General features: G+C 64.9%; 56 protein-coding genes and 1 tRNA gene (1 of these 57 running past the window's edge). 39 read left to right on the top strand and 18 right to left on the bottom strand.

Going from position 1 to position 56,795, the window contains the following annotated elements; translation table 11 throughout:
* From ACZ46K_RS02385 to ACZ46K_RS02375, 3 genes are all read left to right on the top strand, one after another.
* Window positions 1–1,033 carry the 3' portion of a DUF4185 domain-containing protein gene (locus tag ACZ46K_RS02385; RefSeq protein WP_054809935.1) on the top strand. Its footprint begins 194 nt before the window's first position, so 1,033 of the gene's 1,227 nt are visible here — the last part of the coding sequence; its start codon lies beyond the left edge, outside the window; it ends in the stop codon at window positions 1,031–1,033.
* Window positions 1,034–1,111: 78 nt separating this feature from the next.
* Entirely contained in the window at window positions 1,112–2,377 is a 1,266-nt protein-coding gene (locus ACZ46K_RS02380; protein ID WP_464746478.1) for an aspartate kinase, read from the top strand.
* A 2-nt stretch (window positions 2,378–2,379) separates the two neighbouring features.
* Window positions 2,380–3,411 (top strand): aspartate-semialdehyde dehydrogenase, encoded by a 1,032-nt coding sequence (locus ACZ46K_RS02375; protein ID WP_054806668.1) that lies wholly within the window; start codon window positions 2,380–2,382, stop codon window positions 3,409–3,411.
* Window positions 3,412–3,489: 78 nt separating this feature from the next.
* On the opposite strand, the gene ACZ46K_RS02370 is transcribed toward ACZ46K_RS02375, so the two are convergent.
* On the bottom strand, window positions 3,490–3,969 hold the full coding sequence (locus ACZ46K_RS02370; RefSeq protein WP_054806669.1) for a MaoC family dehydratase: 480 nt from the start codon (window positions 3,967–3,969) through the stop codon (window positions 3,490–3,492).
* 169 nt (window positions 3,970–4,138) lie between these two features.
* Between ACZ46K_RS02370 and ACZ46K_RS02365 the strand changes: the two genes are divergently transcribed.
* From ACZ46K_RS02365 to ACZ46K_RS02345, 5 genes are all read left to right on the top strand, one after another.
* Window positions 4,139–4,717 (top strand): TetR/AcrR family transcriptional regulator, encoded by a 579-nt coding sequence (locus ACZ46K_RS02365; RefSeq protein WP_464746476.1) that lies wholly within the window; start codon window positions 4,139–4,141, stop codon window positions 4,715–4,717.
* Window positions 4,718–4,758: 41 nt separating this feature from the next.
* Window positions 4,759–6,255 (top strand): flavin-containing monooxygenase, encoded by a 1,497-nt coding sequence (locus tag ACZ46K_RS02360; protein WP_464746474.1) that lies wholly within the window; start codon window positions 4,759–4,761, stop codon window positions 6,253–6,255.
* Window positions 6,252–7,967 (top strand): FAD-dependent oxidoreductase, encoded by a 1,716-nt coding sequence (locus tag ACZ46K_RS02355; RefSeq protein WP_464746472.1) that lies wholly within the window; start codon window positions 6,252–6,254, stop codon window positions 7,965–7,967. Before ACZ46K_RS02360 ends, ACZ46K_RS02355 begins: the two co-directional genes overlap by 4 nt.
* Window positions 7,948–8,625 (top strand): acetoacetate decarboxylase family protein, encoded by a 678-nt coding sequence (locus ACZ46K_RS02350; protein ID WP_464746470.1) that lies wholly within the window; start codon window positions 7,948–7,950, stop codon window positions 8,623–8,625. Before ACZ46K_RS02355 ends, ACZ46K_RS02350 begins: the two co-directional genes overlap by 20 nt.
* Window positions 8,626–8,706: 81 nt before the next feature.
* Window positions 8,707–9,330 (top strand): pentapeptide repeat-containing protein, encoded by a 624-nt coding sequence (locus ACZ46K_RS02345; RefSeq protein WP_054806911.1) that lies wholly within the window; start codon window positions 8,707–8,709, stop codon window positions 9,328–9,330.
* Window positions 9,331–9,333: 3 nt separating this feature from the next.
* Here ACZ46K_RS02345 and ACZ46K_RS02340 read toward each other — a convergent pair whose 3' ends face one another.
* Complete coding sequence (locus tag ACZ46K_RS02340) at window positions 9,334–10,122, bottom strand: DUF5602 domain-containing protein (protein WP_054806912.1); 789 nt, start codon at window positions 10,120–10,122, stop codon at window positions 9,334–9,336.
* Between the two features lie 302 nt (window positions 10,123–10,424).
* On the opposite strand from ACZ46K_RS02340, the gene ACZ46K_RS02335 reads away from it, so the two are divergent.
* On the top strand, window positions 10,425–11,882 hold the full coding sequence (locus ACZ46K_RS02335; protein ID WP_464746468.1) for a catalase: 1,458 nt from the start codon (window positions 10,425–10,427) through the stop codon (window positions 11,880–11,882).
* A gap of 200 nt (window positions 11,883–12,082) precedes the next feature.
* On the opposite strand, the gene ACZ46K_RS02330 is transcribed toward ACZ46K_RS02335, so the two are convergent.
* Entirely contained in the window at window positions 12,083–12,979 is an 897-nt protein-coding gene (locus ACZ46K_RS02330) for an LLM class flavin-dependent oxidoreductase (protein ID WP_054806915.1), read from the bottom strand.
* Window positions 12,980–13,088: 109 nt separating this feature from the next.
* Here ACZ46K_RS02330 and ACZ46K_RS02325 point away from each other — a divergent pair, with 109 nt between their 5' ends.
* The 6 genes from ACZ46K_RS02325 to ACZ46K_RS02300 all read left to right on the top strand — a co-directional run bounded on the left by ACZ46K_RS02325 (window position 13,089) and on the right by ACZ46K_RS02300 (window position 20,285).
* Entirely contained in the window at window positions 13,089–13,517 is a 429-nt protein-coding gene (locus tag ACZ46K_RS02325) for a Fur family transcriptional regulator (protein WP_247274893.1), read from the top strand.
* Between the two features lie 105 nt (window positions 13,518–13,622).
* Window positions 13,623–15,083 carry a catalase gene (locus tag ACZ46K_RS02320; protein ID WP_054809934.1) on the top strand — a complete coding sequence of 487 codons (1,461 nt, stop codon included), beginning with the start codon at window positions 13,623–13,625 and terminating at the stop codon, window positions 15,081–15,083.
* Window positions 15,084–15,391: 308 nt separating this feature from the next.
* Window positions 15,392–15,865 carry a Dps family protein gene (locus ACZ46K_RS02315; RefSeq protein WP_054806916.1) on the top strand — a complete coding sequence of 158 codons (474 nt, stop codon included), beginning with the start codon at window positions 15,392–15,394 and terminating at the stop codon, window positions 15,863–15,865.
* A gap of 172 nt (window positions 15,866–16,037) precedes the next feature.
* Complete coding sequence (locus ACZ46K_RS02310) at window positions 16,038–16,847, top strand: metal-dependent hydrolase (protein WP_054806917.1); 810 nt, start codon at window positions 16,038–16,040, stop codon at window positions 16,845–16,847.
* 81 nt (window positions 16,848–16,928) lie between these two features.
* Window positions 16,929–18,674, top strand: coding sequence for a cholesterol oxidase substrate-binding domain-containing protein (locus ACZ46K_RS02305; RefSeq protein ID WP_464746466.1), 1,746 nt, complete (start codon window positions 16,929–16,931; stop codon window positions 18,672–18,674).
* 180 nt (window positions 18,675–18,854) lie between these two features.
* On the top strand, window positions 18,855–20,285 hold the full coding sequence (locus ACZ46K_RS02300) for an alkaline phosphatase PhoX (protein ID WP_464746464.1): 1,431 nt from the start codon (window positions 18,855–18,857) through the stop codon (window positions 20,283–20,285).
* Window positions 20,286–20,367: 82 nt separating this feature from the next.
* Here the strand turns inward: ACZ46K_RS02300 and ACZ46K_RS02295 are convergent, their stop codons facing one another.
* The 3 genes from ACZ46K_RS02295 to ACZ46K_RS02285 all read right to left on the bottom strand — a co-directional run bounded on the left by ACZ46K_RS02295 (window position 20,368) and on the right by ACZ46K_RS02285 (window position 23,212).
* The gene (locus ACZ46K_RS02295) at window positions 20,368–20,823 is read right to left on the bottom strand and encodes a tellurite resistance TerB family protein (protein WP_054805738.1); all 456 of its coding nucleotides are present in this window, start codon (window positions 20,821–20,823) and stop codon (window positions 20,368–20,370) included.
* 83 nt (window positions 20,824–20,906) lie between these two features.
* Window positions 20,907–22,028, bottom strand: a complete 1,122-nt coding sequence (locus tag ACZ46K_RS02290; protein ID WP_464746462.1) for a CaiB/BaiF CoA transferase family protein — start codon at window positions 22,026–22,028, stop codon at window positions 20,907–20,909.
* Window positions 22,025–23,212: an acyl-CoA dehydrogenase family protein gene (locus tag ACZ46K_RS02285; RefSeq protein ID WP_054805740.1), complete on the bottom strand. Its 1,188-nt coding sequence runs from the start codon at window positions 23,210–23,212 to the stop codon at window positions 22,025–22,027. Before ACZ46K_RS02285 ends, ACZ46K_RS02290 begins: the two co-directional genes overlap by 4 nt.
* A 163-nt stretch (window positions 23,213–23,375) precedes the next feature.
* Between ACZ46K_RS02285 and ACZ46K_RS02280 the strand changes: the two genes are divergently transcribed.
* From ACZ46K_RS02280 to ACZ46K_RS02260, 5 genes are all read left to right on the top strand, one after another.
* Entirely contained in the window at window positions 23,376–24,383 is a 1,008-nt protein-coding gene (locus ACZ46K_RS02280; RefSeq protein WP_464746460.1) for a LacI family DNA-binding transcriptional regulator, read from the top strand.
* 138 nt (window positions 24,384–24,521) lie between these two features.
* Window positions 24,522–24,896, top strand: a complete 375-nt coding sequence (locus ACZ46K_RS02275; RefSeq protein ID WP_464749515.1) for a helix-turn-helix transcriptional regulator — start codon at window positions 24,522–24,524, stop codon at window positions 24,894–24,896.
* 10 nt (window positions 24,897–24,906) lie between these two features.
* Window positions 24,907–25,317, top strand: a complete 411-nt coding sequence (locus tag ACZ46K_RS02270) for a VOC family protein (RefSeq protein ID WP_054805737.1) — start codon at window positions 24,907–24,909, stop codon at window positions 25,315–25,317.
* Window positions 25,318–25,352: 35 nt separating this feature from the next.
* Entirely contained in the window at window positions 25,353–25,826 is a 474-nt protein-coding gene (locus ACZ46K_RS02265) for a nitroreductase family deazaflavin-dependent oxidoreductase (protein ID WP_464746458.1), read from the top strand.
* A 75-nt stretch (window positions 25,827–25,901) separates the two neighbouring features.
* Entirely contained in the window at window positions 25,902–28,292 is a 2,391-nt protein-coding gene (locus ACZ46K_RS02260) for an ATP-binding cassette domain-containing protein (RefSeq protein ID WP_464746456.1), read from the top strand.
* 59 nt (window positions 28,293–28,351) lie between these two features.
* Here ACZ46K_RS02260 and ACZ46K_RS02255 read toward each other — a convergent pair.
* Window positions 28,352–28,425 (bottom strand) — tRNA-Pro (locus ACZ46K_RS02255).
* 99 nt (window positions 28,426–28,524) lie between these two features.
* Window positions 28,525–29,478 carry a metallophosphoesterase gene (locus ACZ46K_RS02250; protein WP_464746454.1) on the bottom strand — a complete coding sequence of 318 codons (954 nt, stop codon included), beginning with the start codon at window positions 29,476–29,478 and terminating at the stop codon, window positions 28,525–28,527.
* A 66-nt stretch (window positions 29,479–29,544) separates the two neighbouring features.
* Here ACZ46K_RS02250 and ACZ46K_RS02245 point away from each other — a divergent pair, with 66 nt between their 5' ends.
* Window positions 29,545–30,021 (top strand): GatB/YqeY domain-containing protein, encoded by a 477-nt coding sequence (locus ACZ46K_RS02245; protein WP_054805736.1) that lies wholly within the window; start codon window positions 29,545–29,547, stop codon window positions 30,019–30,021.
* Between the two features lie 3 nt (window positions 30,022–30,024).
* On the opposite strand, the gene ACZ46K_RS02240 is transcribed toward ACZ46K_RS02245, so the two are convergent.
* A complete protein-coding gene (locus tag ACZ46K_RS02240) occupies window positions 30,025–32,463 on the bottom strand; it encodes a penicillin-binding protein (protein WP_464749514.1) in 2,439 nt (812 codons plus the stop codon).
* Between the two features lie 277 nt (window positions 32,464–32,740).
* On the opposite strand from ACZ46K_RS02240, the gene ACZ46K_RS02235 reads away from it, so the two are divergent.
* A complete protein-coding gene (locus tag ACZ46K_RS02235) occupies window positions 32,741–33,064 on the top strand; it encodes a WhiB family transcriptional regulator (RefSeq protein WP_054810128.1) in 324 nt (107 codons plus the stop codon).
* Between the two features lie 82 nt (window positions 33,065–33,146).
* Here the strand turns inward: ACZ46K_RS02235 and bagB are convergent, their stop codons facing one another.
* Together bagB and bagA are read right to left on the bottom strand one after the other, a co-directional pair.
* The gene (gene bagB / locus ACZ46K_RS02230; protein WP_054805735.1) at window positions 33,147–34,286 is read right to left on the bottom strand and encodes an ATPase BagB; all 1,140 of its coding nucleotides are present in this window, start codon (window positions 34,284–34,286) and stop codon (window positions 33,147–33,149) included.
* The gene (bagA, locus tag ACZ46K_RS02225; protein WP_054810127.1) at window positions 34,283–35,296 is read right to left on the bottom strand and encodes an ATPase BagA; all 1,014 of its coding nucleotides are present in this window, start codon (window positions 35,294–35,296) and stop codon (window positions 34,283–34,285) included. The genes bagB and bagA overlap by 4 nt, the downstream gene beginning before the upstream one ends.
* 53 nt (window positions 35,297–35,349) lie before the next feature.
* Between bagA and ACZ46K_RS02220 the strand changes: the two genes are divergently transcribed.
* From ACZ46K_RS02220 to ACZ46K_RS02210, 3 genes are read left to right on the top strand one after another with little or no spacing between them, the layout of a single operon-like run.
* Complete coding sequence (locus ACZ46K_RS02220) at window positions 35,350–35,514, top strand: DUF4177 domain-containing protein (RefSeq protein WP_132474880.1); 165 nt, start codon at window positions 35,350–35,352, stop codon at window positions 35,512–35,514.
* Between the two features lie 4 nt (window positions 35,515–35,518).
* Window positions 35,519–35,980, top strand: a complete 462-nt coding sequence (locus tag ACZ46K_RS02215; protein WP_464746451.1) for a RidA family protein — start codon at window positions 35,519–35,521, stop codon at window positions 35,978–35,980.
* Between the two features lie 2 nt (window positions 35,981–35,982).
* Window positions 35,983–36,765 carry an MBL fold metallo-hydrolase gene (locus ACZ46K_RS02210; RefSeq protein WP_054810126.1) on the top strand — a complete coding sequence of 261 codons (783 nt, stop codon included), beginning with the start codon at window positions 35,983–35,985 and terminating at the stop codon, window positions 36,763–36,765.
* Window positions 36,766–36,852: 87 nt separating this feature from the next.
* On the opposite strand, the gene ACZ46K_RS02205 is transcribed toward ACZ46K_RS02210, so the two are convergent.
* The gene (locus ACZ46K_RS02205; protein ID WP_054805733.1) at window positions 36,853–37,527 is read right to left on the bottom strand and encodes a cyclic nucleotide-binding domain-containing protein; all 675 of its coding nucleotides are present in this window, start codon (window positions 37,525–37,527) and stop codon (window positions 36,853–36,855) included.
* 195 nt (window positions 37,528–37,722) lie between these two features.
* Window positions 37,723–37,992 (bottom strand): hypothetical protein, encoded by a 270-nt coding sequence (locus ACZ46K_RS02200; RefSeq protein WP_464746448.1) that lies wholly within the window; start codon window positions 37,990–37,992, stop codon window positions 37,723–37,725.
* A gap of 81 nt (window positions 37,993–38,073) precedes the next feature.
* Here ACZ46K_RS02200 and nth point away from each other — a divergent pair, with 81 nt between their 5' ends.
* Genes nth through ACZ46K_RS02180 form a run of 4 tightly spaced genes read left to right on the top strand, consistent with a single transcriptional unit; the run spans window position 38,074 to window position 41,430 of the window.
* Window positions 38,074–38,880: an endonuclease III gene (gene nth, locus ACZ46K_RS02195; RefSeq protein ID WP_054805739.1), complete on the top strand. Its 807-nt coding sequence runs from the start codon at window positions 38,074–38,076 to the stop codon at window positions 38,878–38,880.
* 5 nt (window positions 38,881–38,885) lie between these two features.
* Window positions 38,886–39,548, top strand: a complete 663-nt coding sequence (locus ACZ46K_RS02190; RefSeq protein ID WP_464746445.1) for a TlpA family protein disulfide reductase — start codon at window positions 38,886–38,888, stop codon at window positions 39,546–39,548.
* Window positions 39,545–40,243: an NUDIX hydrolase gene (locus tag ACZ46K_RS02185; RefSeq protein ID WP_054807286.1), complete on the top strand. Its 699-nt coding sequence runs from the start codon at window positions 39,545–39,547 to the stop codon at window positions 40,241–40,243. The genes ACZ46K_RS02190 and ACZ46K_RS02185 overlap by 4 nt, the downstream gene beginning before the upstream one ends.
* Window positions 40,240–41,430, top strand: a complete 1,191-nt coding sequence (locus tag ACZ46K_RS02180) for a MarP family serine protease (RefSeq protein ID WP_054807285.1) — start codon at window positions 40,240–40,242, stop codon at window positions 41,428–41,430. Before ACZ46K_RS02185 ends, ACZ46K_RS02180 begins: the two co-directional genes overlap by 4 nt.
* A gap of 6 nt (window positions 41,431–41,436) precedes the next feature.
* On the opposite strand, the gene ACZ46K_RS02175 is transcribed toward ACZ46K_RS02180, so the two are convergent.
* The 3 genes from ACZ46K_RS02175 to acs form a co-directional block, all read right to left on the bottom strand.
* Window positions 41,437–42,369 (bottom strand): alpha/beta fold hydrolase, encoded by a 933-nt coding sequence (locus ACZ46K_RS02175; RefSeq protein WP_464746443.1) that lies wholly within the window; start codon window positions 42,367–42,369, stop codon window positions 41,437–41,439.
* Between the two features lie 22 nt (window positions 42,370–42,391).
* On the bottom strand, window positions 42,392–42,892 hold the full coding sequence (locus ACZ46K_RS02170) for a phage holin family protein (protein ID WP_054807284.1): 501 nt from the start codon (window positions 42,890–42,892) through the stop codon (window positions 42,392–42,394).
* Window positions 42,893–43,088: 196 nt separating this feature from the next.
* Window positions 43,089–45,020 carry an acetate--CoA ligase gene (gene acs, locus ACZ46K_RS02165; protein WP_464746440.1) on the bottom strand — a complete coding sequence of 644 codons (1,932 nt, stop codon included), beginning with the start codon at window positions 45,018–45,020 and terminating at the stop codon, window positions 43,089–43,091.
* A 227-nt stretch (window positions 45,021–45,247) separates the two neighbouring features.
* Here acs and ACZ46K_RS02160 point away from each other — a divergent pair, with 227 nt between their 5' ends.
* Window positions 45,248–46,000, top strand: coding sequence for a Fic family protein (locus tag ACZ46K_RS02160; RefSeq protein ID WP_464746439.1), 753 nt, complete (start codon window positions 45,248–45,250; stop codon window positions 45,998–46,000).
* 415 nt (window positions 46,001–46,415) lie between these two features.
* On the opposite strand, the gene ACZ46K_RS02155 is transcribed toward ACZ46K_RS02160, so the two are convergent.
* On the bottom strand, window positions 46,416–47,282 hold the full coding sequence (locus ACZ46K_RS02155; protein ID WP_054807895.1) for an HAD family hydrolase: 867 nt from the start codon (window positions 47,280–47,282) through the stop codon (window positions 46,416–46,418).
* 361 nt (window positions 47,283–47,643) lie between these two features.
* On the opposite strand from ACZ46K_RS02155, the gene ssd reads away from it, so the two are divergent.
* The 6 genes from ssd (at window position 47,644) to ACZ46K_RS02125 (ending at window position 54,563) form a co-directional block, all read left to right on the top strand.
* Window positions 47,644–48,708 carry a septum site-determining protein Ssd gene (ssd, locus tag ACZ46K_RS02150; protein ID WP_464746436.1) on the top strand — a complete coding sequence of 355 codons (1,065 nt, stop codon included), beginning with the start codon at window positions 47,644–47,646 and terminating at the stop codon, window positions 48,706–48,708.
* Window positions 48,705–49,877 (top strand): TadA family conjugal transfer-associated ATPase, encoded by a 1,173-nt coding sequence (locus ACZ46K_RS02145; protein ID WP_464746434.1) that lies wholly within the window; start codon window positions 48,705–48,707, stop codon window positions 49,875–49,877. Before ssd ends, ACZ46K_RS02145 begins: the two co-directional genes overlap by 4 nt.
* Complete coding sequence (locus ACZ46K_RS02140) at window positions 49,874–50,674, top strand: type II secretion system F family protein (protein ID WP_464746432.1); 801 nt, start codon at window positions 49,874–49,876, stop codon at window positions 50,672–50,674. Before ACZ46K_RS02145 ends, ACZ46K_RS02140 begins: the two co-directional genes overlap by 4 nt.
* A gap of 8 nt (window positions 50,675–50,682) precedes the next feature.
* Window positions 50,683–51,252: a type II secretion system F family protein gene (locus ACZ46K_RS02135; protein WP_464749513.1), complete on the top strand. Its 570-nt coding sequence runs from the start codon at window positions 50,683–50,685 to the stop codon at window positions 51,250–51,252.
* A 156-nt stretch (window positions 51,253–51,408) separates the two neighbouring features.
* Complete coding sequence (locus ACZ46K_RS02130; RefSeq protein ID WP_464746430.1) at window positions 51,409–53,022, top strand: recombinase family protein; 1,614 nt, start codon at window positions 51,409–51,411, stop codon at window positions 53,020–53,022.
* A gap of 794 nt (window positions 53,023–53,816) precedes the next feature.
* Window positions 53,817–54,563 carry a hypothetical protein gene (locus tag ACZ46K_RS02125; protein WP_464746428.1) on the top strand — a complete coding sequence of 249 codons (747 nt, stop codon included), beginning with the start codon at window positions 53,817–53,819 and terminating at the stop codon, window positions 54,561–54,563.
* Window positions 54,564–54,803: 240 nt separating this feature from the next.
* Here ACZ46K_RS02125 and ACZ46K_RS02120 read toward each other — a convergent pair whose 3' ends face one another.
* A complete protein-coding gene (locus ACZ46K_RS02120) occupies window positions 54,804–55,187 on the bottom strand; it encodes a hypothetical protein (RefSeq protein WP_464746426.1) in 384 nt (127 codons plus the stop codon).
* Between the two features lie 214 nt (window positions 55,188–55,401).
* Between ACZ46K_RS02120 and ACZ46K_RS02115 the strand changes: the two genes are divergently transcribed.
* The 3 genes from ACZ46K_RS02115 to ACZ46K_RS02105 are packed head-to-tail and all read left to right on the top strand — an operon-like array spanning window position 55,402 to window position 56,685.
* Entirely contained in the window at window positions 55,402–55,599 is a 198-nt protein-coding gene (locus tag ACZ46K_RS02115; RefSeq protein ID WP_054806485.1) for a hypothetical protein, read from the top strand.
* Window positions 55,596–55,829, top strand: a complete 234-nt coding sequence (locus ACZ46K_RS02110) for a hypothetical protein (protein ID WP_054806486.1) — start codon at window positions 55,596–55,598, stop codon at window positions 55,827–55,829. Before ACZ46K_RS02115 ends, ACZ46K_RS02110 begins: the two co-directional genes overlap by 4 nt.
* A 34-nt stretch (window positions 55,830–55,863) precedes the next feature.
* Window positions 55,864–56,685, top strand: coding sequence for a hypothetical protein (locus ACZ46K_RS02105; RefSeq protein WP_464746424.1), 822 nt, complete (start codon window positions 55,864–55,866; stop codon window positions 56,683–56,685).
* The last annotated feature ends 110 nt before the right edge of the window (window positions 56,686–56,795 follow it).

The raw sequence follows: 56,795 nt of genomic DNA, 5'->3' as shown, positions 1-56,795 counted from the left end.
CGGGCCTACGCGGACCGTCGCGTGGGTCACCGGGCCGCGCAGCGACAACCGGACCGATGCGCGGTTCTCCGTCTCGGGCACAGACCTGGCCATCATGTGGGACAACGGTGCGGCCGAGCCGGATCGCAGAATCCTCATGGCCTTCGGCGACACCTTCGGAGACTGCGCCGCCCCGGGTGAGGAATGGCGGCACAACGTCCTCATGCGCAGTGCGGACACAGACCTGACCGACGGCATCGACGTTCCCGATCCCGTTCCCGGAGACATCCATGCCGGTTCGCCGGTGGATGCCCACGCTCCCGGTTTCTCCCGCGAGCTCGTGGGAGCGCTCGGGATCGAAGGGATCGAGAAGACCGTGATTCCCACTGCGGGGATCGCCGTCGACGGGGTGCAGTACATCAACTTCATGTCGGTGCGGGCCTGGGGGGACCACGGCGAATGGTGGACCAACGCCTCCATGATCGGCACCTCCGTCGACAATGGCGAGACCTGGCACGTCGACCCGGCGACCGCAAGGCTGAACGTTCCCCTCGATATTCCGGGTGTCCAGCAGTTGTCGATGGGCAACGCGAATTTCCAGCAGCACGCATACGTGCGACACGGCGGTTATCTCTACGACTACGGGACCCCGCAGGGGAGGTTCGGCGCTGCGTTCCTCTCCCGGGTGTCCGAGCAGCGGATCCTCGACCTCGGTGCGTACGAGTACTGGACCGCCGACGGCTGGATTCCGGGTGACGTCGACCGCGCGGTTCCGATCATCCCGGGCGCGGTCGGGGAGCTGTCGGTGCATTTCACCGGCGACCGGTTCGTCATGGTCTACGGCAACGATGTGACCGGCGGGATCGATCTGCGGACCAGCCCGTCGCCCGAAGGTCCGTGGAGCGAACCACGGCAAATCGTGGCGCGTGATTCGGCCGGGGGTATCTATGCCCCGTTCATCCACCCGTGGTCGACGGGCAACGACCTCTATTTCACTGCCTCACGCTGGAGCGATTACAACGTCATGCTTCTGCATACGACCGTCTCCGGATAGGGCGGGACCCGCGCTGCCGGTCGACATCGGTAAGCTTACTTCCTGGACTTGTACCCAAGACCCCGGAGGTTCGCCAGCGTGGCACTCGTCGTCCAGAAGTACGGAGGATCATCGGTCGCAACGGCCGAACGGATCCGGCGCGTCGCTGAAAGGATCGTCGAGACCAAGAAGGCGGGCAACGACGTCGTCGTGGTCGTGTCGGCGATGGGCGACACGACCGATGAACTCCTCGACCTCGCCCAGCAGGTCTGTCCGGCCCCGCCGGCGCGCGAGATGGACATGCTCCTCACATCGGGTGAGCGCATCTCCAACGCCCTCGTCGCGATGGCCATCCACTCGTTCGGTGCCGAAGCCAGGTCGTTCACCGGCTCGCAGGCGGGTGTCATCACCACCAGCAGCCACGGCAAGGCGAAGATCATCGACGTGACGCCCGGTCGGGTGCGCACCGCACTCGACGAGGGCAGCATCGTGCTCGTCGCCGGGTTCCAGGGCGTCAGCCAGGACAATAAAGACATCACGACGCTCGGCCGCGGCGGATCGGACACGACCGCTGTCGCTCTTGCCGCCGCGCTGAACGCGGACGTCTGTGAGATCTACACCGACGTCGACGGCGTGTTCAGCGCCGACCCGCGCATCGTCAAGGATGCGCAGCGGCTCGACAAGGTCTCCTTCGAGGAGATGCTCGAACTTGCAGCATGCGGGGCCAAGGTCTTGATGCTGCGCTGTGTCGAGTACGCCCGCCGCTACAACGTGCCCGTGCACGTTCGTTCGTCGTACACCACCAAGCCCGGCACCCTCGTGACCGGATCGATGGAGGACATCCCCGTGGAAGAAGCCCTGATCACCGGCGTTGCACACGATCGCAGCGAATCGAAGATCACTGTTGTCGGACTGCCCGACACGCCCGGCTACGCCGCGAAGGTGTTCCGCGCTGTCGCCGACGCCGAGATCAACATCGACATGGTGTTGCAGAACGTCTCCAAGGTGGACACCGGCAAAACCGACATCACTTTCACGCTGCCGACCTCCGACGGCCCGCGCGCCGTCGAGTTGCTCAGCAAGCGTCAGGACGAAATCGGCTTCACTCAGGTGCTGTTCGACGACCACATCGGCAAGGTGTCGCTCGTCGGTGCAGGCATGAAGAGCCACCCCGGCGTGACCGCCAAGTTCTGCGAGGCATTGGCGGACGCCGGTATCAACATCGACCTCATCTCGACCTCCGAGATCCGCATCTCGGTGCTGGTCGACGACAACGACCTCGACGACGCAGTGCGGGTACTCCACGCCGCGTTCGAACTCGGCGGCACCGAAGAGGCCGTCGTGCATGCAGGGACGGGACGGTAATCATGACCACAATCGCTGTAGTCGGTGCGACCGGACAGGTCGGCATCGTCATGCGCACCCTTCTCGAGGAGCGCAACTTCCCGGCCGACAAGGTGCGGTTCTTCGCATCGGCCCGTTCGGCAGGAAAGAAGCTGCCGTTCCGCGGCGAGGAGATCGTCGTCGAGGACGCGACCGCGACCTCCGACGAGGATCTGAAGGGCATCGACATCGCCCTGTTCTCCGCAGGCGCGACCCTGTCGCGTGAGCAGGCTCCGCGGTTCGCCGCGGCCGGAGCGACCGTCGTCGACAACTCGTCGGCGTGGCGCAAGGACCCCGAGGTTCCGCTGGTGGTGAGCGAGGTCAACCCGGAGGCGACGAAGAACCTGCCGAAGGGCATCATCGCCAACCCGAACTGCACCACCATGGCCGCGATGCCGGTCCTCAAGGCCCTGCACGACGAGGCAGGCCTGCAGCGTCTGGTCATCTCGAGCTACCAGGCCGTGTCGGGTAGCGGTATCGCCGGCGTAGAGGAACTCCTCGGCCAGGCGCGTGCGGTGATCGGCGACGCCGAGAAGCTCGTGCACGATGGCAGCGCTGTCGATTTCCCGGCGCCGGACAAGTACGTCGCGCCGATCGCATTCAACGTTCTCCCGATGGCCGGGGCGATCGTCGACGACGGCACCGGCGAGACCGACGAGGATCAGAAGCTGCGCAACGAGTCGCGCAAGATCCTCGGTCTTCCCGACCTGCTCGTGTCGGGAACATGCGTGCGCGTTCCCGTGATCACGGGTCACTCGCTGTCGATCAACGCGGAGTTCGAGCGTCCGCTCTCGCCGGCGCGGGCGCAGGAAGTCCTCGCGTCGGCTCCGGGTGTCAAGCTGGTCGACGTGCCGACGCCCCTCGCTGCGGCCGGCGACGACGTGTCTCTGGTGGGTCGTATCCGTCAGGATCCAGGAGCCCCCGAGGGCCGTGGCCTCGCACTGTTCGTGTCGGGTGACAACCTCCGGAAGGGCGCTGCGCTCAACACTATTCAGATCGCAGAGCTCCTGGTGTAATCCTCCCTGCATTTCCGAACGGCACCTTCGATCGATCGAAGGTGCCGTTCGCTCGTTACGGAGTGGAGTGCGACAGGGTTACTCGAACATCCGGTAGATCGCTTCGACGACCACCGCGGGGCGTGCACTGTCCTCGAGTTCGATCACGCCCTCGATGACGATCTGGACGCCGCCCTTGGGTAGTTCGTCGAGAGATTTCAGTGTTGCGTCGAGTCGTACCCGACCACCCGCGGGCACCGGGTTGGTGAAGCGAACCTTGTCGAGGCCGTAGTTGAGGGCCAGTGTCACACTGTCGACCTTCAGTACCTCGTACCACATCGGAATGATCAGTGACAGCGTCAGATACCCGTGTGCGATCGGTCCGCCGAACGGGCTTTCCTTCGCTGCGCGGTCAGGATCGATGTGGATCCACTGATGGTCGTCGGTCGCATCGGCGAAGGTGTCGATCCGATCCTGTCCGACGGTGATCCAGGAGCTGAGGCCGAGGGGCTTGCCGACGTATCGGGCGAGTTCGGCGAGGGTGGAGACGTGGGTACCGGTGGTTTCAGTGGACGTCATCTGGACTCCCTTACTGCTCGGTATTGCAGTGCGCGTAAGCGATTCTGCTCCGTATGCCGCTGTTTGGTCCCGGGTTGGGTATCGAATGGGTCTCGCCACCCTGCGGCACCGTAGGTAGCAGATAAAAACAGTCTGGACTGTTTGTTGGTTTGGGGTTACGCTCGGTATCGTGATCTACGACACTGTGACGCCGGGTTCGCGAACCCAAGCGCAACGCACCGCGGCGACCCGCGCCAAGTTGCTCGACGCGGCGGTCGAATCCCTCGTCGAACTGGGGTATTCGGGCACCAGCACCCACGGCATCGCCACGCGGGCCGGGGTGTCGCGCGGCGCGCAACTCCACCACTTTCCGACCAAGGAATCCCTGGTCGTCGCGGCTGTGGAGCACCTTGTGGACAAGCGTCTCGTCGAAATTCTGGAAGCGGAACCGGATCCCGAGCGCGGAATCGAGACGCTGGTGGACGCATTCTCCGGGCCGCTGTTCGATGCCGCGCTCGAACTGTGGGTCGCGGCTCGCACCGATCCGGCTTTGCATGCCGCGATGATCCCACTCGAGCGCAAGGTATCCGACGCGCTCCGTGTGGGAATGATGGAAATCATGGGTGATCGACTGAGTCCGGAGGGGGTCGATCTCAGTATCGAACTGGCTCGGGGGCTCGCGGTATCGGCCCTGATGCGCAGTCCCGAATCCGATCGTGAGTTCCGGGAGCGGCTGCTCCCGGCATGGAAGGCTCTGGTGATGCAGTGAGATCCGGTGATGCAGTGAGATCCGGTGATGAAGGGAGCCGGGTGACACTCCCTCGGCATGTCCATACTCTCGTCGTCGGCGCGGGGTTCGGTGGAATCGGCATGGTCGCCACCCTGTTGCGCGACGATCCCGCAGCCGACGTGCTCATCGTCGAACGCGGCGACGATGTCGGTGGAACCTGGCGATCGAACACCTATCCCGGTGCCGCATGCGATGTTCCGAGTGCACTCTACTCGTTCTCCTTCGCCCCGGAATCCGGATGGAAGAGGGCGCACGGCACCCAGGCCGAGATCTACGCGTACCTGCGTCGGGTCGCCCGCGAGCAGGGCATCACGCAGAGGACGATGTTCGGGTGCGCACTGCGCGACGCGCAGTGGGACGGCGACCGCGCACGATGGGTGGTATCGACCTCGCGCGGCGACCTCACCGCTGACGTGCTCATTGCTGCGACGGGCGCACTCTCCACTCCGACTCTGCCCAAAGTGCCGGGCTTGGAGATGTTCCGCGGAACCATGTTCCACTCGGCGGAGTGGAACCACGACCACGATCTGACAGGCAAGCGGGTCGCGGTGATCGGCACGGGCGCGTCGGCGATCCAGTTCGTTCCCTCGATCGTCGACAAGGTCGAACACCTCACGCTGTTCCAGCGCACCGCCTCCTGGGTGATGCCGAAGCGCGATCACGGAATCGCTTCCTCTGTTCGATCACTGTACCGTCGATTCCCGTTGATCCAGAAGGTTGTTCGAGGTGCTGTGTACAGTCAGAAGGAGATGTACGTCGTCGGTATGACGAAACCGTTCGCGCGGAAGTACGCCTTGCCGCTGTTCGAGAAGCGTGCCCGTTCGGTCTTGCGTAAGCAGGTACCGGACCCGGAGCTGCGGGACCGCCTCACTCCGGACTTCGCCATCACCTGCAAACGAATCCTGTTGTCCAACGACTGGTTCCCGGCAATTACCCGTCGCAATGTCGACGTCGTGTCGTCGGCGCTGACCTCGGCGACCGAGAACGGAGTCGTCGATGCCGCCGGCAACGAATACCCCGTCGACACGATCATCTTCGGAACCGGATTCACACCGTCCGAACCCCCCGTAGCGCAACATGTCCGAGGGGAGCACGGACGGAGTCTCGCGGAAGTATGGAACGGAAGCCCTTCGGCGCACCTGGGAATCAGCGTCAACGGATTCCCGAACCTGTTCCTCATGTACGGCCCGAACACCAATCTCGGACACAGCTCCATCGTGTACATGCTCGAGTCCCAGGCCGCGTACATCGCAGACGCCCTGAGGGTCATGCGCACCCGTCGTCTCGATGCGGTGGAGGTCAGAGCCGACGCGCAGCGTCGCTTCGCCGAGGAACTCGACCCGATGCTGGCCGGTACGGTCTGGAACACCGGTGGCTGCAGCAGTTGGTATCTCGACAGGACTGGTCGGAACTCGGTGATGTGGCCGACATTCACCTGGCACTACCGCAACCGGACCAAGGAGTTCGACGCAGAGAACTACGACCTGTGGGCCGAGAACACGGGAGCACGACGATGACCCATTACGACATCCTCGTCATCGGATCGGGATTCGGTGGCAGCGTCTCCGCCCTGCGCCTGACCGAGAAGGGGTACCGGGTCGGAGTTCTCGAGGCGGGTCGCCGTTTCGCCGACGACGAACTCCCCGAGACCAGCTGGCGGCTCCGTAAGTACCTGTGGGCGCCGGCGATCGGATGCTATGGCGTGCAGCGCATTCACCTCCTTCCTGATGTACTGGTCATGGCCGGGGCTGGAGTCGGAGGTGGTTCGCTCAACTATGCGAACACCCTCTACCGTCCGCCCTCGCGATTCTTCCAGGATCCGCAGTGGGGCCACATCACCGATTGGGAGGCCGAACTCTCGCCCTACTACGAGCAGGCGTCGCGGATGCTCGGAGTGCGCGAGAACCCCAGCATCACCCCCGCCGACGAGGTGATGCGCAAGGTCGCCGACGACATGGGCGCGGGCCACACCTTCGGCCCCACACCGGTCGGTGTCTTCTTCGACGAACCGGGCAGGACTGTTCCTGACCCGTTCTTCGGAGGCGCGGGTCCGGATCGCACCGGATGCACGGAATGCGGTAGCTGCATGACGGGTTGCCGTGTGGGCGCAAAGAACACCCTCGTCAAGAACTATCTCCACCTTGCCGAGCATGCGGGTGCGCGTATTCACCCACTGACCACCGCGACCCGGGTCGCGCCCCGCGCAGGCGGCGGCTACGAGATCGAGACTCGGAGCACGAACGGGATCCGTAAGCGCCGGAAGCTGTTCACCGCAGACCAGGTGATCGTTGCGGCGGGAACCTATGGCACCGCGCGCTTGCTGCTCGCGATGCGCGAAAGCGGCGATCTACCTCGGTTGTCGCCGAAGCTCGGTCGCGTCGTCCGGACCAACTCCGAGGCGGTGCTCGCAGCGACCGCGCAGAACCGCGACGTCGACTACACCGAGGGAGTTGCGATCACGTCGTCGTTCCACCCCGACGATCACACCCACATCGAACCGGTCCGGTACGGCAAAGGCAGTAACGTGATCGGGCTGCTGCAGGCAATGCTCGTCGATGGTGGAGGCAGAATTCCGCGTTTGGCGAAGTTCGTAGGTGTCGCGGCCGGTAATCCGCGCGCCTTCCTGCGCAGCCTGTCGGTGCGGCACTGGTCCGAACGCACCGTCATCGCGCTCGTGATGCAGACCGACGACAACTCCCTCGAACTCGCCAGCAGGCGGAGTCCCTTCGGGCGCGGCGTCACCAGCAGGCAGGGGCCCGGAAACCCGCCACCGGAATGGATCCCCGTCGGGCACGAGGCGGTCCGGCGGTTGGGCGACGAGATCGGCGGTGACGCCGGGGGATCGCTCCTGGATCTGGTGAACATCCCCATGACCGCACATTTCCTCGGCGGTTGCGTGATCGGCGACTCACCCGAGACCGGTGTCGTCGACCCGTACTTGCGCGCGTACGGACACGAGGGCATCCATGTGGTCGACGGCTCGGTCGTCACCGCGAACCTCGGCGTCAACCCGTCCCTGACCATCACCGCTCAGGCCGAGCGGGCAATGGCGTTGTGGCCCAACAAGGGTGAGGCCGACTCGAGACCTGCCGTCGGAACGCCCTACGCTGCGGTGAAACCCGTGCTGCCGGTGCGGCCGACGGTGCCGTCGGATGCGCCCGGAGCGCTGCGCCTGCCGCTGTTCGCGATTCGACCTGAGGAGGCCGGCAATGCTGTGGAGCGTGCCTGAAAGCGGCGACGAACGTACCGACTGGCCGGTGTCGCCGCCACCACCGTGGCCGGCGAGCGTACGCGCCACCCTGTGGTGGCACCGTAGTACTCCTGCGGCCCGTGAATTCGGTCCGGACGGGCCGGTTGTGCCGATGACGCTCGCGATGATGGTCGATTACCGGGATTCGCCGGTCGGCCCGTATCACGAGGTCCTGGCAAGCCCGGTGCTCCGACGCGGGCTGATTCCTGCGATGGCGGTGCCGTTCATCGCTGTGGATTCCGAATCGTCGGTACACGGTGGCCGTGAGCACTGGAAGCTGCCGAAGGTGCTCGCCGACTTCTCCGGGGATGTCCTGGGCAACTTCACTGCAGCGGGAGAGGAATGGACGGTCCGGACCTCCGCATCGCCGCGGGGTCCACAGCTCCCTATCGCCGGAGGCCTGACGTTCGCGCAGCCGGGCGAGAACGGAGAACTGCATCGGGCCTCTGCACGTCTTCGTGGTCGTTTCCGGTATGCGCGGGTGACGGTCGACGCCGAGGGCCCGACGCTGAGCCGCTGGCTGCGGTCGGGGACCCATCACGGAATCGTCATCACGTCCGGTTCGATGGCGACCGGGCCGGCGCACATCGCGGGTCAGGGCGTGTCCGTCGATTCTCGACAATCCACGGAGCCGTGATCATGACTGCTCTTCCACGCCCAGATTCAGCGGAGACGCCCTAGCGAGGTCGCAGGATCCGCCATGGTGAACACTGGGGGTATGAGTGACCCCGCCTTCGATACCGCAGCCGACACGATCGTGGGAGAGGACTATTCGGACGCTCGTCTACCCGGGCAACAGTGGAGTCGTCAGGAGTACGTGGGCTGCACGTTCCACGATGCGGACCTCTCCGAGCTCAGGACGGAAGCGGTCACGTTCACCGACTGCGACTTCACCGGCGCGGATCTCACCGGCTCGACGCACTCCGGTGCGGCGTTCCGGAACTGCACATTCGAGTACACGCAGTTGCGCGGCAGCACCTTCCGGAACTCGACGTTTCTCGGTTCGGTCTTCCGCGATTGCCGGATGCGGCCGATGACCTTCGACGAGGTCGACTTCAGCCTCACCTCATTGGGTGGCATCGACCTGCGGAAGGCGGACCTGAGCGGGTGCCGATTGCGGGAGGCGAACCTCGTCGAGGCAGATCTGCGCGAAGCGCTCCTCGTCGGCGCCGATCTCAGCGGCGTGCGTGCCGGTGGGTTGCGACTCGACGGAGCAGACCTGACCGGGGCGCGCGTCGATGCGATGCTGTGGGTCTCCGCGAGCCTGAGGGGTGTGAAGATCGATTTAGGGCAGGCGCTGGCGTATGCGGGTGCGCAAGGGCTCGAGGTCGTACACAGCTGAGACCTACGACGGTTCCCGGGGCGTGAGCCCGCCGAGTTCGATGACGTACTCCTGCGCGGCGTCGTCCCAGGTGACGGAGTAGGTCGTGGGGTACGCGCCGGACTGCTGGTAGGCGGCGGGTTGGGGCAGGTCCTGGTGCAGATCCGGCTTCGACGTGAGCCACTCACGGGTCATCATCGGCTCGATGAACACGACCTGACCATCCCACGTCCCGTGCAATACCGTCTCGGTGAAGTGATGATCGTGTGCGCCGGTGTCGAGCCAGTGCAGTCCCATGCCCGGGACGGTGCCCATGAGTGGATCGTCGCCGGAGGCATAGCCGTCCGGTAGATACCGGGGGTCGGGGAGTCGGGTGGACGCTTCGATGTAGCCAGGCGTCAGGGGATGGATCGCCTCTCTGGCTGCAGAGTCGATCAAGTAGAAGTGCACATCGATGTGGGGGATGTCGAAGCCGTGCTCAGGGTTGTGGCCGTGCGAATTCCAGTCGAGGGTCACGTGGTCGAAGATCGTCGTCGCGGCCTGCTCGGGTAGCGGCAGGACGTACTCCTGAGTGGTCGGCAACATCCCGATCGGGAGTTCATCGAGGGCGGCGGCGTCGAGGCGGACACCGACCGCGGTCGGAGCGCGGTCGTCGTCGAACGCGACATAGGTATGTGCGCTACCGGCCCCGACCGAAACCTCGTCGGCGCTGACGACTCCCGACATTCCGCCTGCGTGCGCGGCGGGGGAGGCGGTCACGAGGAGCGCGCATGCCGCAGCGACGAGCAGGGGCGAGCGTGATCGGATGGCCATGATTCTCCTGTGATGCATGAGGCTGGTGAATCGGATGGTATTTCCCTGACGGCCGGTCCCGCGCCGGGTACGTTGAATCGTGATGTTCCGGCTCTGCCCGCCGGCACATCGGGACTTTGTGCCTCGTTTTCTTGACCTATTCAAGAAAAGGTGATGAAGTGTGACTGGCAACACAACACGAGCCCACGTTGTGGAACGCCAGGGATCCCCGCCGCTCCGCAGCCCGGAGTGGTAGAGCGACAACTGGATACGAACTTCGACTCAACGCACGCACACCCATGCATGCCTACGGAGGGACGACTATGACCCAGGACAAGTTGACGACCGGCGCAGGTGCCCCCGTCCCCGACAATCAGAACGTCATCACTGCTGGACCGCGAGGTCCGCAACTCCTCCAGGACGTCTGGTTCCTCGAAAAACTCGCGCACTTCGACCGTGAGGTCATTCCCGAACGCCGCATGCACGCGAAGGGTTCGGGAGCGTACGGGACCTTCACCGTCACCAACGACATCTCGCAGTACACCACCGCCAAGATCTTCTCCGAGGTCGGCAAGAAGACCGAACTGTTCGCCCGGTTCTCCACTGTCGCCGGCGAGCGCGGTGCTGCCGATGCCGAGCGCGACATCCGCGGCTTCGCGGTCAAGTTCTACACCGAGGACGGAAACTGGGACCTCGTGGGCAACAACACCCCGGTCTTCTTCTTCCGCGATCCGCTGAAGTTCCCCGACCTCAACCATGCCGTCAAGCGTGACCCGCGCACCAATCTGCGTAGTCCCAACAACAACTGGGATTTCTGGACCAACCTGCCGGAGTCGCTGCACCAGGTCACCATCGTGATGAGCGACCGTGGCATCCCTTCCTCGTACCGGCACATGCACGGTTTCGGATCGCACACCTTCAGTTTCATCAATGCCGAGGGCGAGCGGTTCTGGGTGAAGTTCCATCACCGCGTTCAGCAGGGCATCAAGAATCTGACCGACGCCGAGGCCGCAGCTCTCGTCGGCACCGATCGCGAAAGCGCTCAGCGCGACCTCTTCGATGCGATCGAGTCCGGCGACTTCCCGAAGTGGAAGTTGTGCGTGCAGATCATGCCGGAGGCCGACGCTGCGAAGGTGCCCTACCATCCGTTCGATTTGACCAAGGTGTGGCCGAAGGGCGACTATCCGCTCATCGAGGTCGGCGAGTGGGAGCTCAACCGCAACCCGGACAACTACTTCGCTGAGGTCGAGCAGGCCGCGTTCAACCCGGCACACGTGGTCCCGGGCATCAGCTTCTCTCCCGACAGGATGCTCCAGGGGCGTCTGTTCTCCTACGGTGATGCGCAGCGGTACCGGTTGGGAGTCAATCACTTCCAGATCCCCGTCAATGCTCCGAGGAACGGAGTGAACAGCTTCCACCGGGATGGCGGGATGCGGGTCGACGGCAACCATGGCGGCAAGCTGCACTATGAGCCGAACAGCTATGGAAAGTGGCAGGAGCAGGCGGAGTACCGCAACCCACCGCAGTCGGTGGGCGACGTCGCCGATGCGTGGAACTTCCGTGAGGACGACGACAACTACTTCTCGCAGCCCCGTGTGCTGTTCAACAACATGAGCGACGAGCAGAAGCAGGCGCTGTTCGAGAACACCGCCCGCGCGATCGACGGCGCCGAGGAGATTGTGGTGCAGCGCCACATCGACAACTGCACCCAGTGCGACCCCGCCTACGGTGAGGGTGTTGCGAAGGCGATTGCAGCACTCAAGGGAGCGCGGCCGATCTAGTCCTTCCGCCTCACCCGAGGGGTCGTCCGCGCATCGCGGCCGGCCCCTCAGGTGTCTCCGCGGCGGCGGTCAGGGGAACATCGATGGAATCGCCGACGAAAATTCCGCGTGTACGCATGACTTCCTCCGAAGTACATGCAGGAATTTCGCGAGCACACGAGCGAGTCCTCACCGTCCTGCCCCGCAATCGCTGAACCGCGTCAGGTTGCATTCCGCTCCGCGTCGACGAGGTCGCGCACGTGTGGCGCGACCTCGCCTGCGAAGCGTTCGAGGTCGTCGGCGGAGTCGCTGCCGAGGATGAATGTGCTGGTGCCGTGCAGCAACGCCAGATCAGCGAGTTGTTCGGCCCATACTCGCGGTGGGCCGTTGAGGAACGAACCGTCGGCGGATTCGGTGAAGGTGCCGCTGATGTTGTACAAGCGGCGGATCGCTGCAGGGTCGCGGCCCGCCTCGTGTGCGGCCTCGTCCACACGCTCGGTCATCGCGCCGAGTTTGTCGGGACCGGCATTGAATGCGCTGGGTAGCCAACCGTCGGCGTGGCGTCCTGTCACGGCGAGCATCCGTTTCCCGTATGCGCCGAGCCAGACTCCGATGTCGTGTAGCGGAGCCGGACCGCGCTTGGCGCCGGAGACGCTGTAGTGCTCACCGTCGACGCGTGCCGCACCGCGTTCGTCCGACCAGAGCGCCCGGATCACGGATATGGCCTCGACGAGGGCGTCGACCGATTCACCGGCACTGCGTCGTGGACCTCCGTTGGCGGCGACGGCATCCCAGAATGCGCCCGCACCCAGTCCGAGTTCGACGCGCCCGCCGCTGAGCCGATCGAGTGACGCGGCGCTGCGTGCGAGGATCGCGGGCCCTCGCAGTGGGAGATTGGCGACGTTCGGCGACACCGCGACGGTCTCGGTCGTCGCTGCGATCCAGGTCAGCAGTGTCCATGTGTCGAGAAACCGGGGTTGATACGGATGGTCCTGGATGGTGACCAGGTCGAGACCTGCGCGTTCGGATCCGACGGCCAGGTCTACGACGGTCGACGGGTCTGCGGCGGCCGGAGTGAGGAAGCTTCCGAACCTGAGCTGTTGACCGTAATCGGGCATGGTCTGGTCCCTTCGCTGACCGGGGGCGATGCTGCTCACCCTAACTGGTGATCGTCACCACACGATCTCTTTTCTTGACTAATTCCAGAAAAGCGGCATACTTGAGACCATGCAGCGAACGGATGACTCACACTTCGACCCCAAGGAACAGCTTCGTTCCGTGGGGCTCCGGGTGACGGCTCCGCGTGTTGCAGTACTCGATATGGTTGCCCGGAACCCACATTCGGATGCCGATGAGGTTGCCGCCGCTGTGCGAGACGAGCTCGGCAAGGTATCTACCCAGGCCGTGTACGACGTACTCAGGGCCTGCGTGGGCGCCGGACTTCTCCGACGGATCGAGCCGGCCGGATCCCCGGCCCGGTTCGAGACTCGCACCGGAGACAACCACCACCACCTGGTCTGCCGTAACTGCGGCACCGTCGTCGACGTCGACTGCGCCGTCGGTGCTGCACCCTGCCTTACTCCGTCGGATGCCGGAGGCTTCGTCGTCGACGAAGCCGAGGTGACCTTCTGGGGCCTGTGCCAGTCCTGCCGCTGAACCCTTTCGATATCCACATCCACTTCATGCACGGTGTCGCTCCGGCGACCCGTGTCGACGCGTCGCACCCGGTCTCACGGGTAATCGCCAATACGGAGGTCGCACATGACGAACACCCGTTTCACCACCAACAACGCCGGTAATCCGGTAGCCAGTGACGACACCTCGCTGACTGCGGGCGCACAGGGGCCCATCCTGCTGCACGACCATTATCTCATCGAGAAGCTTGCACATTTCAACCGTGAGCGTGTCCCCGAGCGGGTGGTTCACGCGAAGGGTGGCGGCGCCTTCGGCGAACTCGTCGTCACCGAGGACGTGAGTGCCTACACGAAGGCGAAACTGTTCCAACCCGGCGTGAAAACCGATTCGCTGGTGCGCTTTTCGACTGTCGCAGGTGAGCAGGGAAGTCCTGACACATGGCGCGACCCGCGCGGCTTCGCGATGCGGTTCTACACGGAGGATGGCAACTACGACCTCGTCGGCAACAACACGCCGATCTTCTTCATCAAGGATCCGATCAAGTTCCCCGACTTCATCCACTCGCAGAAGCGTCTGCCCGGCTCCGGCCTGCGCGACCACACCATGCAGTGGGATTTCTGGACGCTGCGTCCCGAAACCGCGCACCAGGTGACCTGGCTGATGGGAGACCGCGGCATTCCGCGTACCTGGCGGCACATGGACGGCTTCGGCTCCCACACCTACCAGTGGATCAACGCCGAGGGCGAGCGATTCTGGGTCAAATACCATTTCAAGACCGACCAGGGCATCGAAACCCTCACTGCTGCGCAGGCGGACGTGCTTGCCGGCACCGACCCCGACTACCACCGGGCCGATCTGTACCAGGCGATCGAACGGGGTGAATTCCCCAGCTGGACGCTGCACGTGCAGGTGATGCCCGTTGCTGAGGCCGAGGGCTATCGCTTCAACCCGTTCGACCTCACCAAGGTCTGGTCGCAGAAGGACTACCCGCTGATCAAGGTGGGTACCTGGACCCTGAATCGAAACCCGCGCAACTTCTTCGCCGAGATCGAGCAGGCCGCGTTCGCACCGTCGAACGTCGTGCCGGGCATCGGATTCTCACCCGACAAGATGCTGCTGGGCAGGGTGTTCTCCTATGCCGACGCACACCGCTACCGCGTGGGGGCGAACCACGCGCAGCTGCCGGTCAACGCCCCGAAGAACAAGGTGGAGTCGTACTCACAGGACGGGAACATGACGTACTCGTTCAACGACCCCGCGACGCCGGTCTATGCACCGAACAGCTTCGGTGGTCCGCACGCGGATCCTGAGCGTGCGGGTGACGATGGACTGTGGGACTTCGGAACCGAGGCGGTACGAGCCGAATATGTCCAGCACGCGGAGGACGACGACTTCGGCCAGGCCGGCACGTTGGTCCGTGAAGTCATGGATGACGCTACGCGGGAACTCCTGGTCGGTAACATCGTCGGCCACATACTCGGGGGTACGTCAGAGGCGTTGTACGAGCGCATCTTCGAATACTGGCGCAACGTCGACGCCGATCTCGGGAAGAAGGTCGAAGAAGGCGTGCGGTCCGGCGGCGAATGATCTCTCGGGTGCGTCCGACGCTTCAGGCGAGGCCCCACAAGTAGATCGCAACTGCCAGTGCCCAGACGATCAGAGACTGTGCGTCCATGGTGCGAACCCCCTCGGTCGGTCGATGATGAACCGTACAACCATCATGCCTCGCGGCGGGCGTCGGGTCACGGGCGTCGGCCCCGCCGACACGATCCTGTGACACACCCAGGGCTTCATCCGGATGTGGAGTCGGCCACAAAATGATTCGGCCTGGAAGCCTTCGGTCATGAAAACTGTTCGACCCAAAGGTAGTTACGAAATTGAGAGGAGTGCGAAAGATGAACAGCCCCATCAGCAGCACGCTGTCGGACGAGAACCGGAAGGTTGCGGCAGACGCCTTGCAGAACGTGCTCGTCGATGTGATCGACCTGAGCCTGATCGGCAAGCAGGCGCACTGGAACGTCGTAGGGTCCCAGTTCCGTAGCATCCATCTGGACCTCGACGAACTCGTCACCACTGCGCGGGAGTTCACCGACCAGGTCGCCGAGCGGCTGACCGCGATCGGTGTCAGCCCGGACGGACGAGTAGCGACGGTTGCCCGTGACAGTGGCGCCAAGGGCTTCGGCGACGGCTGGAGCAAGGACACCGAGGTCGTCGCGTCGATCGTCGGTAATCTCGCAGCTGTCATCGCGCGGTTGCGTGAGGGGATCGAGATCACCGGCAATGCCGACCCGGTCACACAGGATCTGCTGATCGGTCAGGCCGCTCGCCTCGAGCAGCTCCACTGGATGTGGCAGGCGCAGCTCGCCTGATCAGAACAACACATGGAAGGCCGCCCACCGTTACGGTGGGCGGCCTTCCGTCGTTCGGAGAGTCTCGGAGTGATCCGTGTGACTGATGTGTCGGTTGTGGTTGCTAGGTTGGTGTTCGACCTTCTCCGAAGTGGGGCGGGCGGCGATGTTCGATCGAAAGGTGTTGTCCGACATGGTAATGGGCCCTACCCATGCGGTATCCGGAGCGCTTGTCGGCCTCCTTGTCGCCGACGTGCTGCCGCGAGACTGGGGTGGCCCTACGTCGACACCTGAGATTCTCGCCTTCGCGGGCGTCTGCGCGGGATCGGCGCTGTTGCCCGATCTCGATACATCCCAGTCGACCGTCGCTCGGTCGTTCGGTCCGGTGAGTCAGACGTTCGCGCGGGGCGTCGGCGCGGTCTCGGCCGGGTATTACAACGTCACACGTGGGCGTAAGGATCGGAAGCGGACCGGTGGCCACCGCACCATGACGCACACGGCGTTGTTCGCGGCTCTGTTGGGTGCGGGGGTGTCGGTGCTGGTTGCACAGTTCGGACGCAACGCGATCATCGGCGTCCTGCTCATCACGTTGGGTCTCGCGCTGCGCGGACTGTTCGGCACCTGGGCCAAGAAGTACGGGTGGTTCATCGTCACCGTCGTCACTGCGATCCTCTCGGTCCTGATGTGGACGGCGTTCCCCGGGGAGGTGGGATCGACCGGCCTGGGGGTCGCCGTCGCACTCGGGTGCGTCACCCACTGCCTTGGTGATGCGATCACCAAGGAGGGGATCCCGTTCCTTGCTCCCTTCGTGCCGTGGCAAGGCAAACGGTGGTGGGAGTTCAAACTTCCGAGCGCGATCTCCATCCGTGCGGGTGGGCCGTTCGAGGTCGTGTTCCTCGGGCCGGCGATGACTCTGGCCGCGATCGGATTCGCCCTCTGGTCCGTCGACGGGGTCCCGGGCTATGTCTTCGGAGCGCTCGAAGCGTCCGGTCTCTCGTTCTGAATTTCGAAGCCACTGGCATCGAAAAGAAACTTGTTCTATTTTTGCTCCGTCCCGGTTTCCCACAGAACGGAGCTCGTCCACGTGAGCGAACAAGCCTCGAGCGCTGCCCTCAGCCGGCGTGGTTTCCTCGGCGCCGCCGCGGGCGCCGCGGCGCTTGCAGGGTTGAGCTGGACGCCCGCGGGAGCGATCCCGCTCGGCGACCCGAGCGCGACCATCCCCGCGCCCCCGGAATTTCCCGCCGATATCCCGCTCGCGCAGCAACGCTTCGAGAACTGGGCGAAGACCATCCGGTTCGATGCCGTGTGGACCGCCGCTGCGCGCGAGCCCGGCGACGTCGTACGCCTCGCGAACTGGGCGCGCAGCCACGGTTACCGCATCCGCCCGCGGGGCTCGATGCACAGCTGGAGCCCGCTCACCCTCGTGCCCGGTGAGAGCGCCGACAAGATCGTGCTCATCGACACCATCACGCATCTGAACTCCGTGAGTGTCGACGGAGGGGGTTCCCCGGCCACCGTCACGGCGGGCGGCGGAGCGAGTCTCGAATCGATCCTCTCGGCGCTACAGGCCGAAGGACTCGGCTGGGCCAATTCGCCGGCGATCGGCGACATCACCATCGCAGGTGCCCTGTCGATCGGAGCTCACGGCGCGACCTATCCGGCCGCGGGGGAGCAGGCCGTCCCGGGACAGTCTTTCGGTTCCCTGTCGAACCTCATCGTCGCGCTCACCGCGGTGGTCTGGAACGACGCCGAAGGGGAGTACGAACTGCGCGAGTTCCACCGCTCCGACGCCGACATCACGCCCCTGCTCACCCACCTCGGTCGCACCTTCGTCACCTCCGTGACGCTGATGGCCGGCGCGAACTATCGACTCCGGTGCCAGAGCTTCACCGACGTGCCGTGGCAGGAACTGTTCGCGCCGCCCGGAACGCCGGGCCGGACGTTCGAGAGGTACGCGGAAGAATCCGGACGCGTCGAGGCGATCTGGTTTCCGTTCACCGAAACTCCGTGGCTCAAGATCTGGTCCGTCAGCCCCGACAAGCCGGCCGCCTCACGCGAAGTGCACGGCCCCTACAACTACTTCTTCACCGACAGCATCCCCGAACTGGTCACCACTCCGCTCGGTCAGGTGGTGAGCGGCAATCAGGCCATCACCCCCGCGTTCGGTGCATCGCAGTTCGGTGCCGTCGCCGCGGGCCTGAAGGCGACCGGAACCGAAGACCTCTGGGGCTGGTCGAAGGACCTGCTGTTCTATCTGCGGGCGACCACCCTCCGCGTCATCGCGGGCGGCGGCGTCGTGGTGACGAAGCGCGAGAACATCGCGCGGGTCATCAACGAATTCACGACGTGGCTGCACGGCCGGATGGGCGAGTACGCGTCGCAGGGGCTGTATCCAGTCAACGGGCCGTTCGAGGTGCGGATGTGCACCGTCGACGACCAGGGCGAGGTGCTCGTCGACTCGGCCGGTGCACCGAACCTGTCTCCGGTGCGACCGCGACCCGATCGCCCCGATTGGGACACCGCAATCTGGATGAACGTGGTGTCGCTCCCCGGCACCGAAGGCTTGCCGGCCTTCTTCCAGGAGATGGAGGAGTGGATGGTCGCCAACTACTCCGGTGACTACGCGACGTTCCGCTCCGAGTGGTCCAAAGGCTGGGCGTTCGACCCCGAGGGCGGCTATCGCAATCAGCAGTTCCTCGGCGACACGGTTCCGGCCATGTATCGCACCGGATTGGGCGGCGGTGAGGGCTGGGACGCGGCGCGCGCGGCATTCGATCGATACGATCCGCATCGTGTGTTCAGCAACGGTTTCCTCGACAGACTGATCTGACGTCGGGACCGGATCTGCCCGAGCTACGGACTCCACCGTGCCGAGCGTCGATGCCACGTGCTCGGCACGGTGAATTCGGTTGCAGTTCATCAGGATGACGCCGGACCTCCATCAACGCGGGTAGTGCGATCCCTACCGTCTCGTGGGTTACGTATTCGACCCATATGGAGGTATCGGAAAATGAGTTCCGCAGTCGATCGTTCCGCGCTGAATCGCCGAGGTTTCCTCGGGCGCACTGCACTCGCCGGTGTCGGCATCGCTTTCGCCGGAAGTCTCGACGCGCTGGTTCGGCCGGGCACTGCGACAGCAGCCCCCGGGGCGATCGGGTACGGCCCGCTCATTCCGGATCCCCACGGGCTGCTCGCGCTGCCGATCGGTTTCTCGTACACCGTGCTCGCGAAGTCGGGGGAAACGCTGCTCGACGATGGCAACCCGGTTCCGAGCAGCCCCGACGCGCTGGGTGTGTTCGCGCGAGGTAGCGGCGCGACGGTCGTGTCGAACCACGAGGTCGGCGACGACGCGAGCGACGAACCGTTCGCCGTCCCCGTCGTCGACGGCCTGACCTACGATCCCGGTGCCCGCGGTGGTACCACCACGATCGTCGTTTCACCGAACGGTCAGCGTGAAGGCCAGTACGTGAGTCTCGCAGGCACCGTCGACAACTGCGCGGGCGGTATCACCCCGTGGGGCACGTGGCTGACCTGCGAGGAGACCGACGACCGCGCCGGCGACAACGGCCTCACCCTCGATCACGGCTACGTCTTCGAGGTCGATCCCGCGAGCCGGGAGGCGAACATCGGCACCAGCCCGGTTCCGCTGAAGTTCCTCGGACGATTCGAACACGAGGCCGTCGCCGTCGATCCCGGCACGAGCGCGATCTACCTCACCGAGGACGCCGACGAGCCCAACGGCCTGTTCTACCGGTGGGCGCCCCCGCAGGGCTTCGTCGGCAGGAACGGGGCCCTGCGCGAGCTGGCGCAGTCCGATGGGGGCGACACAGCCGGTGGGCTCCAGGCGATGCGCTGCTTCCAGGACGGAGCCTTCGTCGCCGATCTGTCGCAGGCCACCGAGCCGGGAACGCGTTACGCCGTGCAGTGGGTCGACGTCCCCGACCGGAACGCGAACGACGAACCCATCCGCGAGCAGTTCGGGGACGGAGAGGTGACTCGGAGCCGCAAGCTCGAAGGCGCGTGGTGGGGCGACGGCGGCGCGTACTTCGTCGCGAGCTACGCGCGCCACGACGACGGCAGCGTCGCCGAACACGACGGACAGGTGTGGTTCTACGATCCCGCATCCGAGACCGCAGAGCTGAAGGTGTTGTTCGGTGTCAATCCGGATCCGTCGGTCGACACCGGCAACTACGACGGCCCCGACAACATCACCGTGTCCCCGCACGGCGGACTCGTGCTCGCCGAGGACGGTGACGGAGTCAGCCACCTGATCGGCGTCACCCCCAGCGGTGCACCGTTCTCGCTGGCGCGAAACGAGCTGAACGACAGCGAGTTCTGTGGTCCCGCATTCAGCGCCGACGGGCGGACGCTGTTCGTCAACATCCAGACTCCGGGGATGACCATGGCGATCACCGGCCCCTGGATCCGCCCGATCGGGTAGCACCTTCGCCGCAACGAGGTCGACGAGAAGTTGAGCCGCGCACTCGAGTGAGTGCGCGGCTCCATCGTCGTTCGAACCGACGTCAGAGATCGAACTCTGCGGGGTCGATTCCGACCGCATGCGCAGCGCCGCGCACAGCGGCCTTCTCGTGGTCGTCGAAGTGCCCGTCGGCGCCCCCGATGATGATGCCGATCTGGATGACCGCGCGGGCCTGATCCTGCTTCGACTTCAACTTGGCGATCGTGGCGGTGGCTTCGACCTTGCCGAAGTCGAAATCGGACTCGAGCTTGCTGCAGTACCAGTCGAACTTCTCGCGGAGCTCGTCCTTCGGGAACACCGAGAGGATGTCGTTGCTCATGATCAGCGCCGCAGTCTTCTGTCGTTCGGAAGGGTCGATGCTGCCGTCGGCGGCCGCAATCAGTGCGCACATCGCCATGCTGGCGTTCGCAAACTCCTTGTTTTTGAACTGATCCGTCTTTGTCTTGAGCTGCGCGCTCAGTTCGGTGGTCTTCGCCTTGAGCTGATCCCAGAACGCCATGGTGGCCCTTCGTGTCGGTGTCCGTGCACCATCCACTCTGCCATCGGATGTGAAAAGTGTGCTTTGTGAGGTCTGCTGCATGCTCACCGTTCGCCGAGCCGCGGCGGCGCCGTCCGGTAGGTCGCGGGCGTGGCGCTGAGGCGGATCGGGTTGGCCATCAGTCGCAGGGGTCGCTCGTGTCGTTCGTCGTCGATCTCCACAACAGGTGCAAGACCGAGCCGTTCGGCCAGGCCGATCGCGTCGGCAATGTCGTTGAGCGGGCCGCAGGGGACCCGCTCCGCGGTCAGCGCGTCGAACCACGTGTCGGCGGTCTCGGAGGACAGGGCCTCGTTGATCGTCTTCACGAGCACGTCGCGGTTGGCCACGCGCGCCGCGTTGGTGGCGTACCGCTCGTCGGAGGCGAGTTCGTCGAGTCCGAGCACGCTGCACAGTGAGGCGAACTGACGGTCGTTGCCCACGGCAAGCACCAGCGGACGGTCGGCGGTGGTGAACAGTTCGTACGGCGCGATGCTGGGGTGCCTGTTGCCCATGGCGGTGGGAACGACCCCCGCAGCCACGTACCCGGAGGACTGGTTCGCGAGCGCCGACAGTAACGATGACAGGAGATTGACCTCGACGCGCTGCCCCTCACCGGATCGGTCGCGGTGTCGCAGCGCCGCAAGGATACCGAGTGCCGCATGCATCCCGGTGATGACGTCGACGACCGCGACACCGACCTTGGTGGGGGTGTCGGCGTCTGGGCCCGTGATGCTCATCAGGCCGCCGACCGCCTGAATCAGCAGATCGTAACCGGGCAGGTTGTTGTGCCCGCCGAATCCGGTGATCGAGCAGTACACGATATCGGGATTGATCTCACGCACCTGCTCGTAGCCGAGGCCGAGGCGGTCCATGGTGCCGGGCAGGAAATTCTCGACCATGACGTCGGCGCGTGCCACGAGGGTTCGTGCTTGTCCGAGGCCGTCGGGGTCGGAGAGGTCGATCGCCTCGGACCTCTTGTTCCGGTTGACTCCGAGGAAGTACGACGATTCCTCGCCGACCCACGGCGGACCCCAGCTGCGGGTGTCGTCCCCGGTACCCGGGCGTTCGACCTTGATCACCTCGGCGCCGAGGTCGGCGAGCATCATCGTGGCGTACGGGCCGGCGAGGACGCGGCCGAAGTCGGCAATCACCAGGTCGTCGAGGGCGCCACCCGTCTGCGTGGTCACCTGAATGCGGCCTCTCCTGTCAGCGCCTTGCCGATGGACAGCTGGTGCATCTCGGAGGTGCCCTCGTAGGTCAGCACCGATTCGAGGTTGTTGGCATGCCGGATGACCGGGTATTCGAGGGTGATGCCGTTGGCACCGAGGATCGTGCGGCATTCCCGCGCGATCGCGATGGCCTCACGGACGCTGTTGAGCTTGCCGGTGCTGATCTGCTCGGGGGTGATCTCACTGCGGTCCTTGATGCGACCGAGGTTGTAGGCGAGGAGATGTCCCTTGCCCACCTCGAGCGCCATATCGGCGATCTTGGCCTGCGTCAGCTGGAACGCGGCGAGCGGCTTGTCGAACACGATCCGCGACTGTGCGTAGTCGATGGCGGTCTCGAGGCAATCGCGCGCAGCGCCGATTGCACCGAAGGCGATGCCGAAGCGTGCTTCGCCGAGTGCCGTCAAGGGGCCACGCAGGCCCTCCGCGAGCGGCATCATCGCCGAGGACGGCAGCCGCACTCCGTCGAGGACGAGCTCGGAGGTCACCGAGGCGCGGAGCGACATCTTGGCGTGGATCTCAGGCGCGGAGAAGCCCGGAGTGTCTGTGGGAACCACGAATCCGCGGATGCCCTTGGGACCCTCGTCGAGATCGGTCTGTGCCCACACCACGGCGACGTCGGCGATCGATCCGTTGGTGATCCACATCTTGGTGCCGCTGAGGATCCAGTCGTCGCCGTCGCGCTTGGCGTTGGTGCGCATCCCGGCCGGGTTGGAGCCGAAGTCGGGTTCGGTGAGGCCGAAGCAGCCGATCGCCTCGCCGGCGGCCATGCGAGGCAACCATTCCTGCTTCTGTTCCTCGCTGCCCCAGTGGTGGATGGAGAACATTGCGAGGGAGCCCTGCACGGAGACGAGGCTGCGGATGCCGGAGTCGACGGCTTCGAGTTCGAGGCAGGCCAGTCCGTATGCGGTCGCACTCATTCCCGCGCACCCGTAGCCGTCGAGGTGCATGCCGAGGACGCCGAGTTCGCCCAGTTCCTTCGCGAGGTCGCGGGCCGGGAGTTTCGCCTCTTCGAACCATTGGGCGATGTGCGGGCGGATGCGGTCGGTCGCGAACTTGCGCACGGTGTCGCGGATTGCGATCTCTTCCGGTTCCAGCAGCGAGTCGAGGGCGAAGAGCTGGGTGAGGGACTGAGTGTTCGGCATGTGGTTCTCCAAGGTCCTGGGTGATGGGTCCGGGTGAGGAAAATCGTTTGTGCAATCGTATGCAAGAACGATTGCGAGAACGATTGCATCACCTAGGCTAGGGCGAGTGATGTGGGTCGTCAACCCGGCGCCGGCATCGATGTGACAGAGCAGGAGAGCCCGAATGGCCCGACCCGACCGCGCGCCGACTCTCAAGGAGATCGCCGAGCGCGCCGGTGTGCACGTCTCGACGGCATCGCGGGTGCTGCGTCAGCCCGAACCCGTCGACGGATGGTCGGACTCCGCCCTGCGTGTACGTGAGGTTGCAGAGGAGCTGGGTTACCGCCCGAACCTGTGGGCGGCGAGCCTGCGCACCCGCAAGACCACCACGCTCGGTGTTGTGATGCCCAGGCTCACCGACGGTGTCGTCGCCACGACCTACCAGGGCATCGAGGAAGCGGCCGAGCGCGCCGGGTACTCGGTGCTGCTGTCCAGTCCTCCCGACGACCTCGACGCGCAGCGCCGCGCCATCTCCTTGCTCGTCGGACGACAGGTCGACGGCCTGCTGCTCAGCAGCCTGCACATCCCCGGCGGCCCGTTCGTCGAGTCGCTCGCACTCGGACCGCTTCCGCTGCTGTGTGTCACCCGGCACGCCGACGCGGGACTGCCCTTCGTCGTCGGCGACGACTACCGAGGCGGTTGCCTCGCCGCGCAGCACCTGCTCGACCGCGGGTATTCGGATGTCGCGATCATCGCCGGCCCTGACCACGCGAGCACGGCCCGCGACCGCCGCGCGGGATTCGTCGACACGCTTGCGCGTGCATCGTTCCCGCTGCGTCCCGACAGGATCGTGCGGTCGGGCTTCGACGTGGCCGGGGGCGTGACGGCCGCGCGCGTACTGCTGGATCGCCCGGAACGCCCCCGTGCGATCTTCGCGGTCAGCGACACGATCGCGATCGGTGTCCTCGGAGTCGCGCGCGATCTCGGGCTGACCATCCCCGATGACCTCGCACTCGTGGGATACAACGACATTCCCATCGTCGAGCAGCTACCCGTCCCTCTGACGACGGTCCGCTCGCCCGCCCACGAGATCGGGGCGTCCGCGGTGCGCAGCCTGCTCGAACTCGTGCAGGGACGCGAGGTGGAGTCGATACGGCTGCCGGTCGAGCTCATCGAGCGGAAATCGAGTTGACCCGGCTCCGGTGTGTTCGGCTCGGTGTTCGGTCACCGCTGGACAGCGACACGGTGACCGTGGACGATCGCGCACGTGGCGAATAACGATGCGCAGCGTCTCCGAGACCTCTCGCTGTTGCGCCGTGTCCGCGACCGCATGGATCGCGAGTACGCGCAGCCGCTCGACGTGGACGCGCTCGCGCGCGGGGTGGGTATGTCGGCGGGGCATCTGAGTCGCCAATTCAAGAAGGCCTATGGCGAATCGCCCTACTCGTACCTGATGACCCGCCGGATCGAACGTGCGATGACGCTTCTTCGCCGCGGTGACCTCAGCGTCACCGATGTGTGCTTCGAAGTGGGCTGCTCGTCGCTGGGGACATTCAGCACGCGGTTCACCGAATTGGTCGGTATGCCGCCGAGCGTCTACAAGGACAAGGCCGAATACGGGACGGAAGGTATTCCGGCGTGCGTCGCGAAACAGATCACGAGACCGGTCAGGAATCGAGAAGCGCAGGTGTTCGGCCGTCGCTAGCGTTACGGCTATGGACATCACCATTCATTACACATTCCTCCCGCACACCGATCCGGAAGCGTCCTTGGCGTTCTACCGTGACACCCTCGGATTCGAGGTCCGCAAGGACGTCGGCTACGAGAACATGCGGTGGATCACCGTCGGACCACCCGACCACCCTGAAACCTCGATCGTCCTGAACCCGCCCGCGGCAGACCCCACCATCAGTGACGACGAGCGGAATACGATCCTCGAGCTGATGGCAAAGGGCAACTACGGTGCGGTCACTCTCGCCACAGACGATCTGGACGGGCTGTTCGCGCGACTCGAGGCCGGCGGGGCCGAGGTCCTTCAGGAACCGATGGATCAGGATTACGGCGTGCGCGACTGCGCCTTCCGCGACCCGGCCGGAAATCTGATTCGGATCAACCAAACCAGCTGATCTGCAAGGCATTCAAACTTCGAGTGGAGGTCGAGATGGGGCAGGACGACGGATCGGGTACCGACCGGACGCGACCACCCGGCACGCCGGGGGCGCTCTCACGCTGGTTCCAGCGGACAGCCAATGCGCGAACGATGCGGAAAATCCGACGCGGCAAGGGCAGGACGATGGGCATGGACATGTTGATCCTGCACACGGTCGGTCGCAGGAGCGGACAACGGCGTGAAACTCCGCTGATGCGGTTGACGGACGGCGACGATGCAGTTCTCGTCGTCGCATCGGGTGGCGGCAGTGTGAACCCCGACTGGCACGCCAATCTGATGGCGCACCCGGACGGCGTGTCGGTGGAACTTCCAGGCCGTGCACCCGTATCCGCGACAGCACACGAACTTCGCGGCACCGAACGTGCACAGGCCTGGCAGCGACTGGCGGCCGAGCAGCCTCGAATTGCGAAGTATCAGGGCAAGTCCGATCGTGAATACCCGTTGATCCGGCTGACGCTGCAGTAACCGCGTGGCACAGTCGAACAGGTCAACCACTGCGGACCTCCAGGGCGAGGTCCGGACAGAGAAACGGAGACACCGATGACACCGTCCGCCAGGGCGAACACCCGGTCGCGTGAACTGAATACTGCCGACAGTCACGACAGAATCCTCGTCCACGGGGCACGGGTGAACAACCTTCGCGATGTCAGTATCGAGATCCCGAAGCGGCGGCTGACGGTGTTCACCGGTGTCTCCGGATCCGGCAAGAGTTCGCTGGTGTTCGGCACGATCGCCGCGGAGTCGCAGCGGCTGATCAACGAGACCTACAGCGCGTTCGTTCAGGGGTTCATGCCGAGCATGGCCCGCCCCGATGTGGACGTGCTCGACGGGCTGACGACGGCGATCCTCGTCGATCAGGAGCGCATGGGTGCGAACCCGCGCTCCACCGTGGGTACCGCAACCGACGCGAACGCCATGTTGCGTATCCTCTTCAGTCGGCTGGGGAACCCGCATATCGGTTCCCCCCAAGCGTTTTCGTTCAACGTGGCTTCGATCAGCGGTGCCGGAGCCGTGTCGATGGAGCGTGGTGGCCGGACAGTGAAGGAACGACGCTCCTTCACCATCACCGGCGGGATGTGTCTGCGCTGCGAAGGGCGGGGATCGGTGTCCGACTTCGATCTGACCGCGCTGTACGACGAGACCAAGTCGCTCAATGAAGGTGCGCTGACCATTCCCGGTTACAGCATGGAAGGCTGGTACGGGCGAATCTACCGAGGTTGCGGCTTCTTCGACCCAGACAAGCCGATTGCGAAATTCACGAAGAAGCAACTGGGCGATCTGCTCTACAAGGAACCGACCAGGATCAAGGTCGAAGGCGTCAACGTGACCTTCGAGGGACTGATACCGAAGATCCAGAAGTCGTTCCTGTCCAAGGATCGCGAGGCGATGCAGCCGCACATTCGTGCGTTCGTGGATCGCGCGATCACATTCTCGGTCTGCCCCGAGTGCGACGGCACGCGACTCACCGAGGCCGCGCGATCGTCGAAGATCAAGGGACTGAGTATCGCCGACGTGTGCTCGATGCAGATCAGCGACCTCGCCGAGTGGGTTCGAGATCTCGACGAACCGTCGTTGGGGCCACTGCTCGACAACCTGCGGCAGAATCTCGAGTCCTTCGTCGACATCGGTCTCGGATACCTGTCGCTCGAACGCCCGGCCGGCACACTCTCCGGTGGTGAGGCACAGAGGACCAAGCTGATCCGCCATCTCGGGTCGTCGCTCACCGACGTCACCTACGTCTTCGACGAACCGACGATCGGTCTGCATCCGCACGACATCGCGCGGATGAACGACCTCCTGCTGCAATTGCGCGACAAGGGCAACACCGTTCTCGTCGTCGAACACAAGCCCGAGGTCATGGCAATCGCCGACCATGTCGTCGATCTCGGTCCACACGCCGGTACCGACGGCGGAAAGGTGATGTTCGAGGGCACCTTCGACGGCCTGCGGAAGAGCGACACCCTCACCGGCAAACACCTCGACGATCGTGCCTCCCTGAAATCGTCGGTGCGCACGGGTGGAGGCGCACTCGAAGTGCGCGGTGCCGACACCAACAACCTCCGCGACGTCGACGTCGACATCCCCCTCGGAGTGCTGGTGGTGCTCACCGGTGTCGCGGGGTCGGGGAAGAGCTCGCTCATCGGAGGATCGGTGTCCGGTCGCGACGGCGTGGTCACCATCGACCAGGGAGCGATCAAGGGGTCGCGGCGTAGCAATCCTGCGACGTACACGGGCATGCTCGACTCGATCCGCAAGGCCTTCGCGAAGGCCAACGGGGTCAAGCCGGCCCTGTTCAGCGCGAACTCGGAAGGTGCGTGCCCCAACTGCAACGGCGCGGGCGTCGTCTACTCCGATCTCGCGATGATGGCCGGAGTCGCGACCCCCTGCGAGGTGTGCGACGGCAAACGTTTCCTGGCCGAGGTGCTCGAATACAAGTTCGGCGGCAAGGACATCAGCGAGGTCCTGCGGATGTCTGTTGCCGAGGCCGAGGAATTCTTCGGAGCTGCGGATTCGAAGATCCCGGCGGCCCACAAGATCCTGGATCGCCTGGTGGACGTCGGACTCGGTTACATCAAGGTCGGGCAGCCGCTGACGACGCTCTCCGGCGGTGAACGGCAGCGCCTGAAGCTGGCCACCCACATGGGGGAGAAGGGTGAGATCTACATCCTGGACGAGCCCACCACCGGCCTCCACCTCGCCGACGTCGAGAACCTGCTCGGCCTGCTCGACCGCCTCGTCGACTCCGGAAAGTCGGTGATCGTCATCGAGCACCATCAGGCGGTCATGGCGCACGCCGACTGGATCATCGACCTCGGTCCCGGTGCGGGCCACGATGGCGGCAGCATCGTCTTCGAGGGGACGCCGTCGGATCTCGTCGCCGCGCGGTCGACACTCACCGGTGAGCATCTCGCGGAGTATGTCGGAGCGTGAATGCGATCAGGGCGCATTCTCCAGCCGGAGAATGCGCCCTGATCGGCTCGTTTCACGAGTCGGGGTGGCGGGATTCGAACCCACGACCTCTTCGTCCCGAACGAAGCGCGCTACCAAGCTGCGCCACACCCCGTGATGAACCTCGGCCAGCTTACAACACGAGCCGTGTGAATGTTGAATCGGCTGGTCAGCGACAGTTCCCGATGGTCAGCGCCAGTGTGGTTCCCGATGGTCAGTGACGAGACTCCGCGCTTTCCGCGGCGCTGCCCGTGGAGCGCCGTGACTCCTCGCGCGGAGCCGGAACCAAGGTCAGGAGAGTGGCTTCCGGGCGGCAGCAGAAACGTGCAGGAGCAAACGGGGAGGTGCCCATTCCTGCCGACACGTGCAGCTGCATATGAGCGCCCCACCGGGACGGGCCTTTCACCCGCGACCGGTCGATGCCGCAGTTGGTCACCAGCGCGCCGAAGAACGGCAGGCACAGCTGACCGCCGTGGGTGTGGCCGGCGAGTACGAGGTCGTACCCGTCGTCGGCGAAACGGTCGAGTACTCGGGGCTCGGGGGAGTGGGACAGCCCCAGTCGGAGGTCGGCGGACTTGTCGGCCGACCCGGCGATGGTCTCGTAGCGATCGCGTTCGAGATGTGGGTCGTCGACACCTGCCACCGAGATACGCACACCGCCGACCTCGACGTCGCGCCGGACGTGGGTCATGTCCTGCCAGCCACGTTCGTTGAACGCTGCACGCAGATCGCCCCAGGGCAGAGGCGGTCCGTACAGGCGGTCGTGGTCCTTGTCGAAATAGGCGAGCGGGTTCTTCAGGACCGGCGCGAAGTAGTCGTTGCTACCGAACACGAAGAGGCCGGGGCGAGCCAGCAGGCCACTGAGCGCTTGGACGACGGCGGGTACTGACTTCGGGTGCGACAGGTTGTCGCCCGTGTTGATCACCAGATCGGGCTCGAGCCGATCCAGCTCCCTGAGCCAGTTCTGTTTCCGTTTCTGCCCCGGCATCATGTGCAGGTCGCTGATGTGCAGCACACGGAGGGTCGATGCACCCGGCGCGAGGACCGGGACGGTGACCTCCCGGAGGGTGAAAGCGTTGCGTTCGATCAGCGTCGCGTAACCGAGACCGAGGGCGGCAGCTCCTGCGGTACCCGCAGCGACACGTGTGAGGGGAGAAAGGTCAGGCACTTCTTCAGCGTACCGCCGCTGCACATCTGCGCACGTGCTTCGACGTTCCGGGCGTAGGTTCTGGGTATGACCGATACAGCTTCCTCACTCAAATCCACATTGCGTGCAGACATGACTGCCGCGATGAAGGCCAGGGACCAACTGCGCTTGGCGACGCTGCGGATGTTGCTCGCCGCGATCCAGACCGAGGAGGTCTCGGGGAAGGAAGCACGCGAGCTCTCCGATGACGACGTCGTCAAAGTTCTGTCGCGTGAGTCCAAGAAGCGCGGTGAGGCCGCTGAGGTCTACACCGAGAACGGTCGTGGTGAGCTCGCAGCCAAGGAGCACGCCGAGGCCCGCATCATCGACGAGTACCTGCCGACACCATTGACCGATGCGGAACTCGTCGACGTGGTCGACACGGCGATCGGCAGGGTCGCCGATGAGCTCGGTGCGCGTCCCGGTCCGAAGAACATGGGCCAGGTCATGAAGGTCGCTACCGCGATCGCCGCGGGCAAGGCAGATGGAAAGCGCCTGTCCGCGGCGGTTCGGTCGCGTCTCTAGTCGTCAGTTGTCCGGTTGCGACGGGGTCGTCGTGGCAGCAGGACTCTCCGATTCGCTCTCGTCCGGCGGAGCCGACTCGGTCTGGGCCGGTTCCTGCCGGCCGGGGACCGGGGCGGGGGCAGCCGGAACAGTGGTGTCCGGAACCTCGCTGCCGCTCGGTCGTGCGGGCGTGGCGCTCGTGGTGGGTGCTACGCGCACCGAACCGTCACTGACGAAGATCGTCACCGTCGAGCCGGGGACCGCAGAGCCGGAGGGTGAGCTACCGGTCACGACACCTGCTCGCTCTTCAGCCTTGATCGTGGCCTCGGACACCGAGAATCCCGCGTCCTGGAGGCGCTGGGTCGCCCGATCACGCGACAGGCCCGTGACGTCGGGAACCTGAGCGTTGCCGGCGCCGCGGACGTAACGGGGATCTGCGGGAGGAAGCTCGATGGAACCGAATTTGGTGGCGACCGGAAGCATGGCTGTGAACCACGTGTGTGCGGGGGCGGTGCCGCCGAACAGGTTGCCGTCGTAGCAGGGTCGGACGGGGTTGGCGCAGATCTGACCGGGGGTGGGGGAGTCGCCGAATGTGTAGACGGACCCGGCATACCGGTTGGTGAAGCCGAGGAATGCGGACGACATGTGCGACTCGGTGGTGCCGGTCTTCGCAGCCACCGGCAGGTTCCATCCGGTGGCGCCCGCAGCGCCGGAGGCGGTGCCGCCGCCTGCCACGTCCTTGCTCATCGCATTCGCGAGGGTGTCGGCCAGGCCGGGCTCGACAGCCTGCTCGCATGCCTGCTGTGTGATCGGTACGGGCTTGCCTTCACGATCGAAGACGCCGTCGATCGGGGTCGGCGGGCACCACTTGCCGTGCGACGCGAGGGTGGCGGCCACATTCGACAGTTCCAGCGGGTTGATCCACGTGGGGCCGAGTGTGTACGAGCCCAGGTGCTGCTGCTTCTGCATGTCGGCCATCGACTGCTCACCGAAGCCCGAGGTGTTGGGCTGCAAGTAGGAACGCATCCCCAGCCGCACAGACAGGTCGACGACGGAGTCGACCCCGGTCGCCTCGATCAGTTTCACGAAGGCGGTGTTCGGTGATTGCGCGAGCGCGTCGGTCACTGCCAATGCGGGTGGGTACGCCCCGGCGTTCTCGACGCAGTAGTAGCCGGCCGGGCAGCCTGCGGCGCCACCGTCCCCGAGGCCCTGCGCGTTGTAGCGGGACGGTACGTCGAGGACGGCGCTGGTGCCGAGGCCCTGCTCCATTGCCGCGGCGACCGTGAAGATCTTGAAAATCGATCCTGCGCCGTGGCCGGCGAGTGAATAGGGCTGCGGCTGGACGGTCTCGTCGGCGTCGCCGTCGAGGCCGTAGGTGCGGCTCGAGCCCATCGCGAGTACTCGATGGGCGTCCTGCCCCGGCTCGATCACGTTCATCACCGATGCGACATCGTCGACGGTCGGGCTCGTGTACTGATCGAGCGCGGCCTTGGTCGAATCCTGTACTTCCGGGTCGAGCGTGGTGCGGATGAGGTAGCCGCCCTTGTCGATCTGCTCTCGGGACAGACCGGAATTCTCGAGGTACTGGAGCGCGTACTCGCAGAAGAATCCGCGGTCGCCTGCCGCGATGCAGCCGCGTGACAGAGTGTTCGGCTCGGGGAGGACACCGAGTGGTTCGGCCTTCGCGGCACGGATCTCGTCGGCCCGCTCGGGAATGTTGTCGATCATCGTGTCGAGCACAATGTTGCGGCGGTTGGTCACGCCTTCTTGGTTCGTGTACGGGTTGAGGGCGGAGCTGGACTGCACCATGCCCGCGAGCATCGCGGACTGCGCGATGCTCAGGTCTTTCGCGTCGATCCCGAAGTAGGTCTGGGCAGCGTCCTGGATACCGAACGAACCGTTGCCGAAGGGCACCAGGTTCAGGTAGCGGGTGAGGATCTCGTCCTTCGACAGTTCTTCGTCGAGAGTCAGTGCCATCCGGATCTCACGGATCTTGCGGGCCGGTGTGGTCTCGATCGCCGCGCGGCGTTCCGCGTCGGTCTTCGCGACGACGTGCAGCAGGTAGTTCTTCACGTACTGCTGGTCGATCGTCGACGCACCCTGCTCGACCTGACCGCTGCTGGTGTTGGTGAGGAATGCGCGGATGGTGCCCTGCCAGTCCACGCCCTGATGCTCGGGGAAACGCTTGTCCTCGATCGAGACGATCGCAAGCTTCATCTCGTTGGAGATCTGGTCGCTGGGGACCTCGAAGCGTCGCTGGTCGTACAGCCACGCGATCGTGTTGCCGGCGGAGTCGACCATCGTCGTGACCGCGGGAACGATCCCTTCGACGAGTTCTGCGGAACTGTTGTCCACGGTGTCTGCGGCGCGATTCGATACGTAACCGAATCCGCCCGCGGCCGGGAAGAGCATTCCGGCCACGAGGACACCGCCGAGGGCCGTGCAACCGGCAAGTTTCGCCACAGTACTTCGGATCGACACGGGTACACCCTACGTGCCGATCGGAGCGGTCGACGATTCCAGGGAGGCGAAACGCCGTCCGACGTGCAGCTATGCACAGGCGTACCAGAAAAGGTTTCGTTCGCCTTGCGCGTGGGCATCAGTTTACCTAGATTGAGACAGCAGTGTGATACAGATAACACCTCGACAGTGAAGACGTACAAGTTTTTTCATGCTAAGTGCAAATTGTGCGTCTTCAGGACCTCCGTACATCGGAGTTCGGAATGCAAAGGGGAACTGAATGCACCTGACCGCCCCCATGACCAGGCTCGACGTCGACGAAGAAGAGGCCCGCATCGCCTGGGTGTCCAAGGCTCGATGCCGCGAGGTAGACCCCGATCAGTTGTTCGTCCGCGGCGCGGCGCAGCGGAAGGCAGCGGTGATCTGCCGACACTGCCCTGTGATGCTGCAGTGCGGCGCGGACGCACTCGACAACCGCGTCGAGTTCGGAGTGTGGGGAGGCATGACCGAACGTCAGCGTCGTGCACTCCTCAAGCAACATCCGGAAGTGGAGTCCTGGTCGGACTTCTTCGAGGCGCAGCGTCAGCACCAGAACGCGGTATGACCGCGACTCGGTGAGAATGCTGCCTGTGTGACGACGCCGGAGCACGCACGACGGGGAAGGTCGTGCGTGCCACCCGGAATGTTCATGCCTGCCGGGTCAACTGGTCGCCCACTGCGCGCAGCGCTTCGAGGTCCGATACCTCGAAGGGCAACGACGGCACACCGACGACCGGCACACGTGGATTCGCCGAGGTGAATCCACGCAACAGACGAACTTCTCGCTTCGCCGTCACTGCGCGATGCGCGTGGATGCGGAGCACGGCCGCTGCGGCGGGCGCATCCTCACTATCTTGCTCCGCGAGGAGGTCGGCCGAGGTCAACGCGTGGTCGGCCGGCAACGACGACAATGTCGGGTGCGTCCGATTGAGCACGAGACCTGCGAGCGGCATCTTGTCGCCGCTCAGACGTTCCACGAAGAACGATGCCTCGCGCAGGGCATCCGGTTCCGGGGCCGCGACGACCATGAAGTGGGTTCCGGGCTGCTGCAAGAGCTGATAGGTGCGGTTGGCGCGCTCACGGAACCCGCCGAACATCGAATCCAGCGACTGCACGAACGCGGATGCATCCGAGAGCATCTGGCTGCCCACGATCGTCGACACGGCCTTCAACGCCAAACCCATCGCGCCCGTCACGAGTCGCCCGAGGCCACGGCCCGGAGCGGTGAAGATTCGGATCATCCGACCGTCGAGGAAGGCACCGAGGCGCTGTGGTGCGTCGAGGAAATCGAGGGCGTTCCGTGACGGTGGGGTATCGACGACGATGAGATCCCACTCGTCGCTCGCCGCGAGCTGGCCGAGTTTCTCCATCGCCATGTACTCCTGCGTACCGGAGAACGACGACGCCACCGTTTGGTAGAAGGGGTTGTCGAGGATCTGCTGTGCCTTCTCCGGCGCCGAGTGTTCGACGACCATGTCGTCGAAGGTGCGGCGCATGTTCAGCATCATCGCGTGCAGCTCGCCCGTCGTACCGGACTCGAGCGGTACTTTCTGCGGGGAGTTGTCGAGAGTCTGCACACCGAGTGCTTGGGCCAGCCGCCTCGCCGGATCGATCGTGAGCACCACTACCTTGCGGCCCTGCTCCGCCGCACGCAATGCGAGCGATGCTGCCGTCGTCGTCTTACCGACACCGCCGGACCCGCAGCACACGATCACCCGTGACGCCGGGTCGTGGAGGATCTTCGCGACATCGAGCACCGGTGCCGTGCGCACCGTCCGCTCGGTCATCGGACGCCCTGCTCGGCAAGAAGTTCGGCAAGCTCGTAGAGCCCACCGAGGTCGACCCCGTCCGCAAGCAGCGGTAGAGACATCCGTGCCACCTTCACATCGTCGAGTTGGGCGGCGCTGACCTGCTGCGCCTGCAGTATCGAGGCATGCTCGATGGTCTCCGTGAGCAATCCGGCGAAATCGTCGTCCGACAGCGTCAGCCCCACCCGCTCGAACGCCGTCCGGATGGATTCGCCGGGGATGCGGCCGTCGGCGACGTCGTCGACGAGTGCGTCCGGCAGGTGCTCGGGTTCGGTCCTGTTGACGATCACCGTGCCCATCCTCAGATCGGCTGCCTCGAGTTCGTCGACAGCGTCCGCCGTCTCCTGTACGGGTAGTGCCTCGAGCAGCGTCACCAGGTGCACGACGGTCTCGTCGGAATGCAGCAACCGGACGACACCTTCGCTCTGCGAGCGGATCGGTCCCGACTTCGCGAGGTCGGCCATCGCCTTCGTCACGTCGAGGAAACTGCCGATCCGGCCGGTGGGCGGGGCGTCGACCACAATCGCGTCGTAGAGGCGCTCACCGGACTTGTCGGTGCGCACCACCGTCTCCTTGATCTTTCCGGTGAGGATCACATCGCGGAGTCCTGGGGCGAGCGTCGTCGCGAACTCGATCGCGCCGAGCTTGCGCATCGCACGGCCCGCGAACCCGAGGTTGTAGAACATGTCGAGGTATTCCAGGAACGCTGCCTCGATGTCGATCGCGAGGGCCATGACCATTCCGCCTCCCTCGGCGGTTGCGATCTTCGTCTCCACCGGAGGTAGCGGCGCCACGTCGAACAGCTGCGCGATCCCCTGTCTGCCCTCGGTCTCGACGAGCAGGACCTTCCGGCCTCCCGACGCGAGGGCGAGCGCTATCGCCGCCGCCACCGTGGACTTCCCGGTTCCACCCTTACCGGACACGAAGTGCAGTCGTGCCCGCGCGGCCTTGGCCGGCCATGTGCCGGAATGAGATGTCTGTGTCGCCACGGTGACGAGCCTATAAGTCGTCAAGGGGGAAAGGCGCCGGATAGGGTCAGGTCATGAGTGAATTGACTACGTGGGAGTACGCAACCGTGCCCCTGCTCACGCACGCGACCAAGCAGATCCTCGACACGTGGGGTTCCGACGGGTGGGAACTGGTGACGGTTCTGCAGGGACCCACCGGCGAACAGCACGTCGCATACCTCAAGCGCCCGAAGAGCTGACCGCATGGCCGAAACCTGGACCGCACGTCTGACCGAACTCGGGATCACCCTGCCGTCGGTCGCCAAGCCGGTCGCCGCATATGTGCCGGCTGTGCGCAGCGGGAACACTGTCTACACCTCGGGCCAGCTTCCTATGGTCGACGGCACCCTGGCGTACGTCGGCAAGGTCGGCTCCGACGTGTCCGCCGACGACGCGAAGGCCGCTGCCCGCATCTCGGTGCTCAACGCACTGGCTGCAGTCGACGCCCTCGTGGGAATCGACAATGTGGTGCGCATCGTCAAGGTCGTCGGATTCGTGGCTTCGGCCGACGGATTCACGGGTCAACCCGGTGTCGTCAACGGAGCCTCGGAACTGCTGGGCGAGATCTTCGGCGAGGCCGGCGCTCACGCGAGGTCGGCAGTCGGTGTCGCCGAACTTCCGCTCGCTGCGTCCGTCGAGGTGGAACTGATGGTCGAGGTGCGCTGATCATGGCGCTCTCTCACCCTGCCTACGGGCAACTGCGGCAGATCACCGAGAACGCGGCGGTGATTCTCGCCGAGAATCCGTCGGTGATGTCCCTCGAGGGAACCAACACGTGGATCCTGCGCGCACCGGACAGCGACGAGTGCATCGTGATAGACCCGGGGCCGCTCGACGAGGGTCACCTCGCGCGTGTCGCGCAGGTCCCGGTGGCGATGACGCTCATCAGTCATCGCCACTTCGACCACACCGAGGGGGGTGAGCGCTTCGCCGAGCTCACGGGCAGCCCTGTCCATGCCGTGACACCCGAACATCGGCACGGCGGCGGTACCGCACTGTCCGACGGCGACGTCGTCGAAGCAGCTGGACTCCGCGTGCGGGTGCTCGCCACACCGGGGCACACGGCGGACTCACTGTCGTTCGTTCTCGAGGACGATCGCAGCGTCCTCACCGCCGACACGATCCTCGGGCGCGGAACCACCGTGCTCGACGACGTCGACGGCGACCTCGGCGACTATTTGGGTTCGCTGCGGGCGTACATCGAACTGGGCCCGGGGTACACCGTGCTCCCCGGCCACGGGGCCGAACTACCCGACCTCGAGACGATCGCTCGCGGGTACCTCGCGCACCGGGAGGAACGGCTCGACCAGGTGCGCAACGCGTTGCGCACCCTCGGCCACGATGTCTCGGCGCGACGGGTCGTCGAACACGTCTATGCGGACGTCGACGAGTCCTTGTGGGGAGCGGCCGAGAAGTCGGTGAACGTGCAGCTGGCATATCTACGCGGGTAGACCGCAGAGCAACAACGAACGAGTGAGGCCGGGACACCAGATGGTGTCCCGGCCTCACTCGTCAGCAGTGTCGACCGGAGAGTGTCCCTAACGGGCGCGACGCGCCAGACGCTCGGAGTCCGAGATCAGCACGCTCTTGCCTTCCAGCCGCAGCCAGCCGCGGTGTGCGAAGTCGGCGAGCGCCTTGTTGACGGTCTCGCGGGACGCGCCGACGAGCTGGGCGATCTCTTCCTGGGTCAGGTCGTGGGTCACGCGGAGCGCGCCCGCTTCCTGGGTGCCGAAGCGCTGCGCGAGCTGCAGCAGGGCCTTGGCGACACGACCGGGGACGTCGGTGAAGATCAGGTCGGCGAGGCTGTTGTTGGTGCGCCGCAGACGACGGGCGAGCACGCGCAGGAGCTGCTCTGCGATCTCGGGTCGCTGGTCGATCCACGCCTTGAGTGCTTCGCGGTCCATGCTCACCGCACGCACCTCGGTGACGGTGGTGGCGGTGGACGTGCGCGGGCCCGGGTCGAAGATGGACAGCTCACCGAACATGTCGGAGGGGCCCATGATCGTCAGCAGATTCTCGCGGCCATCCGGCGAGCGCCGTCCGAGCTTGATCTTGCCGGAGACGATGATGTACAGGCGGTCGCCCGGTTCACCCTCGTTGAAGATGACGTGGCCGCGCGGGAAATCGACGGGTTGCAGTTCTTTGACCAGCGCCGCAACCGCAGAGGGCTCGACTCCTTGGAAGATGCCTGCTCTGGCCAGGACCTCGTCCACGTGCGCTCCTTTTGGGATGATTCTTGTTGTTCTTCAACTGGCGGGTGTGCACGTCCAGGGCATCCGGCGAGGGTCACCTTTTCGGCGTACGAACGCCAAGTCTACTGTGCCTGCCACATGTGTGAGTGACCGACACCACGGAATCGTCCGTGTATGTCGGATCCCGCCCTCGAATGCTACCGGCCGGTACCGGCGTCAGCTCGCTCGGCTCGCGTCCAGCAGATCCGGCGCGTCGACGGAATCGGAGGTGTCGCTGCGCCGCCGACGGCGATTGAACCGGGCCAGCGCGCCGGGGAATCCTTCGCGGGCGAGTGCGTGGACGTCGTCGTGGTCCGCCTGATCGAGGAACTCCTCGACCTCCTGTTGACGGACGGACAATCGACTCAATCGCGATTCGACCCTCTCCATGGCGAGTGCAAACAACATGAGCAGCACCGGGAGAAGTACGACAGCAAGAGCTTGCATGACGGGAAGTAAACACCGGCAAGATCTCAGAACAGACACGGCCCCCGGATTGAGCCCGGCGCCTTACGTACAGTGGTTCAGGTGCAGCCGACCCCGTCCGAGAGCCTCGATTCGAGTCCTGTTCGCGCCGCCGAACGGAGTCCGCGCAGGCCACGTCGGGCGCGGGGGCCCGAGTCGCGCCTCGGTCTGGTCCGGCGCGCACGGCGGATGAATCGACGCCTTGCCGAGGCCTTTCCGCATGTCTATTGCGAGCTCGATTTCACCACGCCGCTCGAACTCGCGGTCGCGACGATTCTGTCCGCACAGTGCACTGATGTACGCGTCAACCAGGTCACGCCGGCGCTGTTCGCCCGCTACCCGGACGCTCGCTCGTATGCGGAAGCCGACCGCACCGAGCTCGAGGAGTACATCCGTTCCACCGGCTTCTACCGCAACAAGACGAACTCACTCATCGGCCTCGGACAGGCGTTGCTCGAGCGTTTCGACGGCGAGGTTCCGCGCCGGATGAAAGACCTCGTGACGCTCCCGGGTATCGGCCGGAAAACAGCGAACGTGGTCCTCGGCAATGCCTTCGATGTGCCGGGAATCACTGTCGATACCCACTTCGGGCGGCTCGTGAACAGGTGGAAGTGGACCGACGAAACCGACCCCGTGAAGGTCGAGCATCTGGTCGGTGAGCTCATCGAGCGTAAGGAATGGACCCTGCTGTCCCATCGGGTGATCTTCCACGGGAGGCGGGTCTGTCATGCGCGTAAGCCGGCGTGTGGAGTGTGCGTGCTCGCGAAGGACTGCCCTTCTTACGGGATCGGGCCCACCGACCCGCAGATCGCCGCGGGGCTCGTGAAGGGACCGGAGACCGAGCATCTGCTCGCGCTCGCCGGGCGGTGACGGCGGTGCGTCCTTCGAGCGCAGGCCGTTGGAGCCTGGCAGCACTGGTCGTCGTGATCGCGTTGATCGTCGCGATCTGGCCTCGCGACAGCGACACCCCCGACCCGACTTCTACCGACGTCCCGGGGACCTCCGCGGCACCCGTCGACCGTCGACCCCAGGACGACGCGCAGGCGCTCGCCCCGCTGCGCGCCGCAGCCGATCTGCAGCCGTGCCCGGCTCCGACGGGAGCACCTCCGGAGGGACCGCTCACCGGAATGGTGTTCGAGTGCGTGGGCGACGGTGGCTCCGTCGACCTCGCCGCGGGGCTCGCCGGTCGGCCCGCCGTCGTCAATCTCTGGGCGTGGTGGTGCGGGCCGTGTGCCGAAGAACTTCCCGTGCTCGAGGAGTACGCGCTACGCGCGGGTGATGCGGTGTCGGTGGTGACCGTGCACACCGATCCCAACGAGGCGAACGCGCTGGACCGGCTCGCTCGGTACGACGTCCGGCTGCCCGGGGTGCAGGACGGTTCGGGACGTGTGCAGGCGGCGGTGGCTGCACCGGCAGTTCTGCCCGTTACGGTGCTCGTGCGCGCCGACGGTTCGGTCGCGAAGGTGTTGCCCCAACCGTTCCGCAGCGCCGATGAGGTAGCCGAGGTTGTCGAGACACATCTGGGGGTTGTCGCATGATGCCGTATTGGTTGCGGGGTGTGGCCACCTCCGAACTCACCGACCCACACGGACTCAACCCCGTCCTGACCCGCGAGGCTCCGCACGGGACGGTCTTGCGCCAGGCGGCGGTGCTCGTCCTGTTCGGCGGATCGCGAGAGCCCGACCCTCTTGCCCGCGGTGGTCTGCCGGCAGACGCCGATGTATTGCTCACTCAGCGTGCCGCGACCATGCGCGAGCACAGTGGGCAGGTCGCATTTCCCGGTGGCGCCGCCGACCCGGAGGACGACGGCCCCATCGCGACCGCCTTGCGTGAGGCGCAGGAGGAGACCGGGCTCGACCCGGACGGTGTGCGACCGCTGGCGGTGCTGCCCGAACTGTTCATTCCTCCGTCGGGATTCGACGTGACCCCCGTTGTTGCGTATTGGGAGAAGCCCAGCCCGGTCGGGGTGGTCGATCCCGCCGAAGCGGCTCTCGTCGTGCGTGTACCTCTGCGTGATCTACTCGACCCCGACAACAGATTCCAGGTCTCCCACCGGATGGGGTATCGCGGTCCGGCCTTCCAGGTCGACGGCATGCTCGTGTGGGGGTTCACCGCGGGCGTTCTCGCGGGTTTGTTCGCGGTGTCGGGGTGGGAGATCGAATGGGACCACAGCGACGTCCGTGATCTGGAAGTGGTGCAAGCCGAACTCGAATCGGGGGTGATCGACGCATGACCGGCTCGGGTTGGCTCGACCTCGTCCTCGTCCTCGTCGTGATCATCGCGGCGTCATCGGGTCTGAGGCAGGGGGCGGTGGCGTCGGCGCTGGCATTCCTCGGGGTGTTGTTGGGTGCCGTGGCCGGCATCCTCATCGCACCGCACGTTCTCGTCCACGTCGACGAGGGACGCCTACGGATCCTTGCGGGGATCATGTTGATCATCGTGCTGGTGGTGGTCGGGGAAGTCGCGGGCATGGTGCTCGGCCGAGCCGCGCGGAGCAGTATGCACAGCCCCAGCGCTCGTGCGGTCGACAGCGTGATCGGCGCGGGGCTCCAATCCGTCGCGGTTCTCATTGCCGCCTGGCTGTTGGCCATCCCGTTGACGTCCGCGGCGCAACCGCAGATATCCGCGGCGGTGCGCGGATCGAAGGTACTCGGGACGGTCGACAATCTTGCGACCGACTGGATGCGGGCGATCCCCAACGAGTTCTCGGCACTTCTCGACACCTCGGGCCTACCCGAGGTGATCGGGCCGTTCGGTCGTACACCGATCGCAGAGGTCGCCGTCCCCGACGGCACACTGCTCGACGGGCCGATCCCTGCACAGTTGCATCCGAGCGTGCTGCGCATCAACGGTGTCGCCCCGAGCTGTCAGAAGGCGCTCGAAGGATCGGGCTTCGTAGTGTCGCCCGAACGTGTCATGACGAATGCGCACGTCGTCGCGGGGACCGCGGCGGTCACCGTCGAGAGCAACGGGCGTGCACTCGACGCGGAGGTCGTGCTGTTCGACCCGGCGGTCGACGTGGCGATCCTCGCGGTCCCAGGTCTGACCGCGCCGCCGCTCGCGTTCTCCGCCACCCCGGCCGACTCGGGCGACGACGCCATCGTCCTCGGGTATCCGGGTGGTGGACCGTACACCGCCAGCGCGGCCCGCATCCGCGAGACTCTGGATCTGCAGGGACCGGACATCTACCGCAGCGGCACCGTCGAGCGTGAGGTCTACACACTGCGCGGGCTGATCCAGCAGGGCAACTCCGGTGGACCGCTCGTCGATCCGCAGGGGCGGATCCTGGGCATGGTGTTCGGTGCGGCGGTCGACGATGCAGATACCGGCTTCGCACTCACCGCATCCGAGGTGAGCCGTCAGCTCGCCGTGGCCGACTCGATGGTCGCCGCCGTCGAAACAGGGACGTGCATCGTCTGAAGCGCTCTAATGGGCGCGGATGAAGTCCAGGAGCGCAGCCGTCACGTCGTCGGCTTTCTCCTGGTGTGGGTAATGGCCTGCGCCGTCGATGAACTTCATGATCCGGCCGGGTGCGTGTCGCACACAGCGACGCAGAGTCGCGGCGACCACATACGGATCGAGCGCGCCGTGCACCTGCAGGACGGGAAGGGTCAGGGTGACTTTCATGGCCTTCATGAACCGGCGGCCGTCGGGTCGCCACTGACTGCGGAACGCCCACCGCTGGTACTCGAGACTGCAGTGCGCCACTCCGGGGACCTGGACTGCCGCGCGCAGGCGGTCGATGACCTCCGGGAATTCTTCGCTGTGCTGCCAGTCGCTCCCCGATCGGATCCGCACGAGGCGTTCGATCTCGGCGCTGTCGTCGCGCACGAGCAGCCGTTCGGGTCGCCACGGCAGCTGATAGGCGAGGAAGGTGGGTAGCAGGGCCTTGCGCTGTGCACGGTCCCGAAGTGCAGCATCACGGAGCGAAATCGGGTGCGGAGAATCCACGACCGCGATCGCGCGGACGAGCTGAGGGTGCAGAACGGCGGTGGCCCAGCACACGAGACCACCGTCGGCGTGGCCGACGAGAATCGCCTCGGTGTATCCCAACGCCCGGATCAGTCCGGCGACGTCGTTGGAGAGAGTCCAGCCGTCGTAGCCGCGGGGTGGCTTGTCGGTGTCGCCGTAGCCGCGCTGGTCGATCGCGATCGCGCGATACCCGGCGTCGGCGAAAGCGGTGAGCTGATGACGCCATGACCACCACAGGTCACCGAAACCGTGAATGAATACCACCAACGGCGCGCCGGGTCCGGTGCCGTGGGCTTCGACCGCGTGCAGCCGGATGCCGTTGGCGTGGATGTCGCGATGGGTCCACGGGCCGTCGTAACGGACCGTGGACGGATCGGGTGGGGTCAAAGTGGTGATCGTTCGAGCTGAGTCAACGCGCCGCGTGCTGCGGGCGATGTGCATCGGTGTCGCTGCCGGAATGCGGCAGAACCGTCTTCGCTTGCTTGAGCGAGTCGATGGTCTTGTTCGGTGCCCGTAGCTTGCGAACGCGCATGTAACCGATCAGCGCGAAGATCGCCGTCACGACCACCATCAGCAGGAAGACGATCAGGAACGCCAGCCAGCGGGCAACCCACACATCGAGCAGTTCGGCGAGGAAGAAGAAGAAGAAGAACGAGCTGAAGATGAGAACAGCGAGAGCGAGGATGAAGAACAGACTGCCCTGCAGTCCCTTCTTGACCTCACCGGTGACCTCCGACTTCGCGAGTTCGACCTCGGCACGGAACAGCGTGGACACCTGCGCGGTCGCGTCACGGACGAGTTCGCCGATACTCGCGTCCCGCGAGGTCGGGGTGTGTACCTCCGTCAGCGGAATGCCCGAGATGCTGCTCGGCGCCCCGTCTCCCGGCCGGTTCCCGTTCGTGACGCTCACTAGTCGACCCCTTCAGGTTGGTTCGTTCGTGCTTGCGGTGGGCTCGCCCACGCCGTAACAGTAGCGCCGATCCCGGGGCGGGGGCGACGAGTGACCGGCAAGGCGGAGGCATTTGTGATTTCTTCCGGTACTTCGCTCCCATGACAGCACGGCGCCCTCCCCGAACGGATTCTGGGAGGGCGCCGCGTCGAGCGGGCTACTTCTTGCGGATCGCGTCGAAGACCGCGGGGTCCACCAGCGTCGAGGTGTCGCCGAGCTCGCGGCCCTCGGCGACGTCGCGGAGCAGGCGTCGCATGATCTTGCCCGAGCGGGTCTTGGGCAACTCGGGCACGATCGTGATCTGCCGCGGCTTCGCGATCGGGGAGATCTCGACCGCGACGTGATCGCGCAGTTCCTTGATGAGCGCATCGCCGGTGTTCTCGACATGCTCGAGCAGGATCACATACGCGACGATGCCCTGACCGGTCGTGTCGTCGGCTGCACCGACCACCGCGGATTCCGCGACAGCGGGATGGCTGACCAGGGCGGATTCGACTTCGGAGGTGGAGATGCGGTGCCCGGAGACGTTCATGACGTCGTCGACGCGGCCGAGGACCCACAGGGCGCCGTCCTCGTCGTACTTGGCGCCGTCGCCTGCGAAGTACCAGCCCTGCTCCTCGTAACGGGACCAGTAGGTCTCGCGGTAGCGCAGCGGGTCGCCCCAGATTCCGCGGAGCATCGCCGGCCACGGCTGGTCGAGGACCAGATAACCGTTGCCTCCGGCGCCGAGGGGTGTGGCTTCGTCGTCGACGATCTTCGCGGAGATGCCGGGCAGAGGCGCCATCGCGGAGCCGGGCTTGGTGGCGGTGATGCCGGGCAGCGGGGAGATCATGATCGCACCCGTCTCGGTCTGCCACCAGGTGTCGACGATCGGAGCCGTGCCTGCGCCGATGACCTCGCGGTACCAACGCCATGCTTCGGGGTTGATCGGTTCGCCGACCGAGCCGAGCAGCCGGATCGACGACAGGTCGTGGGCGTCGGGGATCTCGCGGCCCCACTTCATGAAGGTGCGGATCAAGGTGGGGGCGGTGTAATAGATCGAGACGCCGTACTTCTCGATGATCTCGAAGTGGCGGTGCTCGTTCGGGGAGTTGGGGGTGCCTTCGTAGACGACCTGGGTGGCGCCGTTCGAGAGCGGCCCGTACACGATGTAGGAGTGTCCGGTGACCCAGCCGATGTCGGCGGTGCACCAGTAGACGTCCTTGCCCGGCTTGTGGTCGAACACGTAGTGGTGTGTGTACGACGCCTGCGTGAGGTAACCGCCGGAGGTGTGGACGATGCCCTTGGGCTTTCCGGTGGTGCCGGAGGTGTAGAGGATGAACAGGGGGTGCTCGGCGTCGAACGCCTCGGGCGTGTGTTCGGGGGAGGCCTTCTCTACCGTCTCGTGCCACCAGAGATCGCGGCCGTCGGTCCACTCGACGTCGATGCCGGTGCGCTTGACCACGAGCACGTTCTGGATCGACGCGGCTCCGGAGACCGCGTCGTCGGCGGCAGTCTTGAGCGGGGCTGCCTGACCGCGGCGCCACTGGCCGTCGACGGTGACGAGAAGCTTGGCTTCGGCGTCGTCGATGCGTGAGCGCAGTGCGGTGGCGGAGAAGCCGGCGAAGACGACGGAGTGGGTCAGGCCGAGGCGGGCGCACGCAAGCATGGTGATGATCGCTTCGGGGATCATCGGCATGTAGATCGCGACGCGGTCGCCGGTGACCAGTCCGAGGTCGGTGAAGGTGTTCGCGGCCTTCGATACTTCGGCGAGCAGGTCGTTGTAGGTCAGGGAGCGGGAGTCGCCGGGTTCGCCTTCGAATGCGATTGCGACTCGGTCGCCGTTGCCGGCTTCGACGTGGCGGTCGACGCAGTTGTAAGCGACGTTGAGGGAGCCTCCGACGAACCATTTCGCGACGGGAGCCTCGGACCAGTCGAGCACCTGCGTCCACGGTGTCGCCCAGTCGAGTCGCTGTGCCTGGGTGTCCCAGAACGCCAGCCGATCGGCGTCGGCGGCGGCCTGCAACTCCGGACCGGCGTTGGCGGTGGCGGCGAACTCTGCACTCGGCGGGAACGCCTGCTGGTCGTGGTCCTGGGCTGCGCTCGTCATGGTGCGGTGGCCTCTTTCCGGGTCGTGGCAAAACAGTTCGGACCCCAGTGAGCGTAGTCACCTGTGACCGGGATCGCATCGTTGCATGGCGCTGCAACCTGCTCACATGCGCTGATCGGTCGCTGTCGAGCGACGGGCGGTCGGCAGCCGCGACGAGTGGCGTCTCGGTGTGCCCGGTGATGGGTCGTGGGTGATGTTCGAAGCTCACGCCGGTACCGTTCGAGACCGTGACAGATCCGCTTCAGCCCATCCTCGATCTTCCCGGCGTACGCGACGCGGCCGACCGCGCGCGTGAGGCCCTCGCCGAGGTTCACCGTCACCGCACGAACCGTCGCGGCTGGCCGAACACCGCGGCGGAGGCCTCGGTGCGGGCCGCGCGGGCATCGGCAGCGATCGACGGTGGATCCACGGAACTTCCGCCCCCGGGGGAAACCGGCGATCCCGTGCTCTCTGGTGCGTTGCGGGTCGCGCAATCCCTCGACGGTGACGCGCTCGCAATCCAGATATCCACCTGGCGCCGTGCGCCGCTGCAGGCGCTTGCTCGGCTGCACCTCCTCGCCGCGGCCGACCTGGTGGACGATCCGGAGCAGCTGGGCCGGCCTCGCTCCGCGCCGGGTGTGGCGGAACGTCTCGACGGTCTTTCCCAACTGGTCACGGGGAGAACTTCTGTTCCTGCCCCGGTGCTCGCGGCCGTGGTGCACGGCGAGCTCTGTTCCCTGAGCCCCTTCGGCGTGGCAGACGGTCTGGTGGCGCGCGCGGCATCGCGTCTGGTGTGTGTTGCTTCCGGACTCGACACCCACAACCTCGGCGTGCCCGAAGTGACCTGGATGCGGCGAGTGCAGGCCTATCGTGACGGGATCGCAGGCTTCGGTCAGGGCACCGAGGAAGGTGTCGGTGGCTGGGTGATCTTCTCCTGCGGTGCGCTCGAGGCCGGTGCTCGCGAGGCGACGTCGATCGCCGAGGCATTCGGTGGCAAGTGAGGATGGCCGTGCGAATATGTAATGAATTGCAGCGCACTGTATTCAGGTCGCACGATCAAAAGCGGGTGGCACGCCGATCGTGATCGGTGCGCCACCCGCTAGCACGGACTTTCCGGGTTACCATGCGTGCTGGTGTGGGTTGTGTGTCAACGGCCTCGGCGATGATCCGGGTGTCGGCGGTTCGCTCCTCGCAACGGGTGCGAGGGTCTTGCCTTCGAGAACTCGGAACTCGCAGGCCCACAACGCTTCTGCCCTTATAGTGGCATCGGCTCCGCGTGGGTACTCGGTGTCCGTGCTGGGAAACGCGGGCGGGAGATCGAATCTTCTCTTCTGATTCGCTCTTGGCCTTCCGTGTTTCCGTAACTCATTTGTACCCCGTACTTTCGGCGTCGGCAAGCCCCTGGCTCGGAAAGATTCAGCCGGGGAGTGGGGTAAGGCGAAGGTGTTGCCCGGGGCCGTGCCGGCGCCCGGCGAGGTAGACTGCGGCACCGGTGATCAACGCCGCCGCGGCTCCCGCGACGGCCAGCCTGAGGAGCCCTTTCGCTGACGGCCGGACGCGTCGCGACAACGGCACCGGTCGGGTGAAAGTCAATATGGGCCAGTCATTTTCATTCGCGACTCGGCGTAACACTCGGTCGGGATTGACCGCGCGCGGCTTGCCGACCACCTGCAGCATCGGCACGTCCGTCGCAGAATCCGAGTACGCATAACAACGCGCCAGGTCGTAGCCGTGGCTCACTGCGAGCTCGCGGATCGCGGTGCTCTTCGCCTCGCCGAAGCAGTAGAACTCGAGTTCCCCCGCATAGCGTCCGTCGACGATCCTCATACGACTTGCAGCACTGTACGAGGCACCGAGTGCCTGCGCGATGGGTGTGACGACCTCCTCGCCCGATGCGGACACGATCACCACGTCGTGCCCGCGGGCGCGGTGGTCTGCGATCAGGTCCTTGGCCTCCGCATATACCAACGGTGTGACGATCTCGTCGAGGGTCTCGCCCACGATCGAGCGGATCTGTTCCACGTCCCAGCCCTTGCACATCTGTGCGATGTGCTCGCGCATTCGGTCGACGCGCTCCTGGTCGACGGCGGACAGCACGAAGAGCAACTGCGCGTAACTGCTCGCGAGCACCGCGCGGTGACTGAGCAGGCCGTGCTCGAAGAACGGGCGGGTGAATGCGAGGACGCTCGACTTGGCGATCACGGTCTTGTCGAGGTCGAAGAAGGCGGCGATCCGACCGGACTCGGCGGGATCCGCGGTCGCGTCTGTCACGTGCTCCACCATAGGGCCCGCGGTGCCACTTCCGGGGCCCGGATGAGCGCCACGCCACGCGGATGCTTGAACTTGCAAACATCGTGTATGGGAGGTGTAGTATCGCGACAGTCTGGATATCCAGGCAGTGTTCAGCCCGACCCCCCCGGGGCTGAACTCCGACGGCCCTCGCCTCCTCCCCCCTGGCGAGGGTCGTCCTTTTTTCGTGGCGGTTGTCCTACCTGCGCCGATGACGTCTCGGCGTGCCGCACGCGAGTCGCATCGAGTTGTCCACAGCACCGAGTTGTCCACAGGCACCTGATCTATCCACAGATTCGGCGATACCGGCGAATCGGTCTTCCGGGGTCTTCACCGGACGCGCAGGCTGTGCTGCATGAACGACGTCCTCGCGTTGATCGGTGACGCGGCTCTACTCGCCGGCCTGCGTAGTGTCGCAGCCGCAGCAGACCGGAAGCTCGCCGAAGAGACGACTCTGCCCAATCGCCGCGCGTGGCTGGATGCGGGCCTGGTCGTGGTCGACCGCGACGAAGCGCTCGCGTGCGCCGCGGCGCTGCCCCGCAGATCCGGGATCGTGCTGGTCTGTCCGGGCGCACCCGGCCTGGACGAGTGGCAGGCCGCGGCCACGGTCGGCGCCGAACATGTTCTCGGACTTCCCGACGACGAAGTGGAACTGCTCGCCGTCCTCGGTGCAGCGGCCGAACCCGAAGCGGGGGGAGGCACTGTGGTCGCGGTGGTCGGTGGTTGTGGCGGCGCGGGCGCCTCGACGTTCGCTGCCGCGCTCGCGTGGGCGGCCTCCGCGCGGGGTGCTCCCGGCGGTGTCCTCCTCGTCGACGCCGATCCCTTCGGCGCGGGACTGGACACCCTCACAGGACTCGAAGAGCGGGTCGGCATCCGATGGTCGGGCCTGACCGTCGACTCGGGCAGCGTCTCTGCTCGGGCATTGCGCGACGCCGTACCAGAATGGATTCCGGGAGTGGGTGTGTTTGCCGGCGACCGGGGTGCTGCGCGCATCGGCGCGGCTCCGCTCACCGCAGTCCTCGAAGCAGCGCGTCGTGCGGGCGCGGTCGTGGTGTGCGACGTGGCCCGCACCTTCGACGAGGTCGCCGAGGCCGCGATTGCTGCTGCCGACACCACCGTGCTCGTCACCCAGGCTCGGGTCAGTGGCGCGCTTTCTGCCACCCGGACTGCGGACTGGCTCACGGATCGCGCCGCCACGGCGGGAGTCGTGGTGCGTGGGCCCGCACCAGGCGGTCTGCGCGCGGCCGACGTCGCCGCAGTGGTGGGACTCCCGCTGCTGGCCGCGATGCGTCCTCAGCCCGGACTCGCAGAGGCCCTCGAACGTGGCGGTCTACGACTGCGGCGGCGGTCGCCGCTCGTTGTCGCAGCCCTCGAGGTCTTCGACGCGTCCGCTCGCGCCGGGACGAGGAGTGCTGCGTGAACGATGTCCTGGACGCCGAATTACTCGATCGGGTACGCGATCGGCTCGCGGCCGAACCGGGAGATCTGTCACCCGCACGGGTGGCGACCGCGCTGCGAGCCGAAGCCGGTGGAGTGCTCGGCGACACCGATCTTCTCGTCGCCCTACGTCACCTGCAGACCGAGCTCACCGGAGCCGGCCCCCTCGAATCGTTGCTCGCCGACCCTACCGTGACCGACGTACTGGTCACCGCCCCCGACAGGGTGTGGGTGGACTGTGGTAGCGGCCTGGCGCTCACGTCGGTGACGTTTCCGGACGAGGCTGCCGTCCGGCGTCTCGCGCAACGTCTCGCACTGTTCGCCGGGCGTCGGCTCGACGACGCGCAGATGTGGGTCGACGGCCGCCTCCCCGGGCACGGCGAGTTCGGCGTCCGCCTGCACGCAGTGCTCGCCCCCGTCGCACAAGGCGGAACGTGCCTGTCGCTGCGTGTGCTGAGACCGGCGACGCAAGGGCTCGACGCGTTGGTCGAGCGCGGAGCGGTGCATCCAGACGCCCACCGGTTGCTCCGTCGGATCGTGTCGGGGCGCGTGGCCTTCCTCGTAGTCGGCGGGACCGGCGCGGGAAAGACGACGATGTTGGCGGCGCTCCTCGGCGCGGTCGCCCCCGGAGAACGAATCGTATGCGTCGAGGACGCAGCCGAACTCGTGCCGGATCACCCGCACGTAGTGCGTCTCGTCGCTCGCGCACCGAACGTCGAGGGCGTCGGGGAGGTCACCGTGCGTGATCTCGTGCGTCAGGCATTGCGGATGCGGCCGGACCGGATCGTCGTCGGTGAGGTGCGGGGCGCCGAGGTGGTCGATCTCCTCACAGCGCTGAACACAGGTCATGACGGCGGTGCGGGCACCGTCCACGCGAACTCACCCGACGAGGTGCCTGCCCGACTCGAAGCACTCGCAGCGTTGGGCGGACTCGATCGCGCCGCCCTGCACAGCCAGCTTGCCGCCGCCGTCCAGGTGATCCTGCACGTCCATCGTGCTCCCGACGGAACCAGGAGACTCGTCGAGATCGGAGTGGTCGAACGCGACCCGGTCGCGGGGATTCTGGTGGTGCCCGCGTGGACGTACGCCGGCGGAACCGGTTCCGGTTCGGAACGGCTCGAACGGATCCTGCGGTTGAGGGAGGGGTCGTGACCGTATCGATCCTGTTCCTGGCGGCCGCCGTCCTCGCTGCTCCCGGTTCCGACGCGCGCCGACGCCTCGAACGACGTGCCATCGCATCACCGACGATGCGGCGTCGACCGGATCGAGTGCTCTGCGCGGTGGTCGTGGCGTCGGCCGGAGCCTTCCTCGTGGGAGTGGGCGCGGCCGTCGCTGTGGCAGTCGCAGCGGCCACGATCGTGTTCCGGCTGCGCCGCCGACGACGAGCGGCGCGTCTCGACACCGACCGTCGGACTCTGCTCTCCGGCCTCGAGATGGTGATCGCGGAACTGCACGTCGGCGCACATCCCGCCGACGCATGCGACACTGCTGCGCGCGACACCACCGGGCCGACCTCGGACTCGCTGCGGGTCGCGGCGGCACGGGCGCGGTTGGGTGGGTCCGCATCCGATGGATTACGGGGTGCAGCACGGGAATTCGAGTCCGATGGAATCGGAGAAAGTCTCGCCAGGGTTGCCGACGCATGGTCGGTCTCGGACCGTCACGGATTGGCGCTCGCGGAACTGTTGTCGGCGGCCCGGTCCGATCTCGCCGCCCGCATGCGTATCCGGACGCGAACCGACGCCGGTCTCGCCGGCGCCCGCGCCACCGCAACGGTTCTTGCCGCACTCCCGGTGCTCGGGGTGGCATTGGGGCAGCTCATGGGAGCATCACCGCTGACGACACTCCTCGGCGACGGACTCGGCGCCGTGCTGCTGGTGCTCGGCACGGTGCTCGTATGTGCAGGATTGCTGTGGACCGATCGCATCGCAGACAAGGTGGGCCGGTGACCGGGTCGATGCTGATGCCGGCGCTGTGTCTTGCCGCTGCACTGGTTGTGGTGCCCGATCCGGCACCGCGGAGGTTGCAGTCCTTGCACGTATCGCCCGTTCTCACAACGAGTAGTGCGACCGGCGACGCGCATGATCCGTATGCGATCGCTGCTGCGTTCGATCTCTTCGCGGCCTGCCTGCGGGCCGGGATGCCGGCAGCATCCGCGGCAGGCGTGGTCGCAGAATCCGCGCCGCCAGCGCTCGCCGCGGCACTCCGGAGAGGAGCCGACCGCTCGAAGCTCGGTGCCGATCCGGCGGACGCGTGGTCCGCAGACGGCGACGCACTGCTCGAGGACTTCGCTCGCGCCGCCAGGAGATCGGCGAAATCCGGTGCGCCACTGTCCGACATCGTGTCCGAACTCGCCGTGCGGCATCGTGCGGAGGCCGAAGATGAAGCCGCCGGCGACATCGAACGCGCAGGTGTGCTCGTGAGCGGTCCGCTCGGCTTGTGCTTTTTGCCGGCGTTCGTGTGCTTGGGCATCGTGCCGGTGGTGATCGGCCTGGCCCGGGGAGTCCTGGGATCAGGTCTGTTGTGACGTCGACGCGGACCGTCCGCATCGGCAGAAAGGGGATACTCGTGTTTGCTGAACCCACAGAAGAAGATCGGTCGTTCATCCGCCGTGTCGTGAAGGTTGCAAGTGACGACGAGGGCATGTCGACAGCGGAGTACTCGAAACAGTACTATTACAGCCATGGCCCAGAAGCGCAACCCTAACACCGGAAAACCTTCGCTACGTGCACTGATCGTTGTTCGACTCTCACGCCTCACCGATGAATCGACGTCACCTGAACGTCAACGGTTGGAGTGCGAACGACTGTGTGCTGAACGGGGCTGGGATGTCGTGGGTATCGCCGAAGATCTGGACGTGTCAGCGGGCAAGACGAGTCCGTTCGAACGGCCTGCACTGAGTCGGTGGCTGAACAACCCGCAAGACTTTGACGTCGTCGTCTTCTACCGCCTCGACCGTTTGGTGCGGTCGGTGAAACACCTTTGGGAAATGATCACGTGGAGCGAGGATCACAGCGTCATGCTGGTATCCGCAACCGAACGACACTTCGACTTGAGCGACAAGTTTGGTCGGTTGATCGTCGCCCTGGTCGCGACCGTGGCGGAACTCGAACTCGATGCCATCCGCGAGCGAACCAAATCAGCCCACCGACACAACTACGATCGCGGTCGGTATACAGGCGGGGTTAGCCCCTGGGGTTATCTGCCACGGCAAGTTGATGGCGAGTGGAGATTGGTTCAGGATCCCGAATCGGTTGCTGTGATCCGTGAAGTCGTCGACCGAGTATTGAGTACCGAACCGATGCGCGCCATAGCGCACGACTTGACGGAGCGCGGAGTCCTCACAGCCCGCGACCGATTCGCCCAGCACCAGGGTAAACCACCCCGCAAGTATCAGTGGCATTCAACCGGTCTACGGCGTGCACTGGAGTCGAAAACGCTACTGGGATACGCACCTACCGGGGATGACGTTGTGAGGTCAGACGACGGTTCACCTGTGGTTCGGGCTGAGCCGATACTCACTAGAGCTGTGTTTGACCGTGTGCAAGTGGAATTGAAGGATCGCGAGAATCGCAAGGAACCAACGGCCCGTTCCTCGGCATTGCTGCTGCGGGTCTGCTATTGCATGGTCTGCGGTCGCCCTGCATACAGACTGAAGGGTGCTAACGGTCGGACTCCACGGTATCGGTGCGCGTCTGCACAGCACCGGGAGAAATGCGGGAATCGAACTGTCCCGATGCCGACACTTGATGACGCGGTCACCGACAACATTCTGCGCATGATCGGCGAATCGGAGCGACTACGGCGTGTGTGGGATGCCGGCGAAGATCATTCAGCGGAACTCAGCGAGGTCAACGAACAGTTGACCGACCTAACAGGTTTGCTAGGAAACCCTGTCTACCGTGCCGGAACACCTCAACGAGCACGGCTCGACGAGAACATCCGAGCACTGTGGGAACGGCAGGAACGACTCTCGTCTGTAACGTCACGTGCAGCGGGGTGGTCGTGGCAACCCACAGGGGAAAAGTTCTCCGACTGGTGGGAGGAACGCACCCTCGAGGAACGGAATGTGTGGTTGCGGTCAATGCGCGTGGCCGTGGGGTTTGCGTACTCGCCGGATCCTGTCGACCCAGACCTTACGGTGCGGATCGAGTTGGGTGATGTTGCGGGAATGATGGAACAGTTGCGTCCCGTCGGTGCTGCGGATGCGTGGCAGAATCTGCAAACCGTGCTTCGGGAGCATGGCGCTACAGGTTTCAACCTCAGCGAGGATTCCCTGCAGGTGTTCAAGGATTGACCCACCACCGGAGAGATTGACGCGCTTCACATTCCGCGTCCATTTGCTGCCGTGGCATCTCGTAGCGTCTCGTGGAGTGTGGTTAGCGTGGCTAATCGTCATGGTTTCACCCAGTCGGTTCTTGATGTTGCGGAACTGACTGGGCTTTGCCGTTTCGACCCTACCGGGCCGCCCCGACCAAATACCGAAATCGGCGTTAGAATTACTTTAGCGAGAAGACTAGCCCCGGTACGTCCCCTTTCACGTACCGGGGCTTTCAACCCAGAGGGGAACGAACCCATGAGTAAAAAGCCGTGGCTCAAGCCCATGATCACATTCGCACACTGCCCCAAGTGTGGCAGGAAGAATACGAACATCCGCACCAACTGGACGACGTGGCCCCATCAGATACCTGGCACCATGGGCGAGGTCTGCGAAGGCCCATCACAAGATGAGATTTTCAACCAGCACCTTTCGGAGTCCGGCCTACTCGTCATGTTTCAGAATCAAGACTGAAGCAACAAAAAGACTGGCCCCGGCGCTTGGCGTGAGCGCTGGGGCCGAATCATGTTCTTGGAAGGAACAACTTGATTATACAGCAAAGCGTTTTTGGCGCGCCCAAGTGTGTTGTGCACGTTGTCGACAGGCCTAAGGAAAAGTTCTCTCAGATCAGAGATGAACTGTTCGAGTCTGATCTGAGTCCTGCAGCGAAGGTTCTAGCGGCATGGTTGGTCCGCCACGTCGATGGCTTCGCCTTTAACTGGACTTGGGTCGACAGTAAGACGAAGCTCCCCAAGTCCACAAGGTTACGTGCCGTGAAGGAACTTCAGGACGCCGGATATTTGAGGTTCTCCAAGATGTCGGATGGACGGATCAACCGATTTGAAATGTGGGTCAGCGACACGCCGCATTGGAACCCTTCCGAAAGCCTTCCTGAACCCTCCGTGGAATCCCCCGAGGATATTGGAAACCAAGACGGCACTACCTCTGACCTGCAGGAATACGAAATGTCCCAGTGGGACAACCACGGGACGGACGCCGGGACAACTGTGGGACAACCCCAAACTGAAGTTCCATTAGGGGCAAATACCACCCCTGACCTGCAAGGAAGTTCAGAGTCAACGCAAGGAAGTTCAGAGTCAACCGGAATGGTGAAGCCTGATCAGACCGACCTCGCACCACATTGGTTCGACCCCCCGCACCATATTGGTTCGACCCCTCGCACCACATTGGTTCGACATAACAATACAACGCAACCAGACCATGTAAACAATATTTCCGCTCATGCGGGGGATTCGGACGAATCCCGGAACCGGGATTCCGCTTGCGCGGGCTCAGCGCAAGCGCTGCGCCTGCCGAACGACTCGAAGGACTTTGCACGGGATGTCCCAGAAGGCGACGCAGACGCAGCGCAGGAATGGGTTGAGCGTGACATCGGTCGGAGCCTCGAGGGGTTCGAGGAGTCGATTCTGCGCGGAATCCTGAGTGGCTGTGAATCGTGGGCTAAGGGTTTGAAGATCGCAGCCAATACGATCGCGAAAGATGAGCGCGCATACGCATAGTCCATTCCTGCCCGAAAGTCGCTCCACGTTGAGTACAGCCCCACTACGCCCTATTGGAGATTCCATGCAGACATTAGATGTGCGACCAGGTTCGTTCACCGCGACACAGGACGATGATGGGCTATCCATCAGAGTCGTCCTCGCCGGCCTCACCTTGCGGCTAACCAAGTCACTCGGATACGCGTTCGTCGACAGCCTGATCGACGCACTCGACGGCACCGAACCCGAACCATTCAGACCTCACTCCAACGAAACCAAGCAGTGGTCAATCCGATGAGCCTCACACCCGTACAGACCGTAATGCTCGCCATGGTTGTTGGTGAACCCGACGAACGGGTTCGGCTCGAAATCGCTGAGCGACTCGAGGAAATCGCACGAGTGGAGAGGCAATGCCCAGCGTGTTTCTCGTGGCCAGAAGTGACGCCAGACGAAACCCGCTGGGTGAATGTTGTTGAACAGCATCATCACGCTTGCCCGCGAAACGCCGACTGAAGGTTGAAGGTTATATCCATGGATTTCGTCAACACCAAAGAAGCCGCAGCGATTATCGGAGTCAACGACCGCCGGGTTCGTCTTATCGCCGCCCAGCTTGGTGGAATCAAAATCGGTTCCGCTCAGAATCACGGTTACGTCTTCGATCGCGACGCTGTAGAAGCATACGCAGCGAAACGACGAAAACGAATCGATAGCCGGGTGTAGATGCCCACGCCCAAACATGAATACCGATATTGGCTTATAATAGATACGGAAGAGAAATCTTCCTCCAACCCAATTCGAACCGCACAAGAACGGTTCGAGTTGGGTTTTTTCATGCCAAAAACAAAAAAGGGAACACCACATGGCAATCTCAAACGAACTCTCGGCACTCCTCGAGACCATCCTCGACCACATCAACGACGATCAGGCAGTGGGCGACATCCTCACCGACCGACTCGACCAGGCAGAACGCACCACAACACCCGCAAAACGCCAGCGCACCTCCGACATGGCCGCGGGTCGAGAAGCTGCCCGTAAGCGATTCGGCACCGACGCGTGAGCATCAACCCCAAGCGCGACATACGCGACGACACCGCGCTGACCGCGCACCTTGCCTGGTCCCCACGTGCGAAGCGTCCCGAGTACAGCGCACAGGTCGGGCAGATCCCGACCTCGTGGCGTGAGAGGTGGCCCGGCGACAGCAACGACACCGACCCTCCACGGAAGTTCGGTGCAAGCGGTAGAGCAGAAGCGCACCGACGATTCGGCAACACCGAAACCAACGAATAGTCCGCAGCGCAAACACTTTTTGAAAAGGGACACCATGACCACAGCACTTACCACGATCGCAGCACCAGACCGCCGGCCGAACCCGTCGAAAGCCGCAACCCTGGCAGCATCCGACAAGACGCTTGCGGAAATCTTTGCAGCGATCCCCGACCACCAGGGCATCGCAGGATTCCGCCTCGAAGTACAAGACCGACTGAAAGCTGCCCGTGCCGCGAAAGTGCAGGCAGCAACCGAACGGGCAACCTACGGTCGAACCTTCCTCGCAGAACAGAAACTCCCGAAGAACATCAGCGACGATTACCGGAAGATCGACGACCGATACCGCTCCGCTGATCTCGAGGTGCAGCTACTCACCAGACTCGAAGATGCAGCATCATCACAGCTCGACACCCTGATTTCCGCATCCATCGATTCCGTAATTGCTTCTCTCTCATACGAACTCAGCGAACTCACATCCGCAGTGCTCGAACACGCCGAGAACGTACCCGCACCGTTCACCGCAGACGCGTCCTACGCCACACCTGAATCACAATCCGGATACCTTGCGATCCGCAGCATGGTCGACCGCTACAACGCAATCCGAAACGCACAGACCGAAGTGGTGCGAGCATTCTGGAGCATCAACCCGTCACCGATCGACGGGCTGAACCTCCACACACTCGCGCTCGTTCGGACAGGTATCGCCGCACCCGTCACGGATGTTGCAGCACTCGTCGCCCATGCACGTCAAAACCCGTGGGTACCCACGGAAGCGGAGTTCGCCGACGTATGGACCTCCGAGAACCGCGCCGACATCGACGACGCCCGACGAGCAGCAGCAGGACCACCCTCACTCGTCGCCGCAATCCGCTACTAGACATCGGAAACACCATGTCATTCAACGTAAGTCATCTTCATTTCGCGTATCAGCAGTACTTGGAATCACTCGACCTTGAAGGGCGAACACGATTCCTCGATGCGATCCGC

The sequence above is a fragment of the Rhodococcus sp. JCM 9793 genome (assembly GCF_055380405.1).
This window is presented reverse-complemented; position numbering and strand designations above follow the sequence as displayed.

Excerpts from the sequence above, each read along its gene's own strand:
- ACZ46K_RS02375 (WP_054806668.1), top strand. The coding sequence starts at position 2,380 with ATGACCACAATCGCTGTAGTCGGTGCGACCGGACAGGTCGGCATCGTC.
- ACZ46K_RS02370 (WP_054806669.1), bottom strand. The coding sequence starts at position 3,969 with ATGACGTCCACTGAAACCACCGGTACCCACGTCTCCACCCTCGCCGAA.
- ACZ46K_RS02355 (WP_464746472.1), top strand. The coding sequence starts at position 6,252 with ATGACCCATTACGACATCCTCGTCATCGGATCGGGATTCGGTGGCAGC.
- ACZ46K_RS02350 (WP_464746470.1), top strand. The coding sequence starts at position 7,948 with ATGCTGTGGAGCGTGCCTGAAAGCGGCGACGAACGTACCGACTGGCCG.
- ACZ46K_RS02345 (WP_054806911.1), top strand. The coding sequence starts at position 8,707 with ATGAGTGACCCCGCCTTCGATACCGCAGCCGACACGATCGTGGGAGAG.
- ACZ46K_RS02340 (WP_054806912.1), bottom strand. The coding sequence starts at position 10,122 with ATGGCCATCCGATCACGCTCGCCCCTGCTCGTCGCTGCGGCATGCGCG.
- ACZ46K_RS02335 (WP_464746468.1), top strand. The coding sequence starts at position 10,425 with ATGACCCAGGACAAGTTGACGACCGGCGCAGGTGCCCCCGTCCCCGAC.
- ACZ46K_RS02330 (WP_054806915.1), bottom strand. The coding sequence starts at position 12,979 with ATGCCCGATTACGGTCAACAGCTCAGGTTCGGAAGCTTCCTCACTCCG.
- ACZ46K_RS02325 (WP_247274893.1), top strand. The coding sequence starts at position 13,089 with ATGCAGCGAACGGATGACTCACACTTCGACCCCAAGGAACAGCTTCGT.
- ACZ46K_RS02320 (WP_054809934.1), top strand. The coding sequence starts at position 13,623 with ATGACGAACACCCGTTTCACCACCAACAACGCCGGTAATCCGGTAGCC.
- ACZ46K_RS02315 (WP_054806916.1), top strand. The coding sequence starts at position 15,392 with ATGAACAGCCCCATCAGCAGCACGCTGTCGGACGAGAACCGGAAGGTT.
- ACZ46K_RS02310 (WP_054806917.1), top strand. The coding sequence starts at position 16,038 with ATGGTAATGGGCCCTACCCATGCGGTATCCGGAGCGCTTGTCGGCCTC.
- ACZ46K_RS02300 (WP_464746464.1), top strand. The coding sequence starts at position 18,855 with ATGAGTTCCGCAGTCGATCGTTCCGCGCTGAATCGCCGAGGTTTCCTC.
- ACZ46K_RS02295 (WP_054805738.1), bottom strand. The coding sequence starts at position 20,823 with ATGGCGTTCTGGGATCAGCTCAAGGCGAAGACCACCGAACTGAGCGCG.
- ACZ46K_RS02285 (WP_054805740.1), bottom strand. The coding sequence starts at position 23,212 with ATGCCGAACACTCAGTCCCTCACCCAGCTCTTCGCCCTCGACTCGCTG.
- ACZ46K_RS02280 (WP_464746460.1), top strand. The coding sequence starts at position 23,376 with ATGGCCCGACCCGACCGCGCGCCGACTCTCAAGGAGATCGCCGAGCGC.
- ACZ46K_RS02275 (WP_464749515.1), top strand. The coding sequence starts at position 24,522 with ATGGATCGCGAGTACGCGCAGCCGCTCGACGTGGACGCGCTCGCGCGC.
- ACZ46K_RS02270 (WP_054805737.1), top strand. The coding sequence starts at position 24,907 with ATGGACATCACCATTCATTACACATTCCTCCCGCACACCGATCCGGAA.
- ACZ46K_RS02265 (WP_464746458.1), top strand. The coding sequence starts at position 25,353 with ATGGGGCAGGACGACGGATCGGGTACCGACCGGACGCGACCACCCGGC.
- ACZ46K_RS02260 (WP_464746456.1), top strand. The coding sequence starts at position 25,902 with ATGACACCGTCCGCCAGGGCGAACACCCGGTCGCGTGAACTGAATACT.
- ACZ46K_RS02245 (WP_054805736.1), top strand. The coding sequence starts at position 29,545 with ATGACCGATACAGCTTCCTCACTCAAATCCACATTGCGTGCAGACATG.
- ACZ46K_RS02235 (WP_054810128.1), top strand. The coding sequence starts at position 32,741 with ATGCACCTGACCGCCCCCATGACCAGGCTCGACGTCGACGAAGAAGAG.
- bagB (WP_054805735.1), bottom strand. The coding sequence starts at position 34,286 with ATGACCGAGCGGACGGTGCGCACGGCACCGGTGCTCGATGTCGCGAAG.
- ACZ46K_RS02220 (WP_132474880.1), top strand. The coding sequence starts at position 35,350 with ATGAGTGAATTGACTACGTGGGAGTACGCAACCGTGCCCCTGCTCACG.
- ACZ46K_RS02215 (WP_464746451.1), top strand. The coding sequence starts at position 35,519 with ATGGCCGAAACCTGGACCGCACGTCTGACCGAACTCGGGATCACCCTG.
- ACZ46K_RS02210 (WP_054810126.1), top strand. The coding sequence starts at position 35,983 with ATGGCGCTCTCTCACCCTGCCTACGGGCAACTGCGGCAGATCACCGAG.
- ACZ46K_RS02200 (WP_464746448.1), bottom strand. The coding sequence starts at position 37,992 with ATGCAAGCTCTTGCTGTCGTACTTCTCCCGGTGCTGCTCATGTTGTTT.
- ACZ46K_RS02185 (WP_054807286.1), top strand. The coding sequence starts at position 39,545 with ATGATGCCGTATTGGTTGCGGGGTGTGGCCACCTCCGAACTCACCGAC.
- ACZ46K_RS02180 (WP_054807285.1), top strand. The coding sequence starts at position 40,240 with ATGACCGGCTCGGGTTGGCTCGACCTCGTCCTCGTCCTCGTCGTGATC.
- acs (WP_464746440.1), bottom strand. The coding sequence starts at position 45,020 with ATGACGAGCGCAGCCCAGGACCACGACCAGCAGGCGTTCCCGCCGAGT.
- ACZ46K_RS02155 (WP_054807895.1), bottom strand. The coding sequence starts at position 47,282 with ATGGTGGAGCACGTGACAGACGCGACCGCGGATCCCGCCGAGTCCGGT.
- ssd (WP_464746436.1), top strand. The coding sequence starts at position 47,644 with ATGAACGACGTCCTCGCGTTGATCGGTGACGCGGCTCTACTCGCCGGC.
- ACZ46K_RS02135 (WP_464749513.1), top strand. The coding sequence starts at position 50,683 with ATGCTGATGCCGGCGCTGTGTCTTGCCGCTGCACTGGTTGTGGTGCCC.
- ACZ46K_RS02130 (WP_464746430.1), top strand. The coding sequence starts at position 51,409 with ATGGCCCAGAAGCGCAACCCTAACACCGGAAAACCTTCGCTACGTGCA.
- ACZ46K_RS02115 (WP_054806485.1), top strand. The coding sequence starts at position 55,402 with ATGGCAATCTCAAACGAACTCTCGGCACTCCTCGAGACCATCCTCGAC.
- ACZ46K_RS02105 (WP_464746424.1), top strand. The coding sequence starts at position 55,864 with ATGACCACAGCACTTACCACGATCGCAGCACCAGACCGCCGGCCGAAC.